At 71.6% G+C, this 56,761-nt stretch carries 49 protein-coding genes, 1 tRNA gene and 1 other RNA gene (2 of these 51 only partly in view); 40 read left to right on the top strand and 11 right to left on the bottom strand.

The window, feature by feature from the left end:
• The 6 genes from ftsX to dacB form a co-directional block, all read left to right on the top strand.
• Window positions 1-735, top strand: the 3' portion of a protein-coding gene (gene ftsX, locus ACFYO9_RS36800) for a permease-like cell division protein FtsX (RefSeq protein ID WP_358705669.1). The gene continues 183 nt to the left of window position 1, outside the view; the window shows 735 of its 918 coding nt (coding positions 184-918); its start codon lies off the left edge, out of view; it ends in the stop codon at window positions 733-735.
• Between the two features lie 78 nt (window positions 736-813).
• Window positions 814-2,022, top strand: coding sequence for a S41 family peptidase (locus ACFYO9_RS36805; protein ID WP_358778013.1), 1,209 nt, complete (start codon window positions 814-816; stop codon window positions 2,020-2,022).
• Window positions 2,023-2,040: 18 nt separating this feature from the next.
• A complete protein-coding gene (gene smpB, locus ACFYO9_RS36810; RefSeq protein WP_355816753.1) occupies window positions 2,041-2,562 on the top strand; it encodes an SsrA-binding protein SmpB in 522 nt (173 codons plus the stop codon).
• Between the two features lie 168 nt (window positions 2,563-2,730).
• Window positions 2,731-3,119: a transfer-messenger RNA gene (ssrA, locus tag ACFYO9_RS36815) on the top strand.
• A 218-nt stretch (window positions 3,120-3,337) separates the two neighbouring features.
• Window positions 3,338-3,577: a hypothetical protein gene (locus ACFYO9_RS36820; RefSeq protein WP_358705667.1), complete on the top strand. Its 240-nt coding sequence runs from the start codon at window positions 3,338-3,340 to the stop codon at window positions 3,575-3,577.
• Window positions 3,578-4,980: 1,403 nt separating this feature from the next.
• Window positions 4,981-6,573, top strand: a complete 1,593-nt coding sequence (gene dacB / locus ACFYO9_RS36825; RefSeq protein ID WP_358778012.1) for a D-alanyl-D-alanine carboxypeptidase/D-alanyl-D-alanine-endopeptidase — start codon at window positions 4,981-4,983, stop codon at window positions 6,571-6,573.
• Here dacB and ACFYO9_RS36830 read toward each other — a convergent pair.
• Window positions 6,494-7,786, bottom strand: coding sequence for an MFS transporter (locus tag ACFYO9_RS36830; RefSeq protein WP_358778011.1), 1,293 nt, complete (start codon window positions 7,784-7,786; stop codon window positions 6,494-6,496). The genes dacB and ACFYO9_RS36830 overlap by 80 nt on opposite strands.
• An 83-nt stretch (window positions 7,787-7,869) precedes the next feature.
• Here ACFYO9_RS36830 and ACFYO9_RS36835 point away from each other — a divergent pair, with 83 nt between their 5' ends.
• The 7 genes from ACFYO9_RS36835 to ACFYO9_RS36865 all read left to right on the top strand — a co-directional run bounded on the left by ACFYO9_RS36835 (window position 7,870) and on the right by ACFYO9_RS36865 (window position 16,373).
• A complete protein-coding gene (locus tag ACFYO9_RS36835; protein WP_358778010.1) occupies window positions 7,870-8,877 on the top strand; it encodes a LysR family transcriptional regulator in 1,008 nt (335 codons plus the stop codon).
• A 157-nt stretch (window positions 8,878-9,034) separates the two neighbouring features.
• Window positions 9,035-9,811, top strand: a complete 777-nt coding sequence (locus tag ACFYO9_RS36840; RefSeq protein ID WP_358778009.1) for a hypothetical protein — start codon at window positions 9,035-9,037, stop codon at window positions 9,809-9,811.
• A gap of 326 nt (window positions 9,812-10,137) precedes the next feature.
• The gene (locus tag ACFYO9_RS36845) at window positions 10,138-12,213 is read left to right on the top strand and encodes a glycosyltransferase (RefSeq protein WP_358778043.1); all 2,076 of its coding nucleotides are present in this window, start codon (window positions 10,138-10,140) and stop codon (window positions 12,211-12,213) included.
• Complete coding sequence (locus tag ACFYO9_RS36850) at window positions 12,210-13,499, top strand: acyltransferase (RefSeq protein ID WP_358778008.1); 1,290 nt, start codon at window positions 12,210-12,212, stop codon at window positions 13,497-13,499. The genes ACFYO9_RS36845 and ACFYO9_RS36850 overlap by 4 nt, the downstream gene beginning before the upstream one ends.
• A gap of 376 nt (window positions 13,500-13,875) precedes the next feature.
• Entirely contained in the window at window positions 13,876-14,478 is a 603-nt protein-coding gene (locus tag ACFYO9_RS36855) for a hypothetical protein (RefSeq protein ID WP_355816773.1), read from the top strand.
• A 192-nt stretch (window positions 14,479-14,670) separates the two neighbouring features.
• Window positions 14,671-15,333 (top strand): hypothetical protein, encoded by a 663-nt coding sequence (locus tag ACFYO9_RS36860; RefSeq protein ID WP_358778007.1) that lies wholly within the window; start codon window positions 14,671-14,673, stop codon window positions 15,331-15,333.
• A complete protein-coding gene (locus ACFYO9_RS36865) occupies window positions 15,330-16,373 on the top strand; it encodes a hypothetical protein (protein WP_358778006.1) in 1,044 nt (347 codons plus the stop codon). The genes ACFYO9_RS36860 and ACFYO9_RS36865 overlap by 4 nt, the downstream gene beginning before the upstream one ends.
• Window positions 16,374-16,395: 22 nt before the next feature.
• On the opposite strand, the gene ACFYO9_RS36870 is transcribed toward ACFYO9_RS36865, so the two are convergent.
• Both ACFYO9_RS36870 and ACFYO9_RS36875 read right to left on the bottom strand, forming a co-directional pair.
• Window positions 16,396-17,049, bottom strand: coding sequence for an NAD(P)H-binding protein (locus ACFYO9_RS36870; RefSeq protein ID WP_358778005.1), 654 nt, complete (start codon window positions 17,047-17,049; stop codon window positions 16,396-16,398).
• A gap of 131 nt (window positions 17,050-17,180) precedes the next feature.
• A complete protein-coding gene (locus ACFYO9_RS36875) occupies window positions 17,181-18,167 on the bottom strand; it encodes an EamA family transporter (protein ID WP_358778004.1) in 987 nt (328 codons plus the stop codon).
• Window positions 18,168-18,312: 145 nt separating this feature from the next.
• Between ACFYO9_RS36875 and ACFYO9_RS36880 the strand changes: the two genes are divergently transcribed.
• On the top strand, window positions 18,313-18,882 hold the full coding sequence (locus ACFYO9_RS36880; protein WP_358778003.1) for a MarR family transcriptional regulator: 570 nt from the start codon (window positions 18,313-18,315) through the stop codon (window positions 18,880-18,882).
• A gap of 104 nt (window positions 18,883-18,986) precedes the next feature.
• Here ACFYO9_RS36880 and ACFYO9_RS36885 read toward each other — a convergent pair whose 3' ends face one another.
• A complete protein-coding gene (locus ACFYO9_RS36885) occupies window positions 18,987-19,520 on the bottom strand; it encodes a GNAT family N-acetyltransferase (protein ID WP_358778002.1) in 534 nt (177 codons plus the stop codon).
• Window positions 19,511-20,761 carry an XRE family transcriptional regulator gene (locus ACFYO9_RS36890; protein ID WP_358778001.1) on the bottom strand — a complete coding sequence of 417 codons (1,251 nt, stop codon included), beginning with the start codon at window positions 20,759-20,761 and terminating at the stop codon, window positions 19,511-19,513. The genes ACFYO9_RS36885 and ACFYO9_RS36890 overlap by 10 nt, the downstream gene beginning before the upstream one ends.
• 321 nt (window positions 20,762-21,082) lie before the next feature.
• Here ACFYO9_RS36890 and tgmA point away from each other — a divergent pair, with 321 nt between their 5' ends.
• The 13 genes from tgmA to ACFYO9_RS36955 all read left to right on the top strand — a co-directional run bounded on the left by tgmA (window position 21,083) and on the right by ACFYO9_RS36955 (window position 35,568).
• On the top strand, window positions 21,083-21,337 hold the full coding sequence (tgmA, locus tag ACFYO9_RS36895) for a putative ATP-grasp-modified RiPP (RefSeq protein ID WP_358778000.1): 255 nt from the start codon (window positions 21,083-21,085) through the stop codon (window positions 21,335-21,337).
• Window positions 21,337-22,302, top strand: coding sequence for an ATP-grasp ribosomal peptide maturase (gene tgmB / locus ACFYO9_RS36900; protein ID WP_358777999.1), 966 nt, complete (start codon window positions 21,337-21,339; stop codon window positions 22,300-22,302). Before tgmA ends, tgmB begins: the two co-directional genes overlap by 1 nt.
• Window positions 22,299-23,471 (top strand): ATP-grasp peptide maturase system methyltransferase, encoded by a 1,173-nt coding sequence (tgmC, locus tag ACFYO9_RS36905; protein ID WP_358777998.1) that lies wholly within the window; start codon window positions 22,299-22,301, stop codon window positions 23,469-23,471. Before tgmB ends, tgmC begins: the two co-directional genes overlap by 4 nt.
• Window positions 23,472-23,694: 223 nt before the next feature.
• The gene (locus ACFYO9_RS36910; protein WP_358777997.1) at window positions 23,695-23,988 is read left to right on the top strand and encodes a DUF6087 family protein; all 294 of its coding nucleotides are present in this window, start codon (window positions 23,695-23,697) and stop codon (window positions 23,986-23,988) included.
• A gap of 299 nt (window positions 23,989-24,287) precedes the next feature.
• Window positions 24,288-25,424 carry a hypothetical protein gene (locus tag ACFYO9_RS36915; RefSeq protein ID WP_388667077.1) on the top strand — a complete coding sequence of 379 codons (1,137 nt, stop codon included), beginning with the start codon at window positions 24,288-24,290 and terminating at the stop codon, window positions 25,422-25,424.
• A gap of 212 nt (window positions 25,425-25,636) precedes the next feature.
• Window positions 25,637-26,977 carry a nitrate/nitrite transporter gene (locus ACFYO9_RS36920; protein ID WP_358777995.1) on the top strand — a complete coding sequence of 447 codons (1,341 nt, stop codon included), beginning with the start codon at window positions 25,637-25,639 and terminating at the stop codon, window positions 26,975-26,977.
• Between the two features lie 136 nt (window positions 26,978-27,113).
• On the top strand, window positions 27,114-28,262 hold the full coding sequence (locus ACFYO9_RS36925; RefSeq protein ID WP_358777994.1) for a uroporphyrinogen-III synthase: 1,149 nt from the start codon (window positions 27,114-27,116) through the stop codon (window positions 28,260-28,262).
• Window positions 28,263-28,436: 174 nt separating this feature from the next.
• Complete coding sequence (locus tag ACFYO9_RS36930) at window positions 28,437-29,030, top strand: CGNR zinc finger domain-containing protein (protein ID WP_358777993.1); 594 nt, start codon at window positions 28,437-28,439, stop codon at window positions 29,028-29,030.
• Window positions 29,031-29,192: 162 nt separating this feature from the next.
• Window positions 29,193-29,768 (top strand): sigma-70 family RNA polymerase sigma factor, encoded by a 576-nt coding sequence (locus ACFYO9_RS36935; protein ID WP_355816815.1) that lies wholly within the window; start codon window positions 29,193-29,195, stop codon window positions 29,766-29,768.
• Window positions 29,765-30,619, top strand: coding sequence for a zf-HC2 domain-containing protein (locus tag ACFYO9_RS36940; protein WP_358777992.1), 855 nt, complete (start codon window positions 29,765-29,767; stop codon window positions 30,617-30,619). Before ACFYO9_RS36935 ends, ACFYO9_RS36940 begins: the two co-directional genes overlap by 4 nt.
• 143 nt (window positions 30,620-30,762) lie before the next feature.
• On the top strand, window positions 30,763-33,132 hold the full coding sequence (locus ACFYO9_RS36945) for a UvrD-helicase domain-containing protein (protein ID WP_358777991.1): 2,370 nt from the start codon (window positions 30,763-30,765) through the stop codon (window positions 33,130-33,132).
• Between the two features lie 424 nt (window positions 33,133-33,556).
• Window positions 33,557-34,987: an NAD-dependent malic enzyme gene (locus tag ACFYO9_RS36950; protein WP_355816820.1), complete on the top strand. Its 1,431-nt coding sequence runs from the start codon at window positions 33,557-33,559 to the stop codon at window positions 34,985-34,987.
• A gap of 299 nt (window positions 34,988-35,286) precedes the next feature.
• Window positions 35,287-35,568, top strand: a complete 282-nt coding sequence (locus ACFYO9_RS36955; RefSeq protein ID WP_016645140.1) for an HU family DNA-binding protein — start codon at window positions 35,287-35,289, stop codon at window positions 35,566-35,568.
• Window positions 35,569-35,667: 99 nt separating this feature from the next.
• On the opposite strand, the gene murA is transcribed toward ACFYO9_RS36955, so the two are convergent.
• A complete protein-coding gene (gene murA / locus ACFYO9_RS36960) occupies window positions 35,668-37,017 on the bottom strand; it encodes a UDP-N-acetylglucosamine 1-carboxyvinyltransferase (RefSeq protein WP_355816824.1) in 1,350 nt (449 codons plus the stop codon).
• Window positions 37,018-37,271: 254 nt separating this feature from the next.
• Between murA and ACFYO9_RS36965 the strand changes: the two genes are divergently transcribed.
• Window positions 37,272-37,871 carry a YqgE/AlgH family protein gene (locus ACFYO9_RS36965; protein WP_358778683.1) on the top strand — a complete coding sequence of 200 codons (600 nt, stop codon included), beginning with the start codon at window positions 37,272-37,274 and terminating at the stop codon, window positions 37,869-37,871.
• Here ACFYO9_RS36965 and ACFYO9_RS36970 read toward each other — a convergent pair.
• On the bottom strand, window positions 37,844-38,764 hold the full coding sequence (locus ACFYO9_RS36970; RefSeq protein WP_358778680.1) for a LysR family transcriptional regulator: 921 nt from the start codon (window positions 38,762-38,764) through the stop codon (window positions 37,844-37,846). The genes ACFYO9_RS36965 and ACFYO9_RS36970 overlap by 28 nt on opposite strands.
• Window positions 38,765-38,922: 158 nt before the next feature.
• On the opposite strand from ACFYO9_RS36970, the gene ACFYO9_RS36975 reads away from it, so the two are divergent.
• From ACFYO9_RS36975 to ACFYO9_RS37000, 6 genes are all read left to right on the top strand, one after another.
• On the top strand, window positions 38,923-40,155 hold the full coding sequence (locus tag ACFYO9_RS36975) for an MFS transporter (RefSeq protein WP_358778682.1): 1,233 nt from the start codon (window positions 38,923-38,925) through the stop codon (window positions 40,153-40,155).
• 15 nt (window positions 40,156-40,170) lie between these two features.
• A complete protein-coding gene (locus ACFYO9_RS36980; protein WP_355816832.1) occupies window positions 40,171-40,476 on the top strand; it encodes a DUF3039 domain-containing protein in 306 nt (101 codons plus the stop codon).
• 138 nt (window positions 40,477-40,614) lie between these two features.
• Complete coding sequence (locus ACFYO9_RS36985) at window positions 40,615-42,240, top strand: beta-N-acetylhexosaminidase (protein WP_358778679.1); 1,626 nt, start codon at window positions 40,615-40,617, stop codon at window positions 42,238-42,240.
• 321 nt (window positions 42,241-42,561) lie between these two features.
• Complete coding sequence (locus ACFYO9_RS36990) at window positions 42,562-43,467, top strand: FAD binding domain-containing protein (protein ID WP_355816838.1); 906 nt, start codon at window positions 42,562-42,564, stop codon at window positions 43,465-43,467.
• A complete protein-coding gene (locus ACFYO9_RS36995) occupies window positions 43,464-45,374 on the top strand; it encodes a 2Fe-2S iron-sulfur cluster-binding protein (RefSeq protein WP_358778678.1) in 1,911 nt (636 codons plus the stop codon). Before ACFYO9_RS36990 ends, ACFYO9_RS36995 begins: the two co-directional genes overlap by 4 nt.
• Window positions 45,371-47,668 carry a molybdopterin cofactor-binding domain-containing protein gene (locus tag ACFYO9_RS37000; RefSeq protein WP_355816844.1) on the top strand — a complete coding sequence of 766 codons (2,298 nt, stop codon included), beginning with the start codon at window positions 45,371-45,373 and terminating at the stop codon, window positions 47,666-47,668. The genes ACFYO9_RS36995 and ACFYO9_RS37000 overlap by 4 nt, the downstream gene beginning before the upstream one ends.
• A gap of 31 nt (window positions 47,669-47,699) precedes the next feature.
• Here the strand turns inward: ACFYO9_RS37000 and ACFYO9_RS37005 are convergent, their stop codons facing one another.
• From ACFYO9_RS37005 to ACFYO9_RS37015, 3 genes are all read right to left on the bottom strand, one after another.
• Window positions 47,700-48,509, bottom strand: coding sequence for a hypothetical protein (locus tag ACFYO9_RS37005; protein ID WP_358778677.1), 810 nt, complete (start codon window positions 48,507-48,509; stop codon window positions 47,700-47,702).
• Window positions 48,510-48,612: 103 nt separating this feature from the next.
• A tRNA-Cys gene (locus tag ACFYO9_RS37010) sits at window positions 48,613-48,684 on the bottom strand.
• Window positions 48,685-51,421: 2,737 nt separating this feature from the next.
• Window positions 51,422-52,177: a VOC family protein gene (locus ACFYO9_RS37015; RefSeq protein WP_358778676.1), complete on the bottom strand. Its 756-nt coding sequence runs from the start codon at window positions 52,175-52,177 to the stop codon at window positions 51,422-51,424.
• A gap of 143 nt (window positions 52,178-52,320) precedes the next feature.
• Between ACFYO9_RS37015 and ACFYO9_RS37020 the strand changes: the two genes are divergently transcribed.
• Window positions 52,321-52,848 carry a DinB family protein gene (locus ACFYO9_RS37020; RefSeq protein WP_358778675.1) on the top strand — a complete coding sequence of 176 codons (528 nt, stop codon included), beginning with the start codon at window positions 52,321-52,323 and terminating at the stop codon, window positions 52,846-52,848.
• 169 nt (window positions 52,849-53,017) lie between these two features.
• A complete protein-coding gene (locus ACFYO9_RS37025) occupies window positions 53,018-54,352 on the top strand; it encodes a fibronectin type III domain-containing protein (protein WP_358778674.1) in 1,335 nt (444 codons plus the stop codon).
• On the opposite strand, the gene ACFYO9_RS37030 is transcribed toward ACFYO9_RS37025, so the two are convergent.
• Entirely contained in the window at window positions 54,320-54,775 is a 456-nt protein-coding gene (locus ACFYO9_RS37030; protein ID WP_358778673.1) for an ATP-binding protein, read from the bottom strand. The two genes, ACFYO9_RS37025 and ACFYO9_RS37030, sit on opposite strands and share 33 nt — an antisense overlap.
• A 110-nt stretch (window positions 54,776-54,885) precedes the next feature.
• On the opposite strand from ACFYO9_RS37030, the gene ACFYO9_RS37035 reads away from it, so the two are divergent.
• From ACFYO9_RS37035 to ACFYO9_RS37050, 4 genes are all read left to right on the top strand, one after another.
• Window positions 54,886-55,740, top strand: a complete 855-nt coding sequence (locus ACFYO9_RS37035) for a helix-turn-helix transcriptional regulator (protein ID WP_388667080.1) — start codon at window positions 54,886-54,888, stop codon at window positions 55,738-55,740.
• Window positions 55,737-55,955, top strand: coding sequence for a DUF397 domain-containing protein (locus ACFYO9_RS37040; RefSeq protein WP_358778671.1), 219 nt, complete (start codon window positions 55,737-55,739; stop codon window positions 55,953-55,955). Before ACFYO9_RS37035 ends, ACFYO9_RS37040 begins: the two co-directional genes overlap by 4 nt.
• A 9-nt stretch (window positions 55,956-55,964) precedes the next feature.
• Window positions 55,965-56,294 (top strand): hypothetical protein, encoded by a 330-nt coding sequence (locus ACFYO9_RS37045; protein ID WP_358778670.1) that lies wholly within the window; start codon window positions 55,965-55,967, stop codon window positions 56,292-56,294.
• Window positions 56,295-56,376: 82 nt separating this feature from the next.
• Window positions 56,377-56,761 carry the beginning of a DEAD/DEAH box helicase gene (locus ACFYO9_RS37050; protein WP_358778669.1) on the top strand. 1,415 nt of this gene lie beyond the right edge of the window, so 385 of the gene's 1,800 nt are visible here — the first part of the coding sequence; its start codon is at window positions 56,377-56,379; its stop codon lies off the right edge, out of view.

Consider the following 56,761-nt stretch of genomic DNA (forward strand, 5'->3'; position numbering starts at 1 on the left):
CTGTGCAACAAGGCCGACGCCGAACAGGACCCCAAGTGCGCCAAGGGCGCCGTCACGAACGAGCAGAAGGACCAGATCCTCGGCGATCTGAAGAAGATGCCCGTCGTGGAGAAGGTCGTCCACGAGTCGGCGGACGAGGCGTACAAGCACTACAAGGAGCAGTTCGGCGACTCCCCGCTGTCCAGCTCGCTGACGCCGGACCAGATGCAGGAGTCGTACCGCATCAAGCTCAAGGACCCGGAGAAGTACCAGGTGGTCGCGACCGCCTTCTCCGGCCGTGACGGCGTCCAGGAGGTGCAGGACCAGAAGGGCTATCTCGACAACCTCTTCGGGCTCCTGAACGGCATGAACTGGGCGGCCGTGGCGGTGATGGCGCTCATGCTCGTCGTCGCGCTGATGCTGATCGTCAACACCGTGCGCGTCTCGGCGTTCAGCCGCAGACGCGAGACCGGCATCATGCGGCTGGTCGGCGCGTCCAGCTTCTACATCCAGATGCCGTTCATCATGGAGGCCGCGGTCGCCGGTCTCATCGGCGGCGGCCTCGCCTGCGGAATGCTGCTCGTCGGCCGGTACTTCATGATCGACCACGGCCTCGAACTCTCCGAGAAGATCAACCTGATCAACTTCATCGGCTGGGACGCGGTCCTCGCGAAGCTGCCGCTGGTGCTCGCGATCGGCCTTCTGATGCCCGCGCTTGCCGCGTTCTTCGCGTTGCGCAAGTACCTGAAGGTGTGACAAGAGCCCTCTGTGTGTCCGGGCGCCGTACGGTTCAACCCGCCGTACGGCGCCCTCCGTTGTCCTAGACTCACCGGCATGTCAGGCCTCGACCGGTTCGCCGATCGGATCTCCGCGCCCCGCCGCATCCGCCGCGGGGCGACCCTGACGTTGGTCTTCGCGAGCGTCCTGGTGACCGGCGCGGCCACCGGATCGTGGAGCGGCGCGGCGGACGACGGCCGGAACGCGCCATCTCCTTCGGTCCGTTCCGACGCCCTCGCCGCGCCCACCGACGGCGCCGGCGGTGACACCGACACCGCCGACGACGCCGCCGACGCGGCAGCCGAGGCCATGGCCGACGGCAAGTCCGGCAAGAAGGCCGCCGAGGAGGCCGTCAGCCGCAGCGGGGACCGCTGGGGATCGGTGTACTCGCCGGGGGAGTTCCAGGAGTTCGAGAAGGCGCTCGGCGGCGGGTACACGGGCGTCGGCCTCTGGGCCCGGCGCGCGGCCGACGGCCGCATCGAGGTCTCCCGGGTGCGGCGCGGCGGGCCCGCGGACCGGGCCGGGCTCCGCGAGGGCGACCGGCTGCGCTCCGTCGACGGCGAACACGTCACGGGGCGCCCCGTCACCGAGGTCCTCGGCCTGCTGCGCGGCGACCGCGCGGGCACCCCGGTCGTCCTCGGCGTGCAGCGCGGCCCGCGCGCGTGGCGCGAGACCCTGCACCGGGCGCACGTCTCCACGGACCCCGTCACCGTCTCCCAGCTGCCCAGCGGCGCCGTCCTGATCAGGGTCGCGGCGTTCACCAAGGGCTCCGGCGAGGCCGTGCGCAAGGCGGTGCGCCGGGCGCCCGACGGCGCGGGCATACTCCTCGACCTGCGCGGCAACTCCGGAGGCCTGGTCTCGGAAGCGGTCACCGCCGCGTCCGCCCTGGTCGACGGCGGTCTGGTCGCCACGTACGACGTACGGGGACAGGAGAAGGCGCTGCACGCCCGGCGCGGCGGCGACACCGCGCGGCCCCTGGTCACCCTGGTCGACGGCGGCACGATGAGCGCGGCCGAGCTCCTCACGGGCGCCCTGCAGGACCGCGGCCGCGCGGTCGTGGTGGGGACCAGGACCTTCGGCAAGGGCGCGGTGCAGATGCCGAGCCGGCTGCCCGACGGATCCGTCGCCGAGCTGACCGTCGGCCACTACCGCACTCCTTCGGGGCGTGCGGTCGACGGCCGGGGCATCACACCGGACCTGGAGGCCGAGAACGGGGCCGAGAAGCGGGCCGAGACAGTATTGACTGGCCTCGGACCCCCCTCGTAGTGCGAAAATGGCCGCACTATGGCGAAGGAAAAGGTAAAGCGCAAGGCCGCGAAGGCCGCCGAGAAGGCACCCGCCCGGAAGATCGTCGCGCAGAACAAGAAGGCGCGGCACGACTACCACATCCTGGACACGTACGAGTGCGGCCTGGTGCTGATGGGCACCGAGGTCAAGTCGCTGCGGCTGGGCCGGGCCTCCCTGGTGGACGGGTTCGTGCACATCGACCGCGGTGAGGCGTGGCTGCACAACATCCACGTCCCGGAGTACGTGCAGGGCACCTGGACCAACCACTCGGCCACGCGGAAGCGGAAGCTTCTGCTGCACCGCGCGGAGATCGACAAGCTGGAGTCGAAGTCGCAGGAGACGGGGCACACCATCGTGCCGCTCTCGCTGTACTTCAAGGACAGCCGGGTCAAGGTCGAGATCGCCCTGGCCAAGGGCAAGAAGGAGTACGACAAGCGGCAGACGCTGCGGGAGAAGCAGGACACGAGGGAGACGAACCGCGCGGTGTCCGAGGTGCGGCGCCGGCAGGGCATCGCCTGAGGGCGTCGCCGACGGTCGTCGTCTGCGGTCGTCGTCTGCGGGCGGCACCCGAGGAATAGGCTGGCACCGTCGTGCGTTGGTCACGTACGATGGGTCTTGCCCCGCCGATGACGGGGCGCCCGGGCCTCAGGGCCCAGGATCGAGAGATCCACATTGAAAAATCAACATGGGGATGATCGGTTTCGACAGCGGATGTCGAAGCAGGGGAAGCGAGCCGAGGAAGCGGCAATGATCTCGTAAACCATATGTCGCAACAAATAATCGCCAATTCCAAGAGCGATTCCCAGTCCTTCGCCCTCGCTGCCTAATAAGCAGTGACTGAAGGACCCTAAATGGGTGTCAGCCCGGGGATGTTCCCGACCCGGATCCTGGCATAATCTAGGGAACTAAACCGTCGCACCCGGTCACGGGGTGCGATGGGAAATCAAACAGTGACTGGGCCCGTCGGAGACTTGTTCGCGAGATCTCCGGGGCCGAGAAAATCGCAGCGAACTGCGCTCGGAGAAGCCCTGGTTCCGCACCGTTGGACGCGGGTTCGATTCCCGCCATCTCCACAATTCCCATGTGAGGAAAGAGCCCCCCGGCCATCGGCCGGGGGGCTCTTTCCGTGTGCGGCAAGCAGGGCTGACCAGGGTGCACATCTTTCGGGCAAGTGACTCGTTACTGCAGCAGAGTGCAGGTATGTCCCACAGTCGGGCGGCGCAGGGGCCGGACTGAGTACGCAAGTGCAGGAGGCAGTCGCTTGGATGCCACCGTCACTCTCTTCGGTTCTCTGGTGGCCAGTCTCGGAGTGTTGGGCGCGGCGGTCGTCGCCTATCTCGGCAAGCGCGGCGAGAACGCGCTCACCGGATACTCCAGCCTCACGGAGAAGCTCCAGACGGAGCGGGACCGGCTGGAGCGGCAGGTCGCCGAACGTGACGTGAAGCTGGCGGAGTTGAACGCTCTGCACGCGCACGACCAGAGCGAGATCGCGCGGCTGCTCATCGCCAACCAACGGCTCGGAGGCACGCCGTGACCCAGCTCGAGCGACTTCTGGCCCGCCGCTGGCGCCGTGTCTTCCTGGTCTGCGTCCTGCTCGCGCTCTCCGGTGTCGCGGCGCTCTTGTGGGCGCGCATCGACGCGGGGGACCGGCGGGCGGACCGGTTCGCGGTGGAGGCGGACCGGCGGGGCGACGCGGTGTCGACGCTGGCGCGCGACGTACGGACCCTGCGGGCGCAGGTGCGGGCCCACGGGGACACCCCGGCGGCGCCGGATCCCTCCGAGGCGATCGACGACTTGCTGGAGCGGGTTCGGGTGCCGGCGGGGTCGCCGGGGGTGGCGGGGGCAGCGGGGTCCGACGGGGCGAACGGGACGAACGGTTCCGACGGGTCGGACGGGAAGGCGGGGGAGAAGGGTGTGCGGGGAGAGCGGGGGGAGCGTGGCGGTGAGGGTGAGCCGGGGGCGGCGGGTGCGTCTGGAGAGCCCGGGGTGCCCGGGGCTCCCGGGGTCCAGGGTGCGCCCGGGGTGCAGGGGGCTCAGGGGGTGCCGGGGCCTGAAGGGTCGGCTGGTCCTGCGGGGCCGCCGGGGCCGGAGGGGGCGGCGGGGCCTGTCGGTCCTGCGGGGCCGCGGGGGGAGGCGGGGGTGCCGGGGCCGACGTGTCCTGGGGGGTACAGCTTGCAGCAGTCGCCGGGGGACCCGGATGCGATGGTGTGCCGGCGGTCGGGGGGAGGGCCGTCTGCGCCGGCGTCGGCGCTGACGGTACTCGCGGCGTTGCCGCCGCAGAGGCGGCGGTTGCCGGGGGGTGCGTAGGACGTGGGCGTCTGCGCCTTTAGGTCGTTCTTCGGTGCGGGGGCGTGGGCGTCTGCGCCTTGGGTCCGCTCTTCGGTGCGGGAGCGTAGGCGGCTGCGCCTTGGGGCCGTTCTTCGGTGCGGGGGCGTGGGCGGCTGCGCCTTGGGGCCGTTCCTCGGTGCGGGGGCGTGGGAGCCTGGGGTCTGCGCCTTCGCTTTGTTTGTGGGTGCGGGGCCGCGGGGGTATGTGCGTACTCGCTACCCACTGTTCGCCACGCCTCGCGGACAATTTTGCTACAGCGTGCTCGGTGCTCCGTGCGCACATACCCCCACGTCCCCTCCCGAGCGTTTGCGGGTGCGGCCTCCCGGTGGGTAGCGCCCGCCCTTGGCACCTCGACCCGAGCCGCATGGGGCGGGGTGCGCCCCCCACCCGCCCCTACTCCCTCCCTGCGTCGCGGGGTAAACGGGTGGGTGGGTGGGAGACATCCGGCGCGGAGCGGCGAGCCTGTTTGAAGCCCGCAGGGGGAGTCGGGGGAAACTCCCACCCGGGGATCCGACGCGTAGCGGCGGGCCGGGATCTGCGACAGGCGACCGCGCCAGAAGCCGCGTGGGGGCTGTCCCCACGACGCCGCTTCGGGGATGCTCCAGGGTCATGAAGAGACCCGTGAGACGCCGCGTCAACGCCCGCCACTGGATCTGGCCCGCCGTGCTCGCCCTCACCGCGGGCGGCCTCTCCGCCGCCGTGCCGGCCGGCGCCGACTCCGACCGGTCCGGGCTTCCCGAGGCCATCGACACCATCCTCGGCGACCCCCGCATGGAGGGCGGCGTGGCCAGTGTCGTGGTCGCCGACTCCGCCTCCGGCGACGTCCTGTACCAGCACCGCTCCAGCGGGCGCCTGATGCCCGCCTCCAACACCAAGCTGCTCACCTCGGCCGCCGCCATGGGACTGCTCGGTCCCGGCCATCGGTTCACCACCGACGTCCTCGCGGAGGGGACGCGGCACGGCCGGGAGTTCCGGGGGGATCTTTATCTGCGCGGCACCGGTGATCCGACGACCCTCGCCAAGGACTACGACCAACTCGCCGCGAAGGTCGCCGACTCGGGGATCCGGCGGGTCTCGGGGCGGCTCGTCGCCGACGACACCCGGTTCGACGACCGGCGCGTCGGCGACACCTGGGGCGGCGACGACGAATCCTCGTACTACGCCGCGCAGATCAGCGCGCTGAGCGTCGCGCCCGACACCGACTACGACACGGGCACGGTCATCGTCGAGGTGCGGCCCGGTGCGCGCGCCGGCGACAAGCCGCGCGTGAGCGTCACGCCCAGGACCGACTACGTGGACATCGACCTGCGGGCCCGCACCGTCGCGCAGGGCGGCGACGACACGATCGCCGTGGAGCGGCGGCACGGCGAGAACACCATCACCGTGAGCGGCACCGTCCCCGTCGGCGGGGAGACCACCAAGGAGTGGGCGACCGTCTGGGAGCCCACCGGGTACGCCGCCGCCGTCTTCCGGGACGCCCTCGCCGCGCACGGCGTGCGGGTCGGCGGGCCCACCCGGGCCGGGCTCCGCACGCCGAAGGGTGCCGAGCGGCTCGCCTCGCACGACTCCATGCCGCTCAAGGACCTCCTGGTCCCCTTCATGAAGCTCTCCAACAACATGCACGCGGAGAGCCTCACCAAGGCCATGGGGTATGAAGCCACGGGCCGGGCCGGGAGTTGGGGGGACGGGCTCGCCGCCATCGGCGGGTATCTGAAGACCGTCGGCGTGGATCCGGGGAAGATCCGTCAGGTCGACGGGTCCGGGCTCTCGCGCAAGGACAACGTCGCGGCCGAGCAGTACATCGCGCTGCTGCGGTCGGTGAAGGGCGAGCCCTGGTTCGACGACTGGTACGCGTCCCTGCCGGTGGCCTGCGCCCCGGACAAGTTCGACGGCGGCACGCTGCGCACGCGGATGTGCGGGACCCCGGCGGCGCTCAACGTCCATGCGAAGACGGGCTCGTTGACCGGTGCGTCCGCCCTGTCCGGTTACGTCAAGGACAAGGACGGGCGCGAGCTGGTCTTCAGCATCATCCTGAACAATTACCTGCCGTCGTCCGTGAAGGCGCTGGAGGACGCCATCGTCGTCACCCTCGCCTCGTCGACGAAGGACAAGGCCGTCGCCGTCACGCCGCGGTCGACGCGCGCGGCCGAGCGGGACGGCGGCGACCTGGAGTGCTCGTGGCGCAAGCCTGTGCGCTGCTGAGCAGCAGGGCGCAGCAGGCGGCGGCGACGGGAACCCCGTAACCCGCGGTGGTGCCCAGGCGCTCCACCGCCCAGCCGCCGCCCGCGGCCCCGCACGCGATGCCCCCGAGGATGCCGGTCACGGCGAGGGTCATGCCCTCGTTCAACCGCCCCTCGGGGGTGCGCCGTTGGACGAGCGTCATCCCGGTGACCATCGTCGGCGCGGTCGCCATCCCGGCGACCAGCAGCGCCCCGGCCAGGACGAGCAGGGAGCCGGTGGCCGTCACGGCGAGCAGCGGCAGGGTCATCAGGGCCGCCATCGCCGCCGTGCACAGGAGGTGGCGGCGGTCCAGCGGGCCGCGCGGTCGCACGGCGCCGTAGACGAGTCCCGCGGCGCAGGATCCCGCGGCCTGGAGGGCGAGGATCAGCCCGGCGGCCGCCTTGTGCCCCTGGCCGTCGGCGTGGGCGATCGTGACGACCTCAAGCGATCCGAAGACGGCGCCGGTGGCGAGGAACGCGGCCAGCAGCGGCGCCATTCCGCGGGCGCGGAGCGGTGACGGGGGCGGGGGCGCGGGCGGGGTGGGGGAGGCGGTTGTCGTACGGAGGCGGGGCGGGGGTTCCGTCGCGCGTTGCGCGGTGAAGAGCAGTACGCCGGAGACCAGAAGCACCACGCCGGTGAGCGTGCCCGCCTGGGGGAAGAGCGCGCCGCACAGGAAGGCGGCGAGGACCGGGCCGAGCATGAAACAGAGCTCGTCGGCGGCCTGTTCGAAGGAGTTGGCGGTGTGCACGGCCCGCGCGTCGTCCCCCAGGAGGTGGGCCCAGCGGGCCCGGGACATGCCTCCGGTGTTAGGCGTCGTGGCCGTCGCCGCGTACGAGGCGAAGAGCGTCCAGTCGGGCGCCCCGTACCGTACGCAGAGCAGCAGCGAGAGCGAGCCGAGCGCGGCGACGAGGGTGGCGGGGACGGCGACGCGGGCCTGGCCGTGCCGGTCGACGAGCCGTGCCGTCCAGGGAGCGACGAGGGCGGTCGCGGCGAGGCCGGTGGCGGTGACGGCGCCGGCCAGCGCGTACGAGCCGCGGGCCCCGGAGATCATGATGACGGCGCTCACGCTGAACATGCCCATGGGCAGCCGGGCGACGAGGTTGCCGACGGTGAAGGCGGTGGCGCCGGGTATCGCGAAGAGATGGGCGTAGGGGTTACGGGGGCGGCGCGGGCCACCGGACGTGTCGCTGGGCATGACCCCAGCCTCACCGCGGCCCGGCGGCGGCGTCCAACACCTTCCGGACGCCGATTCACGCGCCCACGTTGTAAGTTCCTGCGATGACCGCAGAAAGCGTCACACCAGGCGGCGTACCCGGCGGCGCACCCCGCGACGTCGACCCCCGGCTGCTCCGCGCCTTCGTCGCCGTCGCCGAGGAGCTGCACTTCACCCGGGCGGCGGCCCGCCTGTACGTGGCGCAACAGGCCCTGAGCCGTGATGTCCGGCGCCTGGAACGGGAGTTGGGCGCCGAACTCTTCGCGCGGACGACACGGCAGGTCACCCTGACCGCCGACGGCGAGCGGCTGCTCCCGTACGCGCGGCGGGTGCTCCTCGCCCAGGACGAACTGGTCGCCGCCGCCACCGGCGCGCGGCGCCCGCTGCTCGTCGACCTCAATAGCCCCGGTCTGATCTCCGCGCGCATCCTGCGCCGCGCCCGCGAACTCGCCCCGGAGTGCGAGCTGATGGCCCGGTACGAGAGCGGGCTCACCGGCGCGGCGGCCGAGCTGGCCGCCGGGCGGCTCGACGCGGCCTTCGGGCGGTTCGCAGGACTCGACCCCGCGCTGCGGGCCGGGCTCGCCCAGCAGCCCGTGCGGTACGAGCCGATGGCCGTGCTGCTGCCGAGCGGCCATCCGCTGACCGAGCTCGACGCGGTGCCGCTGGACGCGCTCGCCGGCGAGGCCGTGTACGCGGGGGCGGGCAACCCGGGCACGCGGGAGTGGACGGACCTGGCGCGCCTGCTCTTCGCGGGCCGGGGCATCGAGATCGCGCCACCCGCGCCGCTCGCCGTCGGCCCCGAGGAGTTCGAACGTGTCATGGCGAAAAATCGAAATCCGGTCCTCGCGGTCGTCGACTTTCCGGCCATGCCCGGAGCCGAGCTGCGCCCGCTGATCGACCCCGTACCGCTCTCACCGGTCTCGCTGGTGTGGCGGAAAGGCCTTGTTCACCCCGGTATGACCGCTCTGCGAACGGCCGCCGCGGAGCTGGCCGTTGAGGAGAAGTGGCTCCGGCGGCCATCGAACACATGGGTTCCCGCCGTAGATGCACTCATCATGGTGAGTCAGAACTGACTGAGAACCACGCCCGCCACTCCGGTGCGCTACATTCATGCCTCGAGTGCAGTGTGATAGAGGGGGGCGCTCGGGTCGGGTGGGGGCTCGGTCCGGACGGCGGTCATTCATGGTCGTACGCGCACCCAAGTCGGTTATGTGGGGGTTGTGCGTACGCATGGAAACTTGGCGAGAAGATGCCCTACCGGGACATACCCATGATCCGAACGAGGTCACCGTTCAGATCGACGGCCTGGGACGGCAACTGGCGGAGCTGCACGCCGAACCCGGCAGGGAGGGCGCGGCCGACGGGCCGGTCTTCGTCGACGAGACGGGCCGGCGCGGCAGGCGGTACCGGCGAATAGGCATGATCGTCGGCGTCGCCTGCGCGGGCTACGCGGCGGTCATCGTCGCCACGCTGTTCTCGGGCAATTCCAGCGCGCCCTGGGTGCCGATGCCCGATCCCAAGGACGACAAGCCCGCGAGCAAGGTGGACACGCCGCACCGTCCGACGGACGCCGTCGGCCCGTCTGCCCCGTCCGTCTCCTCCTCGTCCGCCGCCTCGCCGTCGTCCGACGCGACGGAAGGCCCCGGCGCGACGCGCGCGCCCGGCGAGGACGGCGAGCCCGGCCCCTCCCGGCGCGACGACGACGCACCGTCCGGCACCCGCCCCGACGCCGGACCCGCCGGCGGCGGCAGCACCGCCGACGCCGGCGCGCACCACGGCAGCACCGACCCGGCCCCGACCGGCGGCACGGCGGGCCCCGGCCCCGCGCCCGCCCCCTCAAGTCCCGCCGACCCGCCCACCGGCCCGGCCACGCACACCGCGGACCCCGGCGCCGGCGGCGGCGGCGAGAGCGGCGGCAGCGCCGGCGAGGTCCCCGTCGTCTACACCCCTCCCGCAGACCGGTCCGGCACGGACACGAAGCCGTCCCCGGAGGACGCACAGCGATGAACTCCCGCACCACCGGGGGCCGTTCCGACGGCCCCTGGGACAGTCACGCCCAGAACGGCGATCGGCACCCCCACAACGGCGCCGACCACGGGCCGTACCACCCCGCCCAGGGTGGCTTCCCCCCGGACGGTCACACCCCCGGCCTCCTCATACCGAGCCCCCGTACGCCGAGCCCGCCCACCCCGAGCCCCCGGACCCCGGCCCCTCAAAAGCGGGGCAAGCGCGGCTCCCGGCGGCGCGCGAAGCCGCCCCGCGCCGGTCTGCTGCGCCGCCGCCTGCCGCTGCGCCATCTGCTGCCCTCACTGCTGCTCGTCGCCCTGCTCGCGATGCTGATGCTGCGCGGTTACGTGCACAGCGAGATCGCCGCCGACCACCGCGTCAGACCCCCGGCGCCCACCGACCACGTACCCCGCAAGATCCTCGAGGGCGGCCCGGTCATCGACACCCGGGGCGGCCGCGAGACGACGCTGAGCGTGCCCGACCACCGGCTCGTGCTCACCTTCGACGACGGCCCCGACCCGGAGTGGACGCCCAAGGTCCTCGACGTCCTGAAGGCACACCGCGCCCACGCCGTCTTCTTCGTCACCGGCACCATGGCCTCGCGCTACCCCGAGCTCGTGCGGCGCATGGTGGACGAGGGGCACGAGGTCGGCCTGCACACCTTCAACCACCCCGACCTCTCCTACCAGAGCCACAGCCGCATCGACCGGGAGCTCTCGCAGAACCAGCTCGCCCTGGCCGGCGCGGCGGGGATACGGACCTCGCTGTTCCGCCCGCCGTACTCGTCCTTCGCCGACGCCATGGACGACAAGTCCTACCCGGTCACCCGCTACATCGGCGGCCGCGGCTACCTCACCGTCGTCAACAACACCGACAGCGAGGACTGGAAGCGCCCCGGCGTCGACGAGATCATCCGCAGGGCCACGCCCCAGGGCGGCGAGGGCGCCATCGTCCTCATGCACGACTCCGGCGGCGACCGCTCCCAGACCGTCGCCGCGCTCGACCGCTTCCTGCCCGAACTGCAGAGGCAGGGCTACCGGTTCGGCAACCTCACCGAGTCCCTGGACGCGCCCAGCGCGCACACCCCGGTCGGCGGCGTCGAGCTGTGGAAGGGCAAGGCCTGGGTCTTCCTGGTCGGCGTCTCCGAACACCTCACCGACGGGCTCGTCGTGGCGCTCGCCGTCATCGGTGTCCTCGTCTTCACCCGCTTCGGGCTGATGCTGCTGCTCTCCGCGGTGCACGCGCGCCGGGTGCGGCGGCGCGGCTTCCGCTGGGGGCCGCCGGTCACCGAGCCGGTCTCGGTCCTCGTCCCCGCGTACAACGAGGCCAAGTGCATCGAGGCGACGGTCCGCTCCCTGACGGCGAGCGACCACCCCATCGAGATCATCGTCGTCGACGACGGCTCGTCGGACGGCACGGCACGGCTCGTGGAGGGGCTGCGGCTGCCGGACGTACGCGTCGTGCGCCAGCAGAACGCGGGCAAGCCCGCCGCACTCAACCGCGGCATCGCCAACGCCCGCTTCGACCTCATCGTGATGATGGACGGCGACACGGTCTTCGAGGAGTCCACCGTCCGCGAGCTCGTGCAGCCCTTCGGCGACCCGCGCGTGGGCGCCGTCGCGGGCAACGCGAAGGTCGGCAACCGCGACTCGCTCATCGGCACCTGGCAGCACATCGAGTACGTGATGGGCTTCAATCTCGACCGCCGGATGTACGACATGCTGCGCTGCATGCCGACCATCCCCGGCGCGGTCGGCGCCTTCCGGCGCTCCGCCCTGGACCGGGTCGGCGGCATGAGCGACGACACGCTCGCCGAGGACACCGACATCACCATGGCACTGCACCGCGACGGCTGGCGCGTCGTGTACGCGGAGAAGGCCCGCGCCTGGACCGAGGCCCCGGAGTCGGTCCAGCAGCTCTGGTCGCAGCGCTACCGCTGGTCGTACGGCACGATGCAGGCGATCTGGAAGCACCGCCGCGCGGTCGTCGAGTCGGGCCCGTCCGGCCGCTTCGGCCGGATCGGCCTGCCGCTGGTCTCGCTCTTCATGGTCCTGGCGCCGCTCCTGGCGCCGCTCATCGACGTCTTCCTGCTGTACGGACTGGTCTTCGGCCCCACCCGGAAGACGGTCGTCGCCTGGCTGGGCGTCCTCGCGATCCAGGCGGTCTGCGCGGCGTACGCCTTCCGCCTGGACCGCGAACGCATGACCCACCTGATCTCGCTGCCCCTCCAGCAGGTCCTCTACCGGCAGTTGATGTACGTCGTCCTGCTGCAGTCCTGGATAACCGCTCTCACCGGAGGCCGGCTGCGCTGGCAGAAACTCCGGCGCACGGGAGCGCTGGAGGCGCCCGGCTCCATCCCGCGACAGCGGACGGGCGAGCACGAGCGGAGGCCCGTCGCATGAGCGTGAGTCACGACCACCACGGTTACGTACCCGAGTATGTTCCGGCGCGGGAGACCTATGTCCCCCCGCCGCCGGCGGCCGCACCCAAGAAGCCCGGCCGCGACCGCTACCTGGACCTGTTGCGCTCGCTCGCGCTGGTCCGTGTCGTCGTCTACCACCTCTTCGGCTGGGCCTGGCTGACGATCGTCTTTCCCTCCATGGGCGTGATGTTCGCGCTGGCGGGTTCGCTGATGGCGCGCTCGCTGAAGCGTCCCGCGTGGGGCGTGATCCGGGGCCGCATCCGCCGGCTCCTGCCCCCGATGTGGGCGTTCAGCGCGGTCGTGCTCGTCCTGCTCTTCGCGGGCGGCTGGAACATCGGCGAGGACCCGGACCACGGCGGCACGTGGGGCCTGGTGAGCATGGCCAACTACGTGTTCCCGGTGGGCGCGCCGCCCTTCCCGTGGAACCTGGGGGACAAGGCCGGCCTCCTGGAGGACACCTGGCCGGCGCAGGCCGCGGGCCCGCTCTGGTACATCCGCGCCTACCTGTGGTTCGTCATCGCGTCGCCGCTGCTGCTGTGGGCGTTCCGCAGGCTCCCGTGGGCCACGCTGTTCGCTCCGCTGGCGCTGACGGCGGTGGTCGGCACGGGGGTCGTCACCATCCCCGGCGAGACGGGCAACGCGGTCTCGGACTTCGCGATGTACGGCAGCTGCTGGGTGCTTGGCTTCGCGCACCAGGAGGGCGTACTGGCGAGGGTGCCGCGCTACCTCGCGGTGTCGGGGTCGGCCCTCGTCATGGCCTTCGGCCTGTGGTGGGCGTCGGGTCATCTGGGCCCCGACGGCTGGGACCTGAACGACATCCCGCTGGCGCAGGCGGCCTGGTCGTTCGGTTTCGTGGTGATCCTGCTCCAGTACGCGCCGTCGTGGCAGGAGCTGCCGGGCCGGCTGGCGAAGTGGGACAAGCTGGTCACGCTCTCCAACAACCGCGCGGTCACCATCTACCTCTGGCACAACCTCCTCATCATGGCGACGGTGCCGATCATCGACCTAGCGTACGACCTGCCGTTCATGGAGGACGAGAGCTGGAGCTCGGCGCTCGACACGACGTACATGCTGTGGATGACCGTCCTGGTCTGGCCGTTGATAGGGCTGGTGGTGGTGACGGTGGGCTGGGTCGAGGACCTGGCGGCGAAGCGGCGGCCGAGGCTGTGGCCGAACGGGGCGGGGCGGAGGGCCGGGTCCGGGGCCGGGGGACGGCGGAAGGCCGGAGGACGGCGGAGGTCCGGGGGGCGGCGGGCGTCGGCGTAAGGGGTGGCCGACGCGGGGGGAGTTGGTGGCGGCCGACTGCATGCGTTGTGCGACTGTTATGTAGCGGCAACTGACCGCAATGGTCTGAAATGCCGTGGCAAAGAGGGGCGTTGGGGTCGGCGGCGGCGCGCCGCACAGCGCCCGCACAGAGGTTGCGCTTCGCTCCAGCGAACACTCCGCATGCCGAAGTCTGCTGTACGCGGCGGAGTTGCGGGAGGCGTCGCGCAATGCGTTGCAATCGCCAACGGCCGCCCGGCGATGGACCGTAACGATCTCGACGCGCCCAGTGACCAACTCCTAAGCTGACGGCTCTCCCTGCCGCTCGCGGGACATCCGTGCGCCGGGCGGCGGGTCCACCCTCTGCCAGGAGATCTCTTTGCTTAGCAGGAAGTCCGCGCTGCGCGCGGCCGCGCCCGTCGCCGTACTCGCCCTCGCCCTGACCGCCTGCGGCGGCGGCGACGACAAGAAGTCGGACGACAAGAAGACGGACGCGTCCACGTCCCAGAACAAGCCCGCGGAGCCGACCTCCCTGAAGGCCGGCGAGAAGACCACGGGCAAGGTGAAGGAGGGCGACGTCGCGGTCACGTACGACGTCGCCGCGGAGAAGGTCGACCTGGGTACGGAGGCCGAGACCAAGAAGCTGGTCTCGGACCCGAAGCAGGCGAAGGGCCTGGTCGCGGCGACCGCCCACATGAAGATCACGCACAAGGCCGGTGCCCCGGTCAAGGACGTCCCGGACGTGGCGGACACCACGGAGATCTACGCGGACGGCACCCGCGGCGGCCTGCTCATCGGCGCCGCCGAGGACGCGCCCGGCTGCGAGGACGACCTGGAGCTCGAGGGCTGGAAGACGGGCGAGACCCACACCCTCTGCCAGACGTACCTGGTCCCGACGGGCTCGAAGAGCCTTGAGGTCCACTGGGCGGCGAAGGAAGACGGAAAGCCGACGATCTGGAAGTTCGCCGCGAAGCAGAAGTAGCGGACGGGCGGGACGTGATGGGGCCGGCCGGCGCCTTCGGGGCGCGGGCCGGCCCCTTCGTGTTTGCGTATTCGACCCGCTTCCTCCGTCGTGGAGGGTGACCCCGGCGGTGGCAGCGGATTCCCATGGTGGATAGCTTGGTTCACTCCAGAGAACCCTCCCCCCCCCCCACGCACACTCCAGGAGCCGACCGTGAATCGCCGCCCCACCCTGCTCGCCGCGGCCGCCGTGACCGCCGCGGCAGTCGTCTCGCTCTCGGCCTGCGGAGGGAGTGACGGCGCCGGGTCCAAGGACAGCGACAAGATCGCCGGATCGGACTCGGGTACGGAGAAGGGTGCGTCGCCGTCCGCGAAGGCGCCGGGCGACGGGGTGGAGCGGCCGGAGATCAGGCTGCCGAAGGACGTGCACAACGTCTTCGAGGGCGGCAGGACCGGTGACCCGAAGAAGGACGCGGTGCTCGCGGACAACGAGCGGTGGGTCAACTCCCTCATCGAGGCCGTGACCGTCAAGGCGAAGGATCATCCGGCGCTGAAGTTCTATGCGGCGGGTGACGGGCTGTTGTCGTCGGCCGAGTATGTCCAGGGGTTCCAGAAGAACAAGAAGTCGTTCATCGGGACCACGCGGTACTACAACCGGCAGGTCACCTTCCTCAAGGACGGCGTGGCGGCGGTGACGTATTGCCAGGACGGGAAGAAGACGTACCCCAAGGACCTGAAGACCGGGGCCGTGGACCGGTCCATCAAGCCGTCCGCGAATGACTACACCTTCTTCAACACCCGCGTGAAGAAGAACGCCGAGGGCGTCTGGCAGACGGACTCCGTCACGTCGACCGCGGGGGCCAAGAAGTGCATGTGAGCGCTCGAAGGGCGGCGAGCGGCTGGGCGGCTCCTGTTCTTGCCGTAGCGGTGGCGCTGATTCCGGGAGTCGCCCAGGCCAGTGGCGGTGTCACGGGCCCGGGTGCCAACGTGGGCAGCGAACAGCAGTCGCAAGGCACCCGCCACGGCAAGGAACTGGGCATCCGGACCAGGATCCAGACCACGGTCGACGGCAACCCGAAGTCCGCCAAGACCGGCACGCTCACGCCGGCCAACAGCAACTGGAAGCGCCCGGCCTGCTGGTACGAGCCCGCGTACACGCCAAAGCAGATCGAGGCAACGGTCAAGGCGATCCGGACGCTGCACTTCTTCGGGATCGGCGACGTCGTGGGCGGCGTGTTCGACTCGTACTTCAAGGAAGGGCACCCGTACAAGAACTACAACCTCGACAAGCAGGGCGACGGGAAGTTCTGGGCGGCGGCCGTCGACGAGGACCGCAAGGACGAGCCCGAGGCGAAGGCGTGCGACAAGCCGCCCTTCTGGGTGAAGGACGGCGAAACTCCGAAGGAGAAGCTCGCCGTCTCGCCCAAGATCCTCGCCGAGTACGCGTACGGACGGCTTCCCGTCCCCGACACCGAGATCAAGATGGCGCCGGAGGGTGAGACGAAGGTCAACCTGCCGACGTGGGTCTGGCTGGACAAGGCCCGGTTCAAGAAGACCTCGGTCACCGCGACCCTGCCCGGCACGGGCCTCTCCGCGACGACGACGGCCGAGCCGGTCTCGCTGAGGATCGAGCCGGGGACGGGGGACGCCGAGACGTACCCCGCGTCCGGCGAGTGCCCGATCGTGGACGGCCGGATCGGCACGCCGCGCGCGAAGGGCACCCCCGCGGACACGGATCCGCCGTGCGGCGTCCGGTACCTGCGCTCCTCCCACGACGGTCCGTACGAGCTCCAGGCCACGATCACCTGGAAGGTGAGCTGGACGAGTACGTCGGGGGAGGGCGGCGACCTGCCTCCGGGTGAGTTCGGCGGGACGCAGGACGTGGTCGTACGGGAGGTCCAATCCGTCAACCGGTAGGCGCGGAGGGCCTTTTGGTGACTCAGTAGCCGACCGTGAAGCGGGCCCGGTGGTGTCGCGGGGCCTCGGCCTCGTCCAGGAGGGCGATGGCGAAGTCCTCCATGGAGATGGCCGAGTTGCCCTCGCCGTCCACCAGCAGCTCGTCCTTGCCGAGGCGGAACTCGCCAGTGCGGGCGCCCGGTTCGAAGTGGGCCGAGGGGCTGAGGTAGGTCCAGTCGACAGCCGTGTCGGCCGAACGCAGCGCCTCGTACTGCGCGTTGGACGCCTCGGCGATGTGCCGCCAGGCCGCCGGGACGTACCGCGGGTCGTCGATGGCGAGGCGGCCGTCGGTGCGGCCGGGGACCGTGAGGCTGCCCGCGCCGCCGATGACGATGAGGCGGGTGGCGGCGGCGTGGGCGGCGAGGCCGGCCAGGAGGGATCTGGTGACGGCCGGGTGGTCGCGCTCCCGGCCGGGTGCGGGTCTCGTCGCGTTGACGACGAGGTCCTGCCCGGCGCTCAACTCGGTGACGTGGTCCGGGTTTCCGGCGTCCCCGGCGCGGTGCGTGGCCCCGGGGTGCAGGGCGGCGAAGCGGGTGGCGTCGCGGACGACGGCGGTGACTTCGTGGCCCCGGGTGAGGGCCTCGGCGACGACGCGGCTGCCCGCGTTTCCGGCGGCTCCGAAGACGGTGATGCGCATGGTCTGCTCCTTGGGGTGTGTGTACGGAGGGGGTCCTACGAGTACGGGCTACGCGCTGGGCGTTACGGGCTGAGCGCCGGGCGTAACGGGCTGAGCGCCAGGCGCTACACCGGCTACACCGGCTACACCGGCTACGCCCGCTTGGCCGCCGCCCGCCGCCCCTGGCCCAGGACCACGCTCGCCAGGACGAGGACCAGGCCGCCGACCTGCCAGACGGTGAGCGTCTGGCCCAGGAGGAGGAGTCCGGCCAGCGTGGCGACGACCGGGTTGGTCAGGCCGAGGAAGGACACGGAGGAGGCGGGCAGGCGCTCGATGCCGCGGAACCACAGGGCGTACGCGAGGGCCGTGCCGATGATGCCGAGGTAGGCGTATCCGGCGATGTTGGCGCCGGTGAAGTGGTCCGGGAGGCCTTCGGCGGTGAGGGCGATCGGGGCCAGGATCAGTCCGCCCGCGGTCAGTTGCCACCCCGTGAAGGCGAGGAGCGAGGCGCCCTCGGGCCGGCCCCACCGCTTGCTCAGTACGACGGCAAGCGCCATGAGGGTCGTGGCGGTCAGCATGGCCGCGATGCCGGCGAGGTCGACGGAGGCGCTGCCGCGCAGGACGAGGAGGGCGACGCCGACGACCCCGACGAGTCCCGCGCCCAGGGTGCGACGGGTGGGCCGTACCTTCAGGACGCCGATTCCGAAGCCTGCCACCAGCAGCGGCATCACCGCGCTGATCGTGGAGGCGACCCCGCCGGGCAGCCGGTAGGCGCCGAAGAAGAGGAGGGGGAAGAAGGCGCCGAAGTTGAGGATGCCGAGCACGGCGGCCTTCCACCACCAGTCGCCGCGGGGCAGGCGCCGGGTGAGCGCGAGCAGGATGAGGCCGGCGGGCAGCGCGCGCAGGGCGGCGGCGAGCAACGGGCGGTCCGGGGGCAGGAGTTCGGTGGTCGTGACGTAGGTGGTGCCCCAGGTGGCCGGGCCGATGGCGGCGATCGCGGCGATGGCGGCGGCGGCCTTGGCGGAGGTGCGGGGGGCCTGCGGCGGGCGGGGGGCCGGGGTGGCGCGGGCCTCCTCGGCGTGGTGCGGGGTGCCGCTCTCGCTCGTACCGGTGCGGGCGCTGATGCTGTTGACGGACATGACGTTCCGTTCCCCTCGTCGTTCCCCTGAACGCTGTTATTCTCAACGTTGAGGTAAATATGAACCCGGGATCTCCGAACGTCAAGTATCTGAACGTTGAGAGATTCGGTTCCGACGCAGGATCCGACGCAGGAGGAGGGACGCCATGGCCGCCTTGGAGGCCGCAGACGAGCCGACCGGAGGCCACGCCGAGGGCCGGCCGCCCGGCGCGGACGCCATAGACGAACTCCGCGGCCAGTGGCGCCGCGAGCGCCCCGACCTGAACCTCGCGCACCTGGACGCGATGGCCCTGGTGGGCCGCATCAAGCGCGCCGACCACCTGCTGAGCAAGGGCATGAAGCGGGTCTTCGTCGAATACGGCCTGGAGTTCGCGGAGTTCGACGTCCTCGCCACGCTGCGCCGCGTCGGCGCCCCGCACGAACTGACCGCGGGCGGCCTCCTCAAGACCGCCATGGTGACGTCCGGCGCCATCACCAACCGCCTCGACAAACTGGAACGCAAGGGCTTCATCGAACGCCGCCCTGACCCCACCGACCGCCGCGCCATCCGCGTCCGCCTGACCGACGAGGGCAAGGACCTGGTCGACCGCGCGGTGGTGGACCACGTGGCGAACGAGGAGTCCATGCTGGCGGCCCTGACCCCCGAGGCCCGCAAGTCCCTGGACACCGCCCTCCGCCACCTCCTGATCTCCTTGGGCGACACCCACCTGGGTTGAGCGGCCTCGACGTTGCTTATGCGGGGTGTGAACGGCCGGGCGGGGCGCCCCTCTCGCGGGAACGGGGCCATCGTGTTCTGGCCATCTATGCAGCTACCTGCGACTCAGGTCACCGGCCGGCCAGCAGCCGCAAGGGGCTTGACCATGATCGTGAAGACGGGTGAATCCTCGAAAGGCTTCTGCTCACCGACCTTTTCGTACTTCCAGGTCTCGTAAAGGGCCTGGACTTTCGGATGTGTCGTGTCGACCAGGAGTGTCGCGAAGTTTTCGCTGCGGCTGTCCACCAGCGCCTCGTGGAGTTTTGTAGAAATTCCCCTTTTACGCCATTTCTCCATCACCATCAGCTCTGACAGGGCAAAGACCGTCGCTTCAGGCGCCACCGAGGCCGGCCGCTCCGAGCCCTTCCACCACTTGCCGGGCTCGAAGGGGGCCCCATAGGCGAATCCGGTGGGTGCCCCCTTGTCGAAGCCGACGACGCATGACCAGCCCCCTTTGCCACTCCAAAGGTCAACGAACCAGGCGAAGCGTTCCCTCTCGTGAAAGCGGTCTTCTCCGCCGTCGTAGACAGCGTCGTGCATATCGAGAAGCATTTCTCGGATGTCGGCAGCGTCCTTATGCGTGTAGGTCTTCAGATCCATGGCCGTGCCCTCTCCGCCCAGTCCAGAACACTGGGCTCTTTTGTCCCCGACGCCACGACGGCTTTACGCACGTTTGCCAGGGTGTCTGTCGTGCGCTTCGATCCCCGAACCTTGGTCAGGAGGTCCGCAGCTCGGTTCGCCGTGCTGCAAGCCTGCTCCAGGTCACCTTGCTTGGCCTGAGACAAGGACAAGTGCGCGGTGTAGTAGATCCGGTTCCGGAGGAGATCCGGTCGAAGAGCGCCCAGGGCGCGGTGCAAGTGGAACTCCGCGCGCTCGGGTTCTCCGAGCCGCAGCCACACGATTGACGTGAGGCCGTCGAGTTCGGCCTCGTCGTAGAACGTGATCCAGGGGGGTCGCTCCACGTCCACGTGGCGGCTGAACGAGCGTTCAGCGGCGTTGAGGGCCCTGAGAGCGGTGCTGCGCTCGCGGCTTCCTGCGTAGGCATGGGCATTGCGCATGTGTGCCAGTGAGGCGTACAGCGGGTCCTTCTTCGCGATGGCCAAGCTCTTTGCCGCGTCTGCTGCCGCGGAGACTTCGGCGTAGTCCTTACGCTGTCCGGCCACCATCGCAAGGTGGTTCCACACGTGGTACTGCGTCTTGCCGTCACCCGACAGGCCGGCGAACGTGACGGCGGTGTCCAGGTGGTCTCGGGCACGAGTACGGGCTTGAGCGTCGATGGCGGCGAAGGCGGCCGAGCAAGTGACGTCCGAGGCCAGGCAGTAGAGCTTCGTCCGCACCCAAGCCGAGGCGCCTCCTGCGGCCAGTGACGACTTGATTCGCATGGCCAGTTCTACGGCATGGTTCTCAACTTGCTGAGCACCGCCGAGCGCTTGGTCATCCGCGACGATCTCGGCGTACTCGGCATGGAAGCGGTTCACGTCGTTCTGGCCGAGGCGGGGGCGCGCGGCGCCCGTTGTGAGTGCGACGGCGGTTCCGGTGGCGGCGGCGAAAAGAGTACGGCGGTACATCGGGTCCTCCGGTGGTGCTTGTGCTGCGCTCTTGGACCGGGGAACGAAGCCCAGGTCGACAGCTGAACGACCGAGTACCTTTTCGACGCACAACCGCTGCTTGGCCTGAGGCCATTGGGTCTTGCCGTTCAGCCATCTCCGGATGTCTCGGTCGGTGACGTGGCCTTCTTGCCCCGTCAGGACTCCGATCTCCGTGTTGATGCGTCGGGCCAACTCCGCCTGCCCTATCCGGCAGTCATCCATAGCCGCAGCGAGCTTGCGGTTCTCTCCCACAACCGCAAGGTAGCGGCGGCGCCATCAAGGGCGACACCCCGAAGGTAAAAATCACCGGGGTCACCCCTTCGGCATCTGAAGGAATCACCTGTCGTGGGCAGAGCTGCGGCGGTGCACTGGTCTCTCGCCACCACCGCAGCGAAGAGGCGCCACCCCCGGTGCTCGCCGCATACGCCGTGCTCGCGGCCTAACGCGGCCTCGCCCGCACGCTCCGCCCGGAGGCACCTTCGACAGGTCGAGCCGGGCGGCCCGGCGCGGTCGGCTTCCCCCCGAGGTCGGCCGCGCCACCCAACAGTCCATCCACTCACCAGAGGAGTCTTCGTGACGACCCCTACGCCGACCACCGCCAGCCCGTGGGGACTCGGCCGCCTGGCACCGTACCCGACCACCACCCACCGTCCGCACGCCACGATCGCCATTGACCCTGCCACCCAGCTCGGCGTGTTCCGCGACCGTGCCGGCCTTGTGGTCGAGATGGGCAAGCACGGCACGAGTTCCGGCACCGAGACGTCCACGACCACGAACTCCGACTCCAAGAACGATCAGGGTAGCGACCAGGACAGCACCCAGGACTGATGACGAAGGCCGAGAAGAGGCCGGTCCTGGTGGCCACGGAGGCGGACGACATCACTGCCGACATGGTCATCACCGAAATCAACCGGCTCGATGTGCCGGTGGTCCGGTTCAATCCTGCTGACATCGGCGGGGACCTCGCGGTCTCGGCTCGGTTCGGCACCTGCCCGGCCCCCGTGGTCGGGCAGGTGCGTACCCCGTCGAGAATCGCTGACCTGACCCAAATCCGGTCGGTGTACTGGCGCCGCCCCGAGTGGCCCTCGTTCCCTCACCTGTCCCCCGATGACTCCCGCTTCGCGGCAGCGCAAGTCCGCTACGGGCTCGGTGGCACCCTCTACGCCCTAGGCGGCCCGCTCTGGGTCAACCACCCGTTACGAATCGCTGCGGCCGACTACAAACCTGCTCAGCTCGCTCTCGCCCAGCGCCTCGGCTTCGCCGTCCCACCCACCCTGGTCACCAACGACCCCGACGAGGCCCGCGAGTTCATTCGCGACCAGGGGGACGCGATCTACAAGACACTGAGGTGGACCCCGTACACCCGTGACGGCGTACCAGTCACCGGTTGGGCTGACCCCGTCAGTGCCGACGAGATCGACGAGAGCATTCGCGTCACCCCTCATCTGTTCCAGGCTCGGGTGGACAAGGTCGCCGACCTCCGCGTCCTGATCGTCGGCCGGCACACATTCGCCGTGCGCATCGACTCCGAATTGCTGGACTGGCGCAAGGACTACAGCGCCCTGACCTACACCGTTGAGTACCTCCCCGACTGGGTGGACAAAGCCCTGCACGCCTACCTGGACCGCCTGGAGCTGGTATCAGGGAGCTTCGATTTCGCGGTGGATCGCGCAGGGGACTACTGGTGGCTGGAGCTGAACCCCAACGGCCAATGGGGGTGGCTGGAGACGGAGGTCGGCCTCCCGATGTCCGCAGCCTTTGCCGACCTACTCACGCAAGGAGACAGCCGATGACAGACTCCGTGTCCGAGCGGCGCCGCATGGCCGCTGCGCTCGCGAACAAGGGCGTCCTGACACTTCCCTGGCTGCGCGGGGCTGTGGAGAGCGTGCCGCGCGAGCAATTCCTCCACCCCGGGGTCTTCCTCGACGAGGGGCGGACGTGGCGACCCCTCACAGCCCTCGGAGCGGATCCGGACGAGTGGCTGAAGACGGCCTACAGCGTCGACACCCTGACGACCCAGCTCGACGGCCGCCTCACCGCCGATCAGGTGGGCGAAGCCGTCGCGGGGGTGCCGACGTCCTCCTCGACCGACCCGGCCACAGTCGTGAGCATGATCGAGACCCTGGACCTCAAGGCAGAACACCGCGTCTTGGAGATCGGTACTGGCACCGGCTACTCCACGGCCCTGATGTGCCGCTACCTCGGCGAGGACAACGTCACCACGATCGAGGTCGACCCACAGGTGGCGGCACGCGCCGATGCTGCCCTGGAGACAGTCGGCTACTCAACGTGGACCGTGACCGGCGATGGACTCCTTGGCCACCCGCGCCGAGCGCCTTACGACCGGGTAATCGCCACCTGTGCCGTTCGCCGCATCCCATATACCTGGGTCAGGCAGACGAAGCCCGGCGGGATCATCCTCAGCACCGTGGGTTCCTGGCCCTGGGGAACCGGCCTCGCAAAGGTCACAGTCAACGAGAACGGCACCGCCGAGGGTTCGATCATCGGGCGCTCCTCGTTCATGCAGGCCCGCGCCCAGGCCGTCACCCCCGTGGCTGGTGACCTGTCGGCCCGTACCGCGTACGCCGACAGCGAGCGAGAGACCAGGGTGTCGCCACTCCGGCTGGAGGAATGGGTACCCGCCTTCCTCGCGCAGCTTTCCGTTCCCGGCGCGCACGTCGTCCGTGCCGCCACAAGCGACGGCGCCCGGCTGTTCTACCTCTTCGACCCTGAGCGCGAGTCCTTCGCGCACTTCAGGGCTGATGGTGATGGCTGGATTGTCCGCCAGGGCGGCCCCGTGGCCCTGTGGGACAAGGTCGAGCGGACCCTCATCGCCTGGCAGGCCGTGGGGAACCCCGACATCGCTGCCATACAGCTCCGGATCACGAACAAGTCCCATACGTACTGGATCGGCGATCACCCGGAACTGCGCTGGGAGCATCGCCTCAACGCCGCCTATTGAGCCTGTGAAGCGACGCTAAAGGAGCTGGCCAGGGGGCACCGATGCTCCATGTGGATGGCTTTGGCGCACCAAGCTCCGGACGGGCGACCTGCGGGAAAGGGCAAGAAGGGAAAGACCGTGCCGGGACCCAAGACATGGTTGACAAGACGAACAAGGTCAAGCCCGTCGTAGATGGGGCCAACGGCTGAAGTCACGCTTACCGGACAGCCTTTAGGGTTGGCGCATGGACGAGGAACCTCTGTCGGAGTGGGCAGAGCGGCGGGACGCGAAGATCGGCCGGCTGCGGGCCGTCCCGATCGTCTCGGGCAACGGCCCCAAGGGTTCGCACGTGAGCCCTGACGCGCCGCGCGCCATCGAGCGGTGGAACGGGCACGCTTGGGAGCCGTACGGGTTCGCGACCAGCCTCGCCGAGACCAAGCGCATCCTGTTCCCCGAGGCCAACACTCCCGCCGCCGGCTCGCCCGGCCTCGCGGGGCAGCCACTCGCCCCTGGCAGGGGCAGACACCGAAAGCCGTAAGCGCCTCAAGGCCCCGGCTCGTTCCCTCACCCGAGGTGAATGAGCCGGGGCTCTCTCGTGAGGGAAGGGACCCACCGATCATCGCCGGGAATTCGGTCTTCCCGCCCGCACCATCGCCGAATCCGAGTGACCAGTAGGACGACAGAGGAACGGACATGACGGATACCACTCGCGCAGACTCCTCCCCTCGAGGCTCGTTGTTCCGCGCGGCGCCGCTTCCCGAGGGGCCTGGACCGGTCGGAGCCCTACCGGACCGAGCGAGTCTTTTGCGGGCTCAGTCTGAGGCGCTCCAGAAGCTGATGCGTGAGGATCTCTCACGCAGCCGTGGTCTGGTCTTCGTTCTGTGTGCGGTGCTGGTGACCCTCGTCGCCGTTCTGGTGCCGGTTCTGTTGACCGATGCGGCGTCGAACGGCGGGGATGACGTCGCCGTGTCGGTCGCGGGCTGCGTGCTGCTCGTGTTCGTCGCGTCGCCGGCGCTGTTGGTCCTGCGTTCGTTGCGGGCCCGGGGCGGGCGACGTCGGCGCCTGCTGCGGGAGTGGGCCGCCGTGGACAGGGGGCACGGTTCCGAGATTCCGCCGGGTTACGGATCGCAGGGTTTTCCCCACTCCCGGTTCTTCAACGCGACGGCCGTTCTGGCGGTGGCGTTCATCCTGGCTGCCGTGCTGCTGGCCGACGTGTCCGACACGGACGCGCTGGTGATGTTGCCGGGGACGGCGGTGGGGGCCGCCTTCGCCTGGTCGGCGGTGCGAAAGTATGCCGACCGATACAGCTGGGCGGCGAGGGAGAACGTGCTGCGAGGGCGCGCACGCCGACGGCAGCAACACCGGAACCGGATGTCCGGCGGGGTGGAGATCCGGCCGGGCGGGGTCCACCCCGTTCTGCTCTGCATCGCACTGTGTGCGCCCGTCGCCATCGTCGTGGCGGTCTTCGTGGTGGCCCGGCCCGAGAACGTGCTCGGTCTCGTGTCGGCGGGACTGATCGCCCTGATCGTGTTGCTGATCGGCCTTCCGGCGGCCGTGCTCAAGCGGCGCGGGGAGCGGGCCCATCTCGCCCGTACTGCCGCCTCCTTGACCGCTTCGTGTCCCCCTGGGGCGGTCGTGCACCCCGTCCGGTACGGGTTGGGTGAGCCCGCAGGCGAACCCACAGGGGAGGACGTGCCCGTGGGGCCCGCCGCCTGGGACTGTGCTCCGCCACGGACCGGCGTACTGGCGATCGGAGCGGGGACCCTCCACCTCCGTGGTGAGGACGGGAGTTCGCTCGACGTCCCCCTCACGGACCTGGCGGGCGTGGCGTACATCGCCAACACGGTGAGCTGGCTGGATCCGACGGCGGACCTCCTTCTCCGCTCGGGTGAGTCGATCGAGCTCCGTTCGGCGGAGGCGCGGCAGATCGGCGAGGCCCTCTCCCGCGCCGGGGTACGGGCCGTCGCGGCGTAGTCCCGCCCGCCTCCGGCTCCTCGTCCTGCTCAGCGGGCGTCGACGTCACGGCCCGCCGCCTCAGGGCAACGCCCCTCACCACCCCACCCCCACCCCCGTGAGAGCAACGTTCCCCGGTGGTCATCCGGGGGCACGGTGTTGAAATGCGGGCTTCCTATCTTCGGGGCCCTTCGGTCTTGGCCGAGGGACCGTCGAGAGGGTGGAGGCACGGGATGTGGATCGAGCGGTGGGAGCCGGAGGACGAGACGTTCTGGAAGGAGGGGGGCGGGGAGCGGGTCGCCCGGCGGAATCTGGCGTTCTCCGTGCTCTCCGAACACGTCGGGTTCTCCGTGTGGAGCCTGTGGTCGGTGATGGTCCTGTTCATGGGGCCCGAGTACGGGATCGACGCGGCAGGGAAGTTCTTCCTCGTGTCGATGGCCACGCTCGTCGGGGCCGTCGTCCGCGTCCCGTACACCTTCGCCGTCGCACGCTTCGGCGGGCGCAACTGGACCGTCATCGCCGCCACCCTGCTGCTCCTGCCGACCGTCGCCGCCTTCGTCGTCATGGAGCCGGGGACCTCGTACCGGACGTTCATGCTGTGCGCCCTGCTCACCGGCGTCGGCGGCGGGAACTTCGCCTCCAGCATGACCAACATCAATTCCTTCTTCCCGCTGCGCAGGAAGGGGTGGGCGCTCGGGCTCAACGCCGGGGGCGGCAACATCGGCGTGCCCGTCGTGCAGCTCGTCGGGCTCGCCGTGATCGGCGCGGGCGGCGGGCCGCGCGTCGTGCTCGGGATCTACATCCCGTTCGTCATCGTCTCCGCCGTCTGCGCCTTCCTCTTCATGGACAGCATCGCGTCGGTCCGCAACGACACGGGCGCGGTACGGGCCGCCGTCCGGGATCCGCACACCTGGATCATGTCGTTCCTGTACGTGGGGACGTTCGGGTCGTTCATCGGGTACGGGTTCGCCTTCGGCCTCGTCCTGCAGACCCAGTTCGGGCGCACGCCCCTGGAGGCCGCGCAGCTCACCTTCCTCGGGCCGCTGCTCGGCTCGCTGGTCCGGCCCGTCGGCGGGTGGCTCGCCGACCGGTTCGGCGGGGCGCGCATCACGCTCGGGAACTTCCTCGGCATGGCCGCCGCCACCGGCGTGGTCGTCGTCGCCTCCGTGCGCGGATCGCTCGCCCTGTTCGTCGGCGCGTTCGTCGTCCTGTTCGTGCTCACCGGGCTCGGCAACGGCTCGACGTACAAGATGATCCCCGGCATCTTCCAGGCGAAGGCCGAGTCCCGCGGGCTCGTGGGGGAGGCGGCCGCGGCGCAGGGGCGGCGGCTCTCCGGGGCGGCGATGGGGCTGATCGGGGCGGTCGGCGGGCTCGGCGGGCTCGGCATCAACCTCGCGCTGCGGCAGTCCTTCCAGACGGTGGGCTCCGGAACGGGGGCGTACGTCGCCTTCCTCGTCTTCTACGGGGCGTGCTCCCTCCTCACCTGGGCCGTATACCTTCGGGGAACGGCCGCCCGTACGGTCGGAGCCACCGGCACGGAGGAGAAGCCGCAGCTCAGCTACGCCGAGGTGTGACATGACACAGTCGAGACGTGACGTAACACGGTCGACATCGGAGCGAACCGGGGCCGTCACGCGCCGTTGACAGGCTCGGCGCGAAAGAGCCACGAGAGCCACGAGCGGGACGAGCGGGACGAGACGAGACAGATCTATGCACGACACCTCAGCCAGTAGCCCGGCCGGCGACGCCCCTCCCCTCGCCGGATTCACCGTCGGCGTGACCGCCGCCCGGCGCGCCGACGAGCTCGGCACGCTGCTCAAGCGGCGCGGCGCCACCGTGCTGCACGCGCCCGCGCTGCGCATCGTGCAGCTCGCCGACGACAGTGAACTCCTCGCCGCGACGAAGGAGTTGATCGAACGCGCCCCGGACATCGTGGTCGCCACCACCGCCATCGGGTTTCGCGGCTGGATCGAGGCCGCGGACGGCTGGGGGTACGGGGAGGAGCTGATCCGCTGTCTGCGCGGGGTCGAACTGCTCGCCCGCGGGCCGAAGGTGAAGGGCGCCGTGCGGGCGGCGGGGCTCACCGAGGACTGGTCGCCCTCGTCCGAATCGATGGCGGAGGTGCTCGACCGGCTGCTCGGCGAGGGCGTCGCCGGCCGGCGCGTCGCCCTGCAGCTGCACGGGGAGCCGCTGCCCGGCTTCGTCGAGGCGCTGCGGGCCGGGGGCGCGGAGGTCGTCCTCGTACCGGTCTACCGGTGGCTGCCGCCGGAGGACATCACGCCGGTGGACCGGCTCCTCGACGCGACCGTCGGGCGGGGCGTCGACGCGCTGACCTTCACCAGCGCGCCGGCCGCGGCGTCACTGCTCGCCCGCGCCGAGGAGCGGGGCATGACGGCCGAACTCCTCGCCGCCCTGCGCCACGACGTGCTGGCCGCGTGCGTGGGGTCCGTCACCGCACTGCCGCTGCAGTCGCTCGGGGTGGACACGGTGCAGCCCGAACGCTTCCGGCTCGGCCCGCTCGTACAGCTGCTGTGCCGTGAACTCCCGGGCCGGGCACGGGTATTGCGGGTCGCCGGGCGTCGCGTGGAGATCCGCGGGCAGGCGGTCCTCGTCGACGCGGAGCTGCGGGCCGTGCCGCCCGCGGGCATGGCCCTGCTGACGGCGCTCGCCCGCCGCCCGGGCTGGGTGGTCGCCCGCGCGGAGCTGCTGCGCGCGCTGCCGGGCGCGGGGACCGACGAGCACGCGGTGGAGTCCGCGATGGCGCGGCTGCGCACGGCGCTGGGTGCGCCGAAGCTGATCCAGACGGTCGTCAAACGCGGCTACCGGCTCGCGATCGACCCGGCGGAGGGATCGAAGTAGGGGTCAAGGTAGGGATCGAGGCAGAGGATCGAAGTGGGGGGCCCGCCCCTCATCGGATCCCGGCGATCTCGGCGCAACCTGGTACGGCGGGTTCCGGACCCGCCCGGGGACGGGCACTGTAGGGGTACGCGACGGCATTCACCCACCGGTGACCCCCAAGGCGGTGACAGACGCATGGCGTTGGGCACGGCCCCGGCCCCGTACGAGCTGCGATTCGACTCCGGGCGGAGCTGCCTGGACCTCGTGGCGACGAGCCACCCCGTGGAACGGCTCACGTCCGTGGCGAGACTGCGCGCCTGGCTCGCGGGCGCCGGCCTCGTCCCCGCGGGCGCCCCGCTGCCCGGCATGGGCCCGCAATGGCTCGCCGCCTTCCGTGAACTGCGCGGGCACACCACCCAGTTGGTGCGCGGCGAGATCGAGGCGCGGCCCGCCGTCGCCGCCGCCGCGCTCGACCGCGTCAACGTCCTGGCCGCCGCGGCGCCCCCGGCCCCGTGCGCCGTCCGCGCCCCCGACGGCACCCTGGTCCGCGTCCTGCGCGGCGATCCCGGCTGCGCGGGGCTCGTCGCCGCCGTCGCCCGGGACGCCGTCGAGCTGCTCACCGACCCGGTCGCCCGCGCCCTGCTGCGCCAGTGCGAGGGCGACAACTGCCCCATCGTCTACCTCGACACCTCCCGCGGCCGCCGCCGTCGCTGGTGCTCCAGCGAGGTGTGCGGCAACCGGGAACGGGTGGCCCGGCACCGGCGCCGAGCCGCCCTCGCCCGTCCGTGACGCTCTCGCCCGCCCATGGCGCTCTTGCCCGTCCGTGACGCCCCCTCGCCCGCCCGTGACGCGAAGAACCCGTACCCCGCGTTGAACACCCGCGCCCCCGCGTCCGTACCTCCCACGTGAAACCCGCCCGACCCCGCGAAAGCGCGGACACCGGAGGTACGCGTGCGCAAGGATTCCGCCGTGGCCGATGAGCGCCCGCAGCCGCACCGACATCGTCTCGGCCGACCCCCGGGCCCGGACGAGGAGTTGATGCGTGCGCTCTACCGCGAACACGCGGGACCCCTGCTCGCCTATGTGCTCCGGCTGGTCGCGGGCGACCGGCAGCGCGCCGAGGACGTCGTGCAGGAGACGCTCATCCGTGCCTGGAAGAACGCCGGTCAGCTCAACCGAGCGACCGGTTCGGTACGCCCCTGGCTGGTGACGGTCGCCCGGCGCATCGTCATCGACGGCCACCGCAGCCGGCAGGCCCGGCCGCAAGAGGTCGATCCGTCGCCGCTGGAGGTCATCCCCGCGGAGGACGAGATCGACAGGGCGTTGTGGCTGATGACTCTCTCGGACGCGCTCGAGGACCTGACTCCCGCACATCGGGAGGTACTTGTCGAGACCTACTTCAAAGGGCGTACGGTCAATGAGGCGGCACAGACGCTGGGCATACCCAGTGGGACGGTGCGTTCACGGGTGTTCTACGCCCTTCGCTCGATGAAGCTGGCGCTGGAGGAGCGGGGGGTGACGACATGAGCGGGCCCTACGGCCACGACGACGGCCACCACGGTCACCATGACGGGCACCACGGTCACCATGACGGCTACCACGGACACCACGACGCGCGCCGGGACGACGAACTCCACGAGACCGTCGGCGCCTACGCCCTCGGCATCCTGGACCAGGCGGACGCCGTACGGTTCGAGGAGCACCTCGCCGGGTGCGGCGCCTGCCGGCACCGGCTGGCGGAGTTCTCCGGCATGGAACCCATGCTGGCGGCGCTCGCGGCGGGCCCGCCCGGCGTACCGGCGCCCGCCCAGCCGCTCGGCATCCGGCCGAGCCCCCGCCTCGCCGAACGCCTCGCCGGCGAGGTCGCCGCCAAACGGGACCGCACCCGCAGGCGCGGCCTGTACCTGGTCGCCGCGGCGGCCGTACTGATCGTCGGCGGCCCGCTCACCGTCCTCGCGCTGGCCGGCGACGACGGCGGCGGCAAGGACGCGCTCGCCGACCCGCACCCCACCAGCCCCGCCGAGGACGCCTTCTTCCACCACATGGAGGAGAAGGCGCGCGCCACCGACCCGGCGACCAAGGTCAGCGCCACGGTCGGCACCGAGAAGAAGGCCTGGGGCACGCACGCCGTCCTGGAGCTGAAGAACGTCAAGGGCCCGCTCAAGTGCGCGCTGGTCGCGGTCGGCAAGGACGGCGAGAAGGAGACGGTCACCAGCTGGTCGGTGCCCGAGTGGGGGTACGGCATCAAGGACAGCCCGAACAAGTGGGCGCGCAGCCCGCTGTACGTGCACGGGGGCGCGGCCATGGACCGCAACGACATCGACCACTTCGAGGTGACCACCTTCGAGGGCAAGCGCCTGGTCGAGGTCGACGTGTAGCGCACGACGACGTATGGAGCACGACGACGTACAGCGGACGACAAGTGCACAGGACGGGCCCCTTTCGCCTAAGGTGGACGGCTGCTCACTACGGGCAGCAGCACGGTGTGAAAGGGGCCTCGGTGGCCGACGTCAAAGCAGTAATGCCGTCAGGCACACGCGACCGCGAGATCGGCGTCGAGCAGGACCATCTCGACCAGGTCTACCGGCGTCTCGAGGAGAAGATCCACGAGGCCGAGTTCCTGATGAACGACGCCGCCCAGCGCTCGCAGGTCGGTACGCCTGGCGCGCTCGCCGAGCGCGACGCGCAGGTCTTCCGGGCCGGTGTCCATCTGAACCGGCTCAACAACGAGTTCGAGGACTTCCTCTTCGGCCGCATCGACCTGCTCCCGGGCAAGGACGGCAAGAAGGGCCCCGACGGCGCGTACACGGCGGTCGAACCGGCCGACGGCGCGGTCCGCGAGGACGAGAGCGGCAAGTACGCCGACATCGCGGAGACGCTGCACATCGGCCGCATCGGCGTCCTCGACGCGGACTACTCCCCGCTGGTCATCGACTGGCGCGCGCCCGCCGCTGCGCCGTTCTACCGCTCCACGCCGGTCGACCCGGGCCGTGTCGTGCGCCGCCGCGTCATCCGCTCCAAGGGCCGCCGGGTCCTCGGCGTCGAGGACGACCTGATGCGCCCGGAGCTCACCGCACGCCTGGCCGGCGAGGAGCTCCCGGTGATCGGCGACGGCGCCCTGATGGCCGCGCTCGGCCAGGCCCGCAGCCACTCGATGCGGGACATCGTGGCGTCCATCCAGGCCGAGCAGGACATGGTGATCCGCGCGCCCGCCGCGTCGGTGACGTACGTGGAGGGCGGCCCCGGCACCGGCAAGACGGCGGTGGCGCTGCACCGCGCCGCGTACCTGCTCTACCAGGACCGCCGCCGGTACGCGGGCGGCATCCTCATCGTCTCGCCCACCCCGCTCCTGGTCGCCTACACCGAGGGCGTCCTGCCGTCCCTCGGCGAGGAGGGCCAGGTCGCGATCCGCGCGGTCGGCTCGCTGGTCGACGGGATCGAGGCCACGGTCTACGACTCCCCGGCGGTGGCCCGCGTCAAGGGTTCGTCCCGGATGCTGAAGGTGCTGCGGAAGGCGGCGCGCGGCGCGTTGGAGACGCCCGCCCGGCCCGGCAGGACCGAGCGGCCGGCGGCGCAGGGACAGCTGGCCTTCGGCGACGAGGAGGACGAGAACGCCGAGCCGACCGACGAGCGCCCCGAGACCGTCACCACCCGCCTGCGCGTCGTCGCCTTCGGGCGGCGCCTGGAACTCGACGCCGGCCAGCTCAACCGCATCCGCCGCAACGCGCTCGGCGGCACCGCCCCCGTCAACCTGCTGCGCCCGCGCGCCCGCAAGCTCCTCCTGGACGCCCTGTGGTCCCAGTCGGGCGCGGCGGGCCGCCACACGGACCCCGAGCTCGCCGCCGAACTCCGCTCCTCCTTCGACGAGGACGTCTCCTCCGAGGACGACTTCCTGCGCTTCCTGGACGCCTGGTGGCCCGAGCTCACCCCGCGCGGCGTACTCGCCGCGATGGGCGACGAGCGGCGCCTCGGCCGCTGGGCCCGCCGCGTCCTCAACCCCGGCGAGGTCCGCAAGGTCGCCCGCTCCCTCAAGCGGGACGCCCTGTCCGTGCACGACGTGGCGCTCCTGGACGAGCTGCAGGCGATCCTCGGCACCCCGCACCGCCCCAGGAAGAAGCGCGAGCTGGACCCCCTCGACCAGCTCACCGGCCTGGAGGAGCTGATGCCGCAGCGCGAGGAGACCCAGCGCGAGCGGGCCGAGCGCCTCGCCGCGGAGCGCACCGAGTACGCCCACGTCATCGTCGACGAGGCGCAGGACCTCACGCCCATGCAGTGGCGCATGGTGGGCCGCCGCGGCCGGCACGCCACCTGGACGGTCGTCGGCGACCCGGCCCAGTCCTCCTGGTCCGACCCGGACGAGGCGGGCGAGGCCCGTGACGAGGCCCTGGGCACCCGCCCGCGCCGCCGTTTCACGCTCACCGTCAACTACCGCAACCCCGCCGAGATCGCCGAGCTCGCCGCCAAGGTGCTCGCCCTGGCGATGCCGGGCGCCGAGTCCCCCTCGGCGGTCCGCTCCACCGGCATCCGGCCCCGCTTCTGTGTCGTACGGGACGGGGACCTCGCCGCGTCCGTGCGGGAGGAGGCGGCGCGCCTCCTGGAGCGCGTGGACGGCACGGTCGGCGTCGTGGTGGCCATGAACCGGCGCGAACAGGCCGCGCGCTGGCTCGCGGACCTCGGCGAGCGCGTGGTGGCGCTCGGCAGCCTGGAGGCCAAGGGCCTGGAGTACGACGCGACGCTCGTCGTCTCGCCCGCGGAGATCGCCGACGAGTCCCCGGCGGGCCTGCGCGTCCTGTACGTGGCGCTGACACGCGCGACGCAGCAGCTCACGGTCCTCGCGGGGGAGCGCGACGACCCGGACGCGGACGGGGTCGCGGACCTGCTGCGGGACTGAGCGCGGCGCCGGCCCGGGCAGCTGGTTCGTACGGTTGTGCGTACTCGGTTCGTACGGCTTCGCGGGACGGGAATTGCCTTACGGGGATCGTTTGTTACCTTGGATGTGGCACCGGCCCGATCCAAGCCCCCGGGCCCAACCATCGTCGCTACGAGCGACCACTTGCCGCGAGGCGAGCATGGCGGGTCGGTGTCATTACGTCGGGAGAGGCCCACGTCACCAAGTGACGTGGGCCTCTTTCCGTATGCCGGAACCCCCTTCCGTCACACGCCCACTTCTCGTATGGTGGAAACCAGTTTCCGAAAACGAAGCGCTGCAGCCGATGAACACAACGTTCTCAATCCGGGGCGACTACCACGTACTCATCGGTAGGTGCGACCATCGGACGGCAAGAGCTACAAGGTGAAAGCAGAGGAAGTCGGCCATGGCAACGGCGCCCAGCGTCTCCTACTCGATGACGGTCCGACTGGAGGTGCCCGCGAGCGGAACCGCGGTCTCCCAGCTCACCACGGCCGTCGAGTCTTCCGGGGGCTCGGTCACCGGCCTCGACGTCACGGCCTCCGGCCACGAGATGCTGCGGATCGACGTGACGATCGCGGCGTCCTCCACCACGCACGCCGACGAGATCGTCGAGCAGCTGCGCACCATCGAGGGCGTCACCCTCGGCAAGGTCTCCGACCGTACGTTCCTGATGCACCTCGGCGGCAAGATCGAGATGCAGTCCAAGCACCCCATCAGGAACCGTGACGACCTCTCCATGGTCTACACCCCGGGCGTGGCCCGGGTCTGCATGGCCATCGCGGAGAACCCCGAGGACGCGCGCCGCCTCACGATCAAGCGCAACTCCGTTGCGGTCGTAACGGACGGCTCGGCCGTCCTCGGCCTCGGCAACATCGGCCCGAAGGCCGCGCTGCCGGTCATGGAGGGCAAGGCGGCCCTCTTCAAGCGGTTCGCCGGCATCGACGCCTGGCCGCTCTGCCTGGACACCCAGGACACCGACGCCATCGTCGAGATCGTCAAGGCGATCGCCCCCGGCTTCGCGGGCATCAACCTGGAGGACATCTCCGCGCCCCGCTGCTTCGAGATCGAGGCCCGCCTCCGCGAGGCCCTCGACATCCCCGTCTTCCACGACGACCAGCACGGCACGGCCATCGTGGTCCTCGCCGCCCTCACCAACGCCCTGCGCGTGGTGACCAAGAACATCGGCGACGTGCGCGTGGTCATGTCCGGCGCCGGCGCGGCCGGCACGGCCATCCTGAAGCTGCTGCTCGCCGCCGGTGTGAAGAACGCGGTGGTGGCCGACATCCACGGCGTGGTGCACGCCGACCGCGAGGACCTGGTCTCCCACGAGGCCGACTCGCCGCTGCGCTGGATCGCCGACAACACCAACCCCGAGGGGCTGACCGGCACCCTCAAGGAGGCCGTCGTCGGCGCCGACGTCTTCATCGGCGTGTCGGCTCCGAACGTGCTGGGCGCCGAGGACGTCGCGGCCATGGCCGAGGGCGCCATCGTGTTCGCGCTTGCGAACCCCGACCCCGAGGTCGACCCGGCAATCGCCCGCCAGACCGCGGCAGTTGTGGCCACCGGGCGCTCGGACTTCCCGAACCAGATCAACAACGTCCTGGTCTTCCCCGGCGTCTTCCGCGGCCTCCTGGACGCCCAGTCCCGTACGGTCAACACGGAGATGATGCTGGCCGCCGCGGGCGCCCTGGCGGACGTCGTCGCCGAGGACGAGCTGAACCGGAACTACATCATCCCCAGCGTCTTCAACGACAAGGTCGCGGGCGCCGTGGCCGACGCCGTGCGCAGCGCCGCGAAGGCCGCCGGGGCCGCTGTGACGGGTGCCACGGCCTAGCGACACGGCGCGTCGCCGGACACGGGCCCGAGAGGCCCCTCTAGGGTGGCTTGGCAGCAAGCCCCCCGGCCCCCGCCATTTTCAGGGGCGGCGGACGCTTTTCGTGTGACCCCCAGGGGCACCGGATTGGCTTTCCCGCCGCAGGTGGGGGCAGGATGCGTAATCGGGCGCGAGGGTCTGACGTCAGACCCGGGTCCGGGGACTGTCCGAGGACCCTGGCAGCATCGTCTTCGCTGTGCCCATCATGCGGCCCCGCCGCGTGGCACGCCTCAACGGCAAAAGAACACGGGAGTACAAACATGAACCGCAGTGAGCTGGTGGCCGCGCTGGCCGACCGCGCAGAGGTGACCCGCAAGGACGCCGACGCCGTGCTGGCCGCGTTCGCCGAGACCGTCGGCGAGATCGTTGCCAAGGGCGACGAGAAGGTCACCATCCCCGGCTTCCTGACCTTCGAGCGCACCCACCGTGCCGCTCGCACCGCCCGCAACCCGCAGACCGGCGAGCCGATCAACATCCCGGCCGGTTACAGCGTCAAGGTTTCGGCTGGTTCCAAGCTGAAGGAAGCGGCTAAGGGCAAGTAGCCTCGAGCAGCTGGAAGGGGGCGGTCACCCGTTGGGTGACCGCCCCCTTCTGCTTGCGCTCTACAAGATGGCCTCAAGCGCCGGCCGGGCTGAAGCCGATCAGCTCAGCGCCGCCTTGCCCGGGAGTTCTACCTTTGCGCCGAGTTCCACGAGCTTGTCCATGAAGTTCTCGTAGCCGCGGTTGATCAGGTCGATGCCGTGGACGCGGGACGTGCCCTGGGCCGCCAGGGCCGCGATGAGGTACGAGAAGCCGCCGCGCAGGTCGGGGATGACCAGATCGGCGCCCTGCAGCTTCGTGGGGCCGCTGACGACCGCCGAGTGCAGGAAGTTGCGCTGGCCGAAGCGGCAGTCGGAGCCGCCCAGGCACTCGCGGTAGAGCTGGATGTGCGCACCCATCTGGTTGAGCGCGGAGGTGAAGCCGAGCCGGGACTCGTAGACCGTCTCGTGGACGATGGACAGGCCCGCGGCCTGCGTCAGGGCCACCACGAGCGGCTGCTGCCAGTCGGTCTGGAAACCGGGGTGCACGTCCGTCTCCAGGGCGATCGCGTTGAGCGAGCCGCCCGGGTGCCAGAAGCGGATGCCCTCGTCGTCGATCTCGAAGGCACCGCCCACCTTCCGGTAGGTGTTCAGGAACGTCATCATCGAGCGCTGCTGGGCGCCGCGGACGTAGATGTTGCCTTCGGTCGCCAGGGCCGCGGAAGCCCAGGAGGCGGCCTCCAGGCGGTCCGACAGGGCGTGGTGGGTGTAGCCGCCGAGGCTGTCGACACCGGTGATCCGGATGGTCCGGTCGGTGTCCATGGCGATGATCGCGCCCATTTTCTGCAGGACGCAGATCAGGTCCTCGATCTCCGGCTCGACCGCGGCGTTGGAGAGCTCGGTCACACCCTCCGCGAGCACGGCGGTGAGCAGCACCTGCTCGGTGGCGCCCACGGACGGGTACGGCAGGCGGATCTTGGTGCCGCGCAGCCGCTGCGGGGCCTCCAGGTACTGGCCGTCGGCGCGCTTCTCGATGGTCGCGCCGAACTGGCGGAGCACCTCGAAGTGGAAGTCGATCGGCCGGCCGCCGATGTCGCAGCCGCCGAGGCCGGGGATGAAGGCGTGCCCGAGGCGGTGCAGCAGGGGGCCGCAGAAGAGGATCGGAATGCGCGACGAGCCCGCGTGGGCGTCGATGTCGGCGACATTCGCGCTCTCCACGTGCGACGGGTCCATGATGAGCTCGCCCGGCTCCTCGCCGGGGCGGACCGTCACGCCGTGCAGCTGCAGCAGGCCGCGCACGACCCGGACGTCCCGGATGTCGGGGACGTTGCGCAGCCGGCTCGGGGCGCTGCCGAGCAGCGCGGCGACCATGGCCTTGGGCACGAGGTTCTTCGCGCCGCGGACACGGATCTCGCCCTCCAGCGGGGTTCCGCCATGGACAAGCAGTACGTCTTCGGTGCCGGTGCCGGTCATGAATCTCGCGTTCCGATTGGATGGACGGGGGGACCAAAGGGCCAAGCGTAATGGCCGAGTACCCCCCTTCCGTAAGGCCGCGGACGCGCAAAGCACGTCAGGAGTCCGCCACAACACCAACCGTGCGGAACCGGACACACCGGGTCACCGCCCGCGACGCGCGCTCCACCTGCCCCTTCGGCCCCTGAGCTGCGTTCACTCCGGTATGCGCATTGGCTCCCCGCACACGGCAAAGATGCGGGATCATGTCATCCATGACCGAGGTGTCCTCGCTCACAGGGCGGCTGCTCGTGGCCACACCAGCTCTGGCGGACCCGAACTTCGACCGCGCGGTGGTGCTGCTCCTCGACCACGACGAGGAGGGCTCACTCGGCGTGGTCCTCAACCGCCCGACCCCGGTGGACGTCGCCGACATCCTGGAGGGCTGGGGAGAGCTGGCCGGCGCGCCCGGCGTCGTCTTCCAGGGTGGGCCCGTCTCACTGGACTCGGCGCTCGGCGTCGCGGTGATCCCCGGCGACGAGGGGGCGCCCCCGGGCGCGCGGGCGCGCGGGGGCAGAGCGGACCCGGTGGGCTTCCGCCGGGTGCACGGCGCGATCGGCCTCGTCGACCTGGAGACCCCGCCGGAGCTGCTCGCCGCCGCGCTCGGCTCCCTGCGGATCTTCGCCGGGTACTCGGGCTGGGGCCCCGGCCAGCTGGAGAACGAGCTGGAGGACGGCGCCTGGTACGTGGTGGAGTCCGAGCCCGGCGACGTCTCGGCGCCGGATCCGGAGCGGCTGTGGCGCGCGGTGCTGCGGCGTCAGCGCAGCGAGCTGGCGATGGTCGCCACCTATCCGGACGACGCGTCGCTGAACTGAGCGGCGTGGTGCGGGTCGCCGAGCTGCTGATCGCCGAGTCGACCGGCCTCGCTCAGGTACCGCTCGGCCAAGGGGTGGGCGTCCTGGGCCGGCACCGCGAGGGACACGGTCACCGGCGGAGCGTTCTTCAGGCGTACGCGGCGTACCGCCGGGTGGGCGTGCCTGCGGGCCACCGGTTCGGGCGCCACGCCCACGCCGTGCCCCGCGGCGACCGCCTCCAGCCACTCGTCGAGGTTGTCGGCGGTGCAGGACAGCTTCGGGCGCCGCCCCACGGGCCACAGGCCGGGATGGGTGGTGCCGCCGACGGTGTTCACGACCAGCGGCAGATCCGCGAGCTCCGCCCAGTCCACGACCCGGCGCCCCGCGAGCTCCGCGGCACCCCGCGCGACGACGGCGACGCGCGCTTCGTGCAGCAGGACGCGGGTGCGGACCGCGGCGCCGGCCGGGACCTCACCCCGTACGACCGCGATGTCGCACGCGCCCGACAGGAGCCCGGCGAGGGGTTCGTCGCGCCGCACCAGACGCACGCCCGCGCCGGTCTCGGCCTTGAAGGAGTGCACGAGGCCGGCGCAGGCCGCGGGCAGCAGCGAGGTGAACCCGAGCCGGAGCACCGGGGGTTCGCCGCCCGCGGCGTCCAGCGCGGCGTCGAGCCGGGAGAGCAGCGGCGCCAGCTCGTCGCGCAGCCGTGACCCGGCGTCGGTGAGCTCGACGCGGCGCGTGGTCCTGGCCAGGAGGCGGGTGCCGAGGGCGTCCTCCAGGGCCCGCACGGTCCGGGTGAGCGCGGGCTGGCCCACGCGCAGGACGGCGGCGGCGTGCGTGAAGCTCAACTCGTCCGCGACGGCGAGGAACCCGCGCAGGTGCCGGAGCTCGACGGCGGGCGGCAGGTGATCCATTCCTCCCCAGCATAAATGAGCGCCCCGCGGCATTTCCCCGGCCGTGCGCAGGCTGCCTACGTTTCCCTCTCGCCGCGCCGCGAGGAGCGGTGCCGGAGAGACCGCCGGGGAACGCCGGGAAACGCCGGGGAACGCCGGGGAACAGGGAGTTGAGCGCGGTGCGCAAGGTGTGGCTGTTGATGGTGGGGTCCTTCACGCTGGGGCTCGACGCCTATGTGATGGCGGGGCTGCTGCCCGTGGTCGCCGGTGACCTCGGCACGACCGTCTCGCTCGCCGGGCAGATGGTCACCGTCTTCACCCTCGCCTACGCGGTGAGCGCGCCGCTCGTCGCCGGGCTGCTGTCCGGGGTGCGGCCGCGCCTCCTGGTCATCGCCGCGCTCGCCGTCTTCACACTGGGCAACGCGCTCACCGCCCTCGCGCCCGGCCTCGCCGTGCTGCTCCTGGCGCGTGCGGTGGCGGGGGCCGGGGCCGGGGTCTACTCGGCGCTCTCCACGGCGGCGGCCGCCACGCTCGCAGGACCGGAGCGGCGCGGGCGGGCGCTCGCGATGGTGATGGGCGGGATGAGTTCGGGCACGGTGCTCGGTGTGCCGCTGGGGGTACTGCTCGCCGACCACACGTCCTGGCGGGCGACGATGTGGCTGGTGACGGGGCTCGGCACGGTCGCGCTGCTCGGCCTCGCGGCGTGGCTGCCGCAGGTGCCCGCCGAGCCGCCGGTGCCGGTGCGGGCACGGCTCGGGGCGCTCGCCGACCGCGCGGTCCTGCCCGTCGTGGGCGTCTCCTTCCTGGGCGCGGTGGCGAGCCTCGGCCTGTACACCTACCTCGCGCCGGTGCTGGCCTCGTCGGGCGGCGTGGGCGGGGGCGAGGTGGCGCCGTACCTGTGGGCGTGGGGGATCGGCGGGGTGCTCGGCAGTCTGCTCGCCGGGCCGCTGGTGGACCGTACGGGCCGGGTGGTCGCGCTCGTGACGGGGATCGTCTCGACCCTCGTCGTCGCGATCGGCGTCCTGCCGCTGCTCGGCGCGGCCGCCTTCCCCGCGCTCGTCGTCTGGGGCGCGGCGGGCTGGGCGTTCCAGGTCCCGCAGCAGCACCGCCTGCTCGCGCTGCGTGCCGAGCGCGGCACGGTGGCCCTCGCGCTCAACAACTCCGCCCTGTACCTGGGCAGCGCGGTCGGCTCCGGGGCGGCGGGCCTCGCCCTCGCCGCGGGCCTCGCCCCGCGCGACCTGCCCTGGGCGGCCGCCGCGGTGGCGGCGGCCGGGCTCGCCCTGCACCTGGTGGGGCGCGGCCCCGCCGGTACGGATGGCCGAGGGCCCGCCGGTACGGGTGACCGGGAGTCCGCCGGTACGGGTGGCCGTGCCCCCGCCCGTACGGGCGCTGACGGTTCGCGCCGGGCGTGAGTACCCTTGGCCCTTATGAGCACTCTTGAGCCCGAGCCCGAGCGCGGGGCAGGTACGGGGACCCTCGTAGAGCCGACGCCGCAGGTGTCGCACGGTGACGGCGACCACGAGCGCTATGCGCACTACGTCCAGAAGGACAAGATCATGGCGAGCGCGCTCGACGGCACGCCCGTCGTCGCGCTCTGCGGCAAGGTGTGGGTCCCCGGCCGCGACCCGAAGAAGTATCCCGTCTGTCCCATGTGCAAGGAGATCTACGAGTCCATGGGCGCGGGCGGCGACAACGACAAGGGCGGCAAGGACGGCAAGGGCGGCGGCAAGTAGCCCTGTAGCCCTTCCGGTCCCTCGCCGGACCCTTCCGGTCCCGTGTGAGGCCCTTTCGAGACCCTTTCGCCCGAGGGGCGTTGCGCCAGCCGCAACGCCCCTTTTGCGTTGCGCAATCGCGTGACAGCCTGTGGCTTCATGACCTTTGGGCAACTCATCCCGGCGCCCGCACGCGCCGAGGCCACGCAGAGCTCCTCCTTCGTCATCGACGCCTCCACCACCCTGTACGGGGGCCCCGGCACCGGGACCACCGAGCGGTGGCTGCGCACCACCCTCGGGCCCGCGCTCGGCCTGCCGCTCCCCGGCGGGACCGAGGGGGCGGGCAACTCCCTCTCCCTGTACGTGGACGGCTCCCTGGAGCCGGAGGCGTACCGGCTCACCGTCGACGCCGACCGCGTCGAGATCCGCGGCGGCTCCGGCTCCGGCGTCTTCTGGGGCGCCCAGACCCTGCGCCAGCTGATCGGCCCCGACGCCTTCCGGCGCGCGCCGGTGCGGCCCGGCGCCGAGCACTCCGTCCCGGCGGGCCTCGTCGAGGACGCCCCCCGGTTCGGCTGGCGCGGCATGATGCTCGACGTCTCGCGGCACTTCATGCCGAAGGACGGGGTCCTGCGCTACCTCGACCTGCTCGCCGCCCACAAGCTCAACGTCTTCCACTTCCACCTCACCGACGACCAGGGCTGGCGCGTGGAGATCAAGCGCCACCCCGAGCTCACCGAGGCCGGCTCCTGGCGGTCCCGCACCAAGTGGGGCCACCGCGCCTCGCCGCTGTGGGAGGAGCGCCCGCACGGCGGGTACTACACGCAGGACGACATCCGCGAGATCGTCGCGTACGCCGACTCGCTGCACATCGCCGTCGTCCCGGAGATCGAGATCCCCGGCCACTCGCAGGCGGCCATCAGCGCCTACCCGCACCTCGGCAACACCGACGTCGTCGACACCGAGGCGCTCACCGTCTGGGACACCTGGGGGGTCAACCCCAACGTGCTCGCTCCCACCGAGGACGTACTCCGCTTCTACGAGGGGGTCTTCGAGGAGGTCCTCGACCTCTTCCCCTCCACGTTCATCCACGTCGGCGGCGACGAGTGCCCCAAGGACCAGTGGAAGGCGTCGGCCACCGCGCAGGCCCGCATCAAGGAGTTGGGCGTCGAGGACGAGAAGGGGCTGCAGAGCTGGTTCATCCGGCACTTCGACAGCTGGTTCACCGCCCGCGGCCGGCGGCTCATCGGCTGGGACGAGATCCTGGAGGGCGGCCTCGCCGAGGGCGCCACCGTGTCGTCCTGGCGCGGTTACCGGGGCGGCATCGCGGCCGCCAAGTCCGGCCACGACGTCGTCATGTGCCCCGAGCAGCACGTGTATCTGGACCACCGTCAGGACGGCGGCCCCGACGAGCCGGTGCCCATCGGGTTCGTCCGCACCCTGGAGGACGTCTACCGCTTCGAGCCCGTCCCCGCCGAGCTCACCGAGGAGGAGGCGGCCCACGTCATCGGCACCCAGGCCAACGTCTGGACCGAGGTGATGGAGCACCAAGGACGCGTCGACTACCAGGTGTTCCCGCGTCTGGCCGCGTTCTGCGAGGTGGCGTGGCGGCGGCTGCCGGCCCCGGCCGAGCGCGACTACGCCGACTTCGAGCGCCGAATGACCGCGCACTACCCGCGACTTGACGCCCTCGGCGTCGACTACCGTCCGCCGACCGGTCCTTTGCCGCGACAGCAGCGCCCGGGTGTGCTCGGACGCCCGATCGAGGGGGCGCCCCCGAACGTGTGAGAGAGCCCGCGGGTGTGTGCTCCCTGGGTGTGCTCCCTGTGCGTGCTCCCGGCGGCCCGCGCCGGGAGCATGGGGGCAATTCACCCCACCGGGAGAGGCCCCGTCAAACCGGCACATCCCCCCGTACCAGGGGCGAATGCCTCCTAGTGGACCCCCGCGTCGAGGGCCGGGGAGAATGTGCCAGAGTTGCCACGTCCGGGTTGTGAGCACGTACCGTACGGCGGAACAGGCGTAACGGTGACACGTCGCGAAACGGCGAGCACTCCACCTACACGTCGTACGTGGAGTACGCGGCCGGACATCGGGAAGGGGCAGCCGGTTTTGAGCACGCACGCACCGCAGGCGACACGGACACCGCAGTCGGTGAAGCTGCCCGCCACGCTGGACGAGGCCGTGGCGGCACTCACCGCCATGCCCGCCGCCGTGCCCGTCGCAGGCGGCACCGACCTGATGGCCTCGGTCAATTCGGGACAGCTGCGCCCCGCCGCCCTGGTCGGCCTCGGCCGCATCAGCGAGATCCGCGGCTGGCAGTACCAGGACGGCCACGCCCTGCTCGGCGCCGGCCTCACCCACGCCCGCATGGGCCGCCCCGACTTCGCCGCGCTGATCCCCGCCCTGGCCGCCGCCGCGCGCGCCGCGGGACCGCCGCAGATCCGTAACGCGGGCACCCTCGGCGGCAACATCGCGTCCGCCGCGCCGACCGGCGACGCGCTGCCCGTGCTCGCCGCCCTCGAAGCGGTCCTGATCATCGCGGGACCCGGTGGCGCCCGCCGCGAGCTCCCCGTCTCGCACCTCCTCGCCGGCATGGAGATGCTCCGCCCCGGCGAGCTCATCGGCTTCGTGCGGGTACCGCTCCTGCACGCCCCCCAGGTCTTCCTCAAGGCGACGGGACGCACCGGACCCGGCCGGGCGTCCGCCTCCGTCGCGCTGGTCCTCGACCCGGCCCGGCGCGGCGTGCGCTGCGCGGTCGGCGCCATCGCGCCGATGCCGCTGCGGCCGCTGGAGGCCGAGGAGTGGGTGGCCTCCCTGATCGACTGGGACGGCGGGCGCGGCAGCCTCGTCCCGGAGGCGGTCACCGCCTTCGGCGAGTACGTCGCCACCGCCTGCATCCCGGACCAGCCCCCGGCGGCCGACGGCACCGAACAGCCACTGTCGCCCGCCGTACTGCACCTGCGGCGCACCGTCGCCGCGCTGGCCCGACGAGCACTGGGGAGGGCGCTGTCGTGAGCGACGACCAGAACACCCACAACGGCGGCGGCTGGCAGCCGCACCCGCAGGGCGAGTACGACTCCGACGCCACGGCGTTCGTGCAGCTCCCCGAGGGCATGCTGGACGCCCCGCTCGCCGCGCCCGGACACGGGTACGTCCCGCCGCAGATAACGGTCACCCCCGCCACCGCCGACGCCACCGACCCGGCGGCCACCGGCACGTGGGTCATGCCGCCCGAGGTGACGGGTGCTGCCGGTGCCGGGCACGCGGTGCGGTGGCCCGAGGCGGGCGCGGCGCCCCAGGCCCATGTGGATCACGGCCACGGGGATCACGGCCACGTGGAGCACGGTCACCCTGAGCACGGCCACGCTGAGGGGCAGGCGTACGACCCGCGTGCGACCGGGCAGTGGAGTCTCGCCGAGGCGGAGGCCGCGCAGGCGCAGCACCGGACGTACGGCCACGGACAGGCGTACGAGCAGGACTTCGGCCGACAGCAGGACTTCGGCCGGGAGCGGGAGTACGGCGACGGGTACGGGCAGCCGGTCGCCGCGCCGCCCGCCGACGTCACCGGCCAGTGGTCGATCCCGGTCGCCGGCGGTGACCTGCCCGACGAGTCCGGCGAGTTCACCGCGTCGTCGCTGGCCTCCCAGTGGGGCGGCACGCCGCCCGCGACCCTGCCCGGCGGCGCGCCCGCGCCGTGGGCGACGGGGGCGGGGGCCGGTGCGCCCTGGGGGGCGCAGGCGCAGGAGGCTCTCCGCACGGAGGTGCCGCCGCCCCCCGCGCCGGACGGCTCCGCGGAGACCGAGAGCCGCTTCGAGAAGACGCAGTTGCTGCGGGCGATCCGGATCCCGTCCGGGGACGCCCCGTCGGAGCCGCTGGCCGGACCGGCCGAGGCGCCCTTCGAAGAGCCGGTGCACGAGCCGGCCGAAGAGGCTGCCGAGCCGGTAGAGGTCGACGAGCCGGTAGAGGTCGACGAACCGGTCGAGGTCGAAACAGAACCCGAAGCCGAAACCGAACCCGAAGCGGAATCCGAAGTCGACGCCGAGCCCGCGGACTTGTCGGACGAAGCGCACGTACCCGAAGAGACGGGCGCGGCGGACGAACCCGGCGTACCGGAAGAAACGCCGGAAGCCCCGCACGCCGCCGAGGCCACGGAGGCGGTGGCCCTCGCGGAGGAGCCCACCGAGGCCACCACCGTCACCGAAGCCGCCGAGCCCGTCCCCACCCCGCTCCACGACGACCACCCCCTCGTCTCGTACGTCCTGCGCGTGAACGGCACCGACCGGCCCGTCACCGACGCCTGGATCGGCGAGTCGCTGCTCTACGTCCTGCGGGAGCGGCTCGGTCTCGCGGGCGCCAAGGACGGCTGCTCGCAGGGCGAGTGCGGGGCCTGCAACGTCCAGGTGGACGGGCGGCTCGTCGCCTCCTGCCTGGTGCCGGCCGCCACCACCGCGGGCAGCGAGGTCCGTACCGTCGAGGGCCTCGCCACCGACGGGCAGCCCTCCGACGTGCAGCGCGCGCTCGCCGCGTGCGGCGCCGTGCAGTGCGGCTTCTGTGTGCCCGGCATGGCCATGACCGTGCACGACCTCCTGGAGGGCAACCCCGCCCCCAGCGACCTGGAGACCCGCCGCGCGCTGTGCGGCAACCTCTGCCGCTGCTCCGGCTACCGCGGCGTGCTCGATGCCGTGCGCGAGGTGGTCGCCGAGCGCGAGGAGTCCGCGGCGGCCACCGAACCCGCGGCCCAGGACGAGGACCGGCAGGCCGAGACGGCCCGCATCCCGCACCAGGCGGGCCCCGGCGACGGCGGCGTCCACCCGGCCTCGCTCGACGGCGGCTACGAGGGCGGCTACGACGACGGCTACGACGGTCCGTACGAACCCGAAGGACCGCAGGGCCCTTACGGCCAGGACGGAGGCCACGCGTGACCACCGAAGCCACCGCGCCCGCGCCCGGCGCCGCCCCGCAGGAGACCGAGCCGCGGCTCGGCATCGGCGCGTCACTGCCGTCCGCGCAGGCCCGGGTGAAGACCGAGGGCACCTTCCCCTACGCGGCCGACCTGTGGGCCGAGGGCCTGCTGTGGGCCGCGGTCCTGCGCTCCCCGCACGCGCACGCCCGCATCGTCTCCATCGACACCCGCCACGCCCTGGAGATGCCGGGCGTCCACGCCGTCGTCACGCACGAGGACGTCCCCGGCGAGCCGCTGCACGGCCGCAGGACCGCCGACCGCCCGGTCTTCGCCGCCGACGTCGTACGCCACCACGGCGAGCCCATCGCCGCCGTCGCCGCCGACCACCCCGACACGGCGCGGATGGCCGCCGCGGCCGTCATCGTCGAGTACGAGGTCCTCGAACCGGTCACCGACCCGGAGAAGGCCTTCGAGGCCGAACCGCTGCACCCCGACGGCAACTTGATCCGGCACATCCCGCTGCGCCACGGCGACCCGGAGGCGGCGGGCGAGCTGGTCGTCGAGGGCCTGTACCGCATCGGCCGCCAGGACCCGGCGCCGATCGGCGCGGAGGCGGGCCTCGCCGTGCCGCGCCCCGACGGGGGAGTGGAGCTGTACATCGCCTCCACCGACCCGCACGCCGACCGCGACCGCGCCGCCGCCTGCTTCGGCGTCAGCCCGGAGCGGGTGAAGGTCGTCGTCACCGGCGTGCCCGGCGCGAGCGCCGACCGCGAGGACGCGAGCTTCCAACTGCCCCTAGGGCTCCTCGCGTTGCGGACCGGCTGCCCGGTCAAGCTCACCGCGACCCGCGAGGAGTCCTTCCTCGGCCACGCCCACCGCCACCCCACCCTGCTGCGCTACCGCCACCACGCCGACGGCGAGGGCCGCCTGGTCAAGGTGGAGGCGCAGATCCTGCTCGACGCGGGCGCGTACGCGGACACGTCCTCGGAGGCGCTGGCCGCCGCAGTCTCCTTCGCCTGCGGCCCGTACGTGGTGCCGAACGCCTTCATCGAGGGCTGGGCGGTCCGTACGAACAACCCGCCGTCCGGGCACGTACGGGGCGAGGGCGCGCTGCAGGTGTGCGCCGCGTACGAGGCGCAGATGGACAAGATCGCCAAGAAGCTGTCCATCGACCCGGCCGAGGTGCGGCTGCGCAACGCGATGGCGACCGGCGACATCCTGCCCACCGGCCAGACCGTGACCTGCCCCGCCCCGGTGGCCGAACTCCTGGCCGCCGTACGCGACTTCCCCCTCCCCGAGCTGCCCAAGGACACCCCCGAGGACGAGTGGCTGCTGCCCGGAGGGCCGGAGGGCGCGGGCGAGCCGGCCGCGGTGCGCCGGGGTGTCGGCTACGGCCTCGGCATGGTCCAACTCCTGGGCGCCGAGGGCACGGACGAGGTCTCCACGGCCACCGTGAAGGTCCACGACGGCGCGGCGACCGTGCTCTGCGCGGCCGTCGAGACCGGCCAGGGCTTCACCACGCTGGCCCGCCAGATCGTCCAGGAGACGCTCGGCATCGAGGACGTGCGGGTCGCGCCGGTCGACACCGACCAGCCGCCGGCGGGCCCCAGTTGCCGCGGCCGCCACACCTGGGTGTCCGGCGGGGCGGTGGAGCGCGCGGCGAAGATGGTCCGTACGCAGCTGCTGCAGCCGCTGGCCCACAAGTTCGGCATGTCCACCGAGCTGCTCCAGATCAACGACGGCAAGATCACGTCGTACGACGGGGTGCTCTCCACGACCGTCACCGAGGCCCTTGAGGGCAAGGAGCTCTGGGCCACGGCCCAGTGCCGCCCCCACCCGACCGAGCCGCTCGACGAGTCCGGCCAGGGCGACGCCTTCGTGGGCATGGCGTTCTGTGCGATCCGCGCGGTCGTGGACGTCGACATCGAGATCGGTTCCGTACGGGTGGTGGAGCTCGCCGTCGCCCAGGACGTGGGCCGCATCCTCAACCCCGCCCAGCTGCGGGCCCGCATCGAGGCGGGCGTCACGCAGGGCGTGGGCGCGGCGCTCACCGAGAACCTCCGCACCCCGCGCGGCCTGGTCCGCCACCCCGACCTGACCGGCTACGCCCTGCCGACCGCCCTGGACACCCCGGACATCCGCATCGTGAAGCTGGTGGAGGAGCGGGACGTAGTGGCTCCGTTCGGCGCGAAGGCGGCCAGCGCGGTTCCGGTCGTGACGTCACCGGCGGCGGTCGCCTCGGCGGTCCGCGCGGCGACGGGCCGCCCGGTCAACCGCCTGCCGATCCGCCCCCAGGCGGCGGTGGCGACCTGACGGGTCGCCGGTGGTGTGTGCGCGGGCGTGGCTACCAGATGCCGCTGAGGTGGTGCGGGCCTGTGGGGTCGGGGTCCTCCGGGGGGCGGGTCCTGAGGGGCAGCGGGGTGACGGCGAGGAGGCCGGCGTCGTCCGGGCGGACGATGAACGGGGAGTGGATCCGGGGGATCCAGGGGTAATGGGGGAGCCCTTCGTCCTCCGGACGGGGTGGTGCGGGTAGGGGTACGTGCTGTGCCGATTGATGGCCATTCGGTACGTGTCCCGCCCGGCGCCCGACCCCCTCCTCCCCGCCCAGCGCCAGCGTGTCCCGGCGCCAGTCCTCGCGGACGTACCCGAGCGCGCGGCAGGACCACTGCCGCTCGCCGTACGCCTCCCGGCACGTCAGGTCGATGCGGATCTCCAGCTCGCCCAGGTGCCGGTCCGCCGTCCGGATCCGCAGGGTTTTCGTGGCGCCGGGGGCGGTGTGCCGCCAGATCAGTACGCCGTCGTCGCCCGCGTCGACGACCATGGCCGGCTCGTCGTTCAGATGGACCGTGACCCGGGCCTCGGCGACCGGGGAGCCGCCGGTCTGCCGGACGACGACGAGGATGTCGGGGGTGCCGCCGCTCCGGCGCACGTCCGTCTCGACGACGGCGAAGACCGGCCGGTCGGCCTCGTCGCGCAAGGCTCGCTCGTGGTCCAACTGCTCCCGCAGCAACTCGACTTGGGCCAGTGCGGCACGGGCCTGCGTCTCGGCGGCGAGGGCGGCACGGTGGGCCGTGCGGCCCTGCCACCAGGCGGTGCAGGCGGCTGCCGCCGCGACGATGGCGCTGCCGGCCGCGATGTAGTCCCCAGCTTCCACGGCCGCCCACCTTACTGAGGTGGGGCGCGCGAAAGGGGTGGTCCGGTGAGGACCACCCCTTTCGTGGGTGCGTTCGCGCTGCGCCGGCAGTCGCGTCGACCTGAGGCCGTGGCGGGAATCGAACCCGCGTTACTGGATTTGCAGTCCAGCCCCTAAGCCACTCGGGCACACGGCCGTGTCGTTGACCTGACCCAGTGAAGGTAGCGGGGTCCGTGTCCGCGCCTCAAGAGATTGCGGCGTGCCGCAATGGGACTGCCATATGGCGTTCATGAAGGGGGAGGGGGGCGGGGGGTGGCCGGTGCCTTCGGTGGGCCGACGCCTGCGATTCGTACCGGGGCCGCGACTTGACCTTCGACCCGGACGGCCAGGGGTGAGGCCGACGGGCAACTCTGCTCGGCTCATCACCTTTCGCTGCCGGGTGCGGACCGGCCCATTGTGGGCGGGGCCACGGTAGGGGTGAGGCCTGGAGGTCACCCTTCGGGGGACCTGAGACGTTGAAGGTCACCGGGGCCGCCCGGGGTTTTGCGGAGTGTGGCGGTTCCGGGCCGTGAGCAAAGGGCGCTCCCTGCGGTCGCGTCGGCTTCGCCGATTCCGCTGCGCTCCACCCTTGACTCCCGTCCCTACACCGCACGTTGACGTTCGACCCGGACGGCCAGGGGTGGGGCCGGCGGGGTCTGGGGGTTGGGTCATCATGTTTCGCTGCCGGGTTCGGACCGGTCCATCGTGGGCGGGGGCCACGGTGCGAGCTCGGCCACGGCCACGCTGCTCGGGCCATCCCCTTTCGCTGCCGGGTGCGGCCCGGCTCATCGTGGGCGGGTGCCACGGTGCGAGCTCGGCCCACGGACGGTGTGGTCGGGCCACCCCCTTTCGCTGCCGGGTGCGGCCCGTCTCATCGTGGGCGGGGGCCACGGTCGGGGGTCCGCCCGGAGGTCACCCTTCGCTCGCCCGGTGCTTTCGATTCTTACTGGGGCCGTCCGGGGTTTTGCGGAGTGTGGCGCCTCCGGGCCGGCAGTAAAGGGCGCTCCCTGCGGTCGCGTCGGCTTCGCCGATTCCGCTGCGCTCCACCCTTGACTCCCGTCCCTCCACCGCGACTTGACCTTCGACCCGGACGGCCAGGGGTGGGGCCGGCGGGGTCTGGGGGTTGGGTCATCACGTTTCGCTGCCGGGTGCGGACCGGTCCAACGTGGGCGGGGGCCACGGTGCGAGCTCGGCCCACGGCCGGTGTGGTCGGGTCATCGACTTTCGCTGCCGGGTGCGGCCCGGTCCATCGTGGGCGCGGGCCAGGGTTGCGGCTCGGCCGTCCACGCGGCATCGCTGCCCGGGGCATCGGCTTGCGCTGCCGGGCGCGGTCCGGCCCATCGTGGGCGGCGGCCCCGGTGCGCGCTCGGCCAGCCGCCCGGCCACGCCGCGCGGGCCCTCAGCCTTCGTGGTCGGGCACCTACTTCGGCAAAGTTGCGAAGCGAGGCGCCGCGCGCCCCCTCACCAACCGGATGCGCCCCCGGGGACGTAAGCCCGTTCTCGGACGTCCGGCCCGTCCGGCCCCACCCTTCCCTCCTCGGTTACCTACTTTGGGAAAGTTGCGAAGCAGAGGCCCGCGCGCCCCCTGCTACACCCCGCGCGCCGCCCAGCGGGTCTCGACCGCATGGTCCAGCCCCTCCGCCAAACCCGGTGGCCCCACGGAAGCCATCCGTCCCACAGGCCTCATGGGCCACGACAACTTTGCTGGGGGTCTGGCACCTACTTTGGGAAAGTTGCGAAGCGGATCTCCGCGCGCCCCCCAGCCGCGCCCCGCGCGCCGCCGGGTGGGTGCCCGATCGCAGGATCTGGTCCCTCCGCCGAACCCGGTGGCCCCACCGAACCCATTCGTCCCACGCACCTCGTGTGCCACCAGATCCCGGCAGCCTCACCAACCCCACCTCCCGTAGAGCACCCACCCACCCCGTCCCTCTCGGCGGACTGGCTGGTTCCGGGGGCGCTTGGGGTGTGGGAGGGGGGCGTGCGGCATATTCATTCGCAACTTTCCCGAAGTAGGTGACAGACCCCCAGAGGTGGCAGCCCCCTGTCCCCGGGCAGCGCATTGACGGTGACGTCTGCCGACGATGGGCCGGTCCGCACCCGGCGATGAAAGGTGATGACCCGAGCGGGGATGCCGCGCGGCTGGCCGAGCTCGTACCGTGGCCTCCGCGCACGTTGGGCCGGTCCGCACCCGGCGGCGAAAGTCGATGACCCGACCACACTGGCCGTGGGCCGAGCTCGCACGGGGGCGTCGGCGCACGTTGGGCCGGTCCGCACCCGGCAGCGAGACGTGATGACCATCCCAGCCTCGCCCGCCGCCTCACCCCTGGCCGTCCGGGTCGAAGTTCAGGTCGCGGTGGAGGGGCGGGAGTCAAGGGTGGAGCGGAGCGGAATCGGCGGAGCCGACGCCCGAAGGGCGCCCTTTACTGCCGGCCCGGAGGCGCCACACTCCGCAAAACCCCGGGCGGCCCCGGTAGAAATCGAAGGCACCGGGCCAGCGAAGGGTGACCTCCGGGCCGAGCCCCGACCGTGGCCCCGCCCACGATGAGCCGGTCCGCACCCGGCAGCGCGACCGGATGACCCGAACAGACTGGCCGTGGGCCGAGCTCGCACCGTGGCGTCGGCGCACGATGGACCGGTCCGCACTCGGCAGCGAGACGTGATGACCCAACCCCCGGTTCCCGTCGGCCTCGCCCCTGGCCGTCCGGGTCGAAGGTCAAGTCGCGGTGGAGGGAAGGGAGTCAAGGGTGGAGCGAAGCCGACGCGACCGCAGGGAGCGCCCTTTACTCGCGGCCCGGAACCGCCACACTCCGCAAAACCCCGGGCGGCCCCGGTACGGATCGAAGGCACCGGCCCACCGGAGGTGCCGGGCAAGGCGAGCCCCGCGGGACCTCACCTCACGCCGCTCCCAGCACGCAGAACTCGTTCCCCTCCAGATCCGCCAGGCACGTCCAGGGCGCCTCGCCCTGGCCGAAGTCGATGCCGGTGGCGCCCAGGGCGCGCAGCCGGGTCGCCTCCACGACGTGGTCGCCGCCGGGATAGGGGCGCAGGTCGAGGTGGACGCGGGGCCGGGCGGAACGGCTCCACTCCGTGCGCACACCTGGCGTACGCAGGAACTCCAGGTACGGGCCCACGCCTTGGGCGGACCGCAGCCGCGCCAGGTCGTCGGAGACCTCGTGCAACGTCCAGTCCATCGCCTCGTCCCAGAAGCGGGCCATGGCGCGAGGATCGGCGCAGTCGACCACGACCGCGCCGACCGGGCCGGTGTCCCGGTAGAGCTCACGGGGTTCGAGCACGCAGAACTCGTTGCCCTCGGGGTCGGCGAGGCACGCCCAAGGGACGTCGCCCTGGCCCACGTCGACGGGCGTCGCGCCCAGTTCGCGGAGGCGGGCCACCAACTCCGCCTGATGGGCGGTGGAGCGCGTGGCCAAGTCGACGTGCACGCCGTTCTTCGCCGACTTGGGCTGCGGGTCGGCGACGACGTCGATGACGATCGCGCTGGGGTCGGGGTAGGCGAAGCCCTCGGGTTCGAGGTTGGTCACGCCCGGCCCCTCGCTGTCCACGCCCCAGCCGCCGAGCGCCTCCGCCCAGAACCGGCCCAGCGCCGCGTCGTCCCGGGCCTTCAGATGAATCTGGACAAGTCGCGTCGTCATGCCGCCGATCCTAGAGCGAAGATCTTCCGTCGCGTGGGACGGCGATCGAAGGACCGTCGCAGCAACTAGGTCAGTATCTGACCTAGTTGGTGTCTAGTGTGGCGGCTGTCAGGGAGAGCCGGGGCCAGCGGGAGGCTGAAGTCATGCTTGAGACCACGACCAACAACGGTGAGCGTGCCGAGCTGCTGGCGGCGCTGGCCGGACACCGGCGCTCGTTGCGCCACGCCGTCCGCGACCTCACCGACGAACAGGCCGGACTCCGTACCACCGAGAGCGAGCTGTGTCTGGGGGGCCTGATCAAGCACGTGACGTCGGTCGAGCGAATTTGGGCCGCCTTCATCCAGGAGGGCCCGGCGGCGCTGGGCGGAGTTACCGACATGACCGAGGCCGACTGGGCAGCCCGCGCGGACGAGTTCCGGATGCTGCCGGGAGAGACGCTGACCGGCGTACTCGACGCGTATGCCGAAGTCGCCTGTCGCACGGATGAGTTGGTCGGCACGCTACCCGACCTCGATGTGGACCACCCGCTCCCCGACGCCCCCTGGTCCGCTCCCGGCACGCGCTGGTCGGCCCGCCGCGTACTGCTGCACGTCATCGGCGAGACCGCCCAGCACTCGGGGCACGCCGACATCATCCGCGAATCCCTGGACGGCGCCCGCACCATGGGCTGACCGGGCCCTCCTCGCGCCGGGCGCGCCGCCTCCCGGCCCGCGCTCGGCGACAGCTACAGTGCTGTGCCCCCACAGCACCATCCGCACCGCGCACCGCCAACTCCCCCCACGACTGCATCCCGTACCCCCGTACCGCCCCAGTGGTTCCATCGGAAAGGGAACGCCAGCCGTGTCTCATCACTTACGTCCCGGCCCGGCCGCGGTCGCCTCCGCGGCCACCGTCGTCCTCCTCGCCCTCGGCCTCACCGGCACCGCCCACGCCGCCGCGCCCGCCGCGAGCACCGGCTCCGTCGCCCGCGCGGCCGATGCCCCGGACCAGCCGGACAATCCCCTGTACGACGCCCCGGAGAGCTTCGACGTCACCTCCGGGCGCGAGGCCGTCTCGCTCTCCTGGAGCACGCTCCCCGCGGCCACCGCCTATGAGGTCTCCCGCACCGAGGCCGAAGGCGCCGGACCGGACGAGGTCGGCTCTTACGAGACGGTCGCCACCGTGTCCACGGCCGAGTACGTCGACCGTGCCGCCGACCCCGACGTCACGTACGCATACCGGGTCCGCGCCCTGGACGACGCCGGTCACGTCTCGCCCTGGACCGAACCCCGCCGCGGCACCCGGGACACCGTCGCGCCCTTCGCGCCCCGCGACCTCACCCGCGTCCGCGAGGACGAGGGCGGTGTCACGCTGACCTGGCGCAGCGGCGACTCGGACTCCGTGAAGTACGTCGTGTACCGCGCCGCGTCTCCCAACTCCCCCTGGGTAAAGGTGGGTTCGACGACCTCGCTGACCCTTCGCGACACGAAGGGCGAACCCGGCCGCATGTACGTGTACGAGGTCCGCGGCGTCGACTCCGTCGGGAACGAGTCGTCGGGGTCGAACTGGGAGACCGGCACCAAGACCGCCGCCCCCGCCACCACCCCCAAGGCCCCCGACCTGGCTGATTCGCACATCGTGGGCAAGCGGCTCACCCTGCGGTGGTCGCAGGGTCGGGACGTCCCCGTCTCCTCCTACACCGTGTACCGGTCGCGGACCTCCCCGGTCGATACCGGCGACGCGGCCCACCGCGTGGGCACCACCACGCAGATCGAGTACACCGCCACCGTGGGCGAGGACGAGCGCGACTACTTCTACGCTGTCGTCGCCACGTCCACGCAGGGGGTTCCCTCGCCCGCCTCCGCGTCTGTCAGGCCGGCGTACGCGGCCCCGCGCCCGCCCGGCGCCACACAGGTCTACGACGTGGCCCCGGGCCAGGGCAGCGTCCGGCTCGACTGGTACGTCGTGCCGTACGGGAGCGACGAGTCACGGATCACCGGTTACCGGGTCTACCGCTCGACCACCCCCGGCGTCACCAAGGAGAACGCCGAATTCAGGCAGTCCACCACCGATGCGCGGTACGTGGACCGCGGCCTGACCGCCGGCACGACGTACTACTACGCCGTCGCCACCGTCAACGAGGACGGTCTGGAGTCCGCGCTCTCACCCGAGGTGTCGGGTACGCCCACCGGCTGACGCGTCGATCTCCGCCCACACCGTCTTGCAGGGCGGCGGCCCCGGCTCCGTACCCCACCGGTCGGCCAGCGCCGCGACCAGCACCATCCCCCGCCCCGACTCGGCGTCCGCGTAAGGCAGTTGGGGGTCTCGGGGTGGCGTACGGTCCGTCCGGGCGTCCGTCACCCCGATACGGAGGGTGTTCGCCGCGCTGAGCGTCAGCGCGAGCCGGAAGCTCCTCCCCGGCACGTGCCCGTGCAGCACGGCGTTGTTCGCCAGCTCGGCGACGATCTGCTCCGCCGTTTCGAACGGCCGTCCCCAGCTGCACAGTTGCTCCCGCGTCAGCAGCCGCGCCAGCCGCGCGCCTCTGCGGGTCGCCGAGAGCAGGATCGTGAACTGGTGTGCGGGGGCGTGGGCCTTGGCCCGGGTGGTTTCTTGGTTCACGTCACTCAGCGTGGCTGCCTGTGCGTACCGTGGACAGCGGGGCGGGCCGTGCGTACGGAGTCTGTCCTGACGTTGTCCCGGCTTGTCCCGGCTGTCCCGGCGGAGGTGGCGTGGTGGAAGGCAACGACGGTGTGGACGAGCCCGGTTGGGACGTGGACCCCGAGGACGAGATCAGCGCGGTGGTCGAGATGGTCGGCAGCCAGCTGAAACTCCGGCGAGAAACGGCGAACCTGCGGGTGGCGGAGTTCGCGGAGGCGATCGGTTACGGGGAGGACTTGGTCCGCAAGATCGAACGCGGGGCGCGCATCCCTCGCCCCGAGTACCTGGACAAGGTGGACGAGGTCCTCGACGCGGGCGGCCTGGTCTCGGCCATGAAGAAGGAGATGCGGGAGGCTCGTTACCCGAAGAAGGTCCGCGAACTTGCGAAGTTGGAGGAGCGGGCCGTCGAGGTCTCCCTGTACAGCAACCACAACATCCATGGCCTGCTGCAGACGGAGGAGCATATGCGGGCGCTCTTCCTGGGGTGGCTGCCCGCCTACTCCATGGATCAGATGGACGGAATGGTTGCAGCTCGGTTGGGTCGGCGTGCCATCTTCGAGCGAGATCCCATGCCGACGCTGAGCTTTGTCCAGGAGGAGGTGACGCTGCGCCGCCCGGTCGGGGGCACAATGGTTTGGCGGCGGCAACTCGAACGCCTGCTTGAGGTAGGGCAGTTGAGGAACGTGTCGATCCAGGTGATGCCGACCGACTGTGAAGAGCACCCTGGTACGGGCGGACTGATCGAGGTGTTGAAGTTCTCTGACGGCACAGCGGTGGGGCGTTCCGAGGGGGCGTACAGCGGACGCCCTGTCTCTGATCCCAAGCAGCTCAGAACCCTGGAGCTGCGCTATGGAATGATCCGAGCTCAGGCTCTCAGGCCACGGGCGTCGCTGGCCTTCATCGAGCAACTGCTGGGAGAAACATGATCCGCAAGGCTTCTGCCGGGGGCGCCTCCGGACTCGAGTGGTTCAAGAGCAGCTACAGCAGCAGCGGCGACGGCAACGACTGCGTCGAGGTCGCCCCCACCCCCCACACCATCCACATCCGCGACTCCAAGACCCCCGACCGCCCCCACCTCACTCTCACCCCCTCCGCCTGGTCCACCTTCCTCCCGTACGCCTCCCGGAACTCACAGGCGTAGGAATAGGGCATGGGCAACGCGCTGCCGCTCCTGGTGATCTTCGGCGGCTTCGCCGCGGTCCTCGCCGCCCTCGCGTGGCTGGCACGGCGCGTGCGACGCCGCGGTACGGGCGGCGCCGCCCTCGCCGGCGCGCTCGCGGCGTGGGAGGAGGCGTACCGCATCACCTCCCACGAGGCCCACGTCGAGATCCAGGCCCAGGCCGAACGGCAGAGCCCCGCGCTGTCGCCGGACGGCCCCTGGGCGAGCCGAGGCCGGGGCGGACGGAGGCGCGGAACCCTCGCGTGGCGGGCCCGCCGACCCGGCGCCGCCCGACCGCACCGGCGCCGCCCCCGGCGCTGAGGAGGGGGCGGGCCCCAAGAGGGGCGGACCGGTAAGGTGGCCCGGTTGTCATACGTGCCGCCGACCCGCGAACCCGGAGACCGTGACTACCACCAGCGCCGCCGCCAACTCCTCCCACCACCTCTCGCCCGCCTTCCCGGGGCGAGCGCCCTGGGGCACCGCCAACAAGCTGCGTGCCTGGCAGCAGGGTGCGATGGACCGGTACCTCCAGGAGCAGCCGCGAGACTTCCTCGCCGTCGCCACCCCGGGCGCCGGCAAGACGACGTTCGCGCTCACGCTCGCCTCCTGGCTGCTGCACCACCACGTCGTCCAGCAGGTCACCGTGGTCGCGCCGACCGAGCACCTGAAGAAGCAGTGGGCCGAGGCCGCCGCCCGTATAGGCATCAAGCTCGACCCCGAGTACAGCGCGGGGCCGCTGAGCAAGGAGTACCACGGCGTCGCCGTGACGTACGCGGGCGTCGGCGTCC

It is taken from the genome of Streptomyces sp. NPDC005863 (assembly GCF_042871345.1).
Classification (GTDB): domain Bacteria; phylum Actinomycetota; class Actinomycetes; order Streptomycetales; family Streptomycetaceae; genus Streptomyces.

What these genes read in the sequence shown, in the direction of transcription:
- ACFYO9_RS36805 (WP_358778013.1), top strand. Translation starts at nt 814, where the DNA reads ATGTCAGGCCTCGACCGGTTCGCCGATCGGATCTCCGCGCCCCGCCGC.
- smpB (WP_355816753.1), top strand. Translation starts at nt 2,041, where the DNA reads ATGGCGAAGGAAAAGGTAAAGCGCAAGGCCGCGAAGGCCGCCGAGAAG.
- dacB (WP_358778012.1), top strand. Translation starts at nt 4,981, where the DNA reads ATGAAGAGACCCGTGAGACGCCGCGTCAACGCCCGCCACTGGATCTGG.
- ACFYO9_RS36830 (WP_358778011.1), bottom strand. Translation starts at nt 7,786, where the DNA reads ATGCCCAGCGACACGTCCGGTGGCCCGCGCCGCCCCCGTAACCCCTAC.
- ACFYO9_RS36835 (WP_358778010.1), top strand. Translation starts at nt 7,870, where the DNA reads ATGACCGCAGAAAGCGTCACACCAGGCGGCGTACCCGGCGGCGCACCC.
- ACFYO9_RS36840 (WP_358778009.1), top strand. Translation starts at nt 9,035, where the DNA reads ATGGAAACTTGGCGAGAAGATGCCCTACCGGGACATACCCATGATCCG.
- ACFYO9_RS36845 (WP_358778043.1), top strand. Translation starts at nt 10,138, where the DNA reads ATGCTGATGCTGCGCGGTTACGTGCACAGCGAGATCGCCGCCGACCAC.
- ACFYO9_RS36850 (WP_358778008.1), top strand. Translation starts at nt 12,210, where the DNA reads ATGAGCGTGAGTCACGACCACCACGGTTACGTACCCGAGTATGTTCCG.
- ACFYO9_RS36870 (WP_358778005.1), bottom strand. Translation starts at nt 17,049, where the DNA reads ATGCGCATCACCGTCTTCGGAGCCGCCGGAAACGCGGGCAGCCGCGTC.
- ACFYO9_RS36875 (WP_358778004.1), bottom strand. Translation starts at nt 18,167, where the DNA reads ATGTCCGTCAACAGCATCAGCGCCCGCACCGGTACGAGCGAGAGCGGC.
- ACFYO9_RS36880 (WP_358778003.1), top strand. Translation starts at nt 18,313, where the DNA reads ATGGCCGCCTTGGAGGCCGCAGACGAGCCGACCGGAGGCCACGCCGAG.
- ACFYO9_RS36885 (WP_358778002.1), bottom strand. Translation starts at nt 19,520, where the DNA reads ATGGATCTGAAGACCTACACGCATAAGGACGCTGCCGACATCCGAGAA.
- tgmB (WP_358777999.1), top strand. Translation starts at nt 21,337, where the DNA reads ATGACGAAGGCCGAGAAGAGGCCGGTCCTGGTGGCCACGGAGGCGGAC.
- tgmC (WP_358777998.1), top strand. Translation starts at nt 22,299, where the DNA reads ATGACAGACTCCGTGTCCGAGCGGCGCCGCATGGCCGCTGCGCTCGCG.
- ACFYO9_RS36910 (WP_358777997.1), top strand. Translation starts at nt 23,695, where the DNA reads ATGGACGAGGAACCTCTGTCGGAGTGGGCAGAGCGGCGGGACGCGAAG.
- ACFYO9_RS36915 (WP_388667077.1), top strand. Translation starts at nt 24,288, where the DNA reads ATGCGTGAGGATCTCTCACGCAGCCGTGGTCTGGTCTTCGTTCTGTGT.
- ACFYO9_RS36920 (WP_358777995.1), top strand. Translation starts at nt 25,637, where the DNA reads ATGTGGATCGAGCGGTGGGAGCCGGAGGACGAGACGTTCTGGAAGGAG.
- ACFYO9_RS36925 (WP_358777994.1), top strand. Translation starts at nt 27,114, where the DNA reads ATGCACGACACCTCAGCCAGTAGCCCGGCCGGCGACGCCCCTCCCCTC.
- ACFYO9_RS36930 (WP_358777993.1), top strand. Translation starts at nt 28,437, where the DNA reads ATGGCGTTGGGCACGGCCCCGGCCCCGTACGAGCTGCGATTCGACTCC.
- ACFYO9_RS36940 (WP_358777992.1), top strand. Translation starts at nt 29,765, where the DNA reads ATGAGCGGGCCCTACGGCCACGACGACGGCCACCACGGTCACCATGAC.
- ACFYO9_RS36945 (WP_358777991.1), top strand. Translation starts at nt 30,763, where the DNA reads ATGCCGTCAGGCACACGCGACCGCGAGATCGGCGTCGAGCAGGACCAT.
- ACFYO9_RS36950 (WP_355816820.1), top strand. Translation starts at nt 33,557, where the DNA reads ATGGCAACGGCGCCCAGCGTCTCCTACTCGATGACGGTCCGACTGGAG.
- ACFYO9_RS36955 (WP_016645140.1), top strand. Translation starts at nt 35,287, where the DNA reads ATGAACCGCAGTGAGCTGGTGGCCGCGCTGGCCGACCGCGCAGAGGTG.
- murA (WP_355816824.1), bottom strand. Translation starts at nt 37,017, where the DNA reads ATGACCGGCACCGGCACCGAAGACGTACTGCTTGTCCATGGCGGAACC.
- ACFYO9_RS36965 (WP_358778683.1), top strand. Translation starts at nt 37,272, where the DNA reads ATGACCGAGGTGTCCTCGCTCACAGGGCGGCTGCTCGTGGCCACACCA.
- ACFYO9_RS36970 (WP_358778680.1), bottom strand. Translation starts at nt 38,764, where the DNA reads ATGGATCACCTGCCGCCCGCCGTCGAGCTCCGGCACCTGCGCGGGTTC.
- ACFYO9_RS36980 (WP_355816832.1), top strand. Translation starts at nt 40,171, where the DNA reads ATGAGCACTCTTGAGCCCGAGCCCGAGCGCGGGGCAGGTACGGGGACC.
- ACFYO9_RS36985 (WP_358778679.1), top strand. Translation starts at nt 40,615, where the DNA reads ATGACCTTTGGGCAACTCATCCCGGCGCCCGCACGCGCCGAGGCCACG.
- ACFYO9_RS37015 (WP_358778676.1), bottom strand. Translation starts at nt 52,177, where the DNA reads ATGACGACGCGACTTGTCCAGATTCATCTGAAGGCCCGGGACGACGCG.
- ACFYO9_RS37020 (WP_358778675.1), top strand. Translation starts at nt 52,321, where the DNA reads ATGCTTGAGACCACGACCAACAACGGTGAGCGTGCCGAGCTGCTGGCG.
- ACFYO9_RS37040 (WP_358778671.1), top strand. Translation starts at nt 55,737, where the DNA reads ATGATCCGCAAGGCTTCTGCCGGGGGCGCCTCCGGACTCGAGTGGTTC.
- ACFYO9_RS37045 (WP_358778670.1), top strand. Translation starts at nt 55,965, where the DNA reads ATGGGCAACGCGCTGCCGCTCCTGGTGATCTTCGGCGGCTTCGCCGCG.